The organism is Variovorax paradoxus, assembly GCF_040544635.1.
GTDB lineage: Bacteria > Pseudomonadota > Gammaproteobacteria > Burkholderiales > Burkholderiaceae_C > Variovorax > Variovorax paradoxus_R.
The window spans coordinates 228735-286405 of the sequence record NZ_JBEPKJ010000008.1; the positions used below are offsets into that span (position 1 = coordinate 228735).

The 57671-nt window shown below is 67.4% G+C and carries 44 protein-coding genes and 1 pseudogene (2 of these 45 cut by a window edge); 23 read left to right on the forward strand and 22 right to left on the reverse strand.

Annotation, left to right across the window (positions count from 1 at the left end):
• The 4 genes from ABIC94_RS15600 to ABIC94_RS15615 all read right to left on the reverse strand — a co-directional run.
• Positions 1 to 149, reverse strand: partial view of a long-chain-fatty-acid--CoA ligase gene (locus ABIC94_RS15600; RefSeq protein WP_354373908.1) — the 5' portion only. 1531 nt of this gene lie to the left of the window's left edge; 149 of the gene's 1680 nt are visible here — the first part of the coding sequence; it begins with the start codon at positions 147 to 149; the stop codon falls past the left edge of the window.
• A 100-nt stretch (positions 150 to 249) separates the two neighbouring features.
• A complete protein-coding gene (locus tag ABIC94_RS15605) occupies positions 250 to 1677 on the reverse strand; it encodes an NAD(P)(+) transhydrogenase (Re/Si-specific) subunit beta (protein WP_354373909.1) in 1428 nt (475 codons plus the stop codon).
• Positions 1674 to 2006, reverse strand: a complete 333-nt coding sequence (locus tag ABIC94_RS15610) for an NAD(P) transhydrogenase subunit alpha (protein WP_354373910.1) — start codon at positions 2004 to 2006, stop codon at positions 1674 to 1676. Before ABIC94_RS15610 ends, ABIC94_RS15605 begins: the two co-directional genes overlap by 4 nt.
• 23 nt (positions 2007 to 2029) lie before the next feature.
• Positions 2030 to 3172: a Re/Si-specific NAD(P)(+) transhydrogenase subunit alpha gene (locus ABIC94_RS15615; protein ID WP_354373911.1), complete on the reverse strand. Its 1143-nt coding sequence runs from the start codon at positions 3170 to 3172 to the stop codon at positions 2030 to 2032.
• A 427-nt stretch (positions 3173 to 3599) separates the two neighbouring features.
• Here ABIC94_RS15615 and ABIC94_RS15620 point away from each other — a divergent pair, with 427 nt between their 5' ends.
• From ABIC94_RS15620 to ABIC94_RS15630, 3 genes are all read left to right on the forward strand, one after another.
• Positions 3600 to 4313 (forward strand): response regulator transcription factor, encoded by a 714-nt coding sequence (locus tag ABIC94_RS15620; protein WP_354373912.1) that lies wholly within the window; start codon positions 3600 to 3602, stop codon positions 4311 to 4313.
• A 94-nt stretch (positions 4314 to 4407) separates the two neighbouring features.
• Complete coding sequence (locus ABIC94_RS15625; protein WP_354373913.1) at positions 4408 to 4845, forward strand: DUF4019 domain-containing protein; 438 nt, start codon at positions 4408 to 4410, stop codon at positions 4843 to 4845.
• Between the two features lie 10 nt (positions 4846 to 4855).
• Positions 4856 to 5335 (forward strand): NUDIX hydrolase, encoded by a 480-nt coding sequence (locus ABIC94_RS15630; RefSeq protein ID WP_354373914.1) that lies wholly within the window; start codon positions 4856 to 4858, stop codon positions 5333 to 5335.
• Between the two features lie 34 nt (positions 5336 to 5369).
• Here ABIC94_RS15630 and mnmA read toward each other — a convergent pair whose 3' ends face one another.
• The 12 genes from mnmA to ABIC94_RS15690 all read right to left on the reverse strand — a co-directional run bounded on the left by mnmA (position 5370) and on the right by ABIC94_RS15690 (position 24334).
• A complete protein-coding gene (mnmA, locus tag ABIC94_RS15635; protein WP_354373915.1) occupies positions 5370 to 6485 on the reverse strand; it encodes a tRNA 2-thiouridine(34) synthase MnmA in 1116 nt (371 codons plus the stop codon).
• Between the two features lie 51 nt (positions 6486 to 6536).
• Positions 6537 to 7523: an LLM class flavin-dependent oxidoreductase gene (locus ABIC94_RS15640; protein WP_354373916.1), complete on the reverse strand. Its 987-nt coding sequence runs from the start codon at positions 7521 to 7523 to the stop codon at positions 6537 to 6539.
• Positions 7524 to 7566: 43 nt separating this feature from the next.
• On the reverse strand, positions 7567 to 9246 hold the full coding sequence (locus ABIC94_RS15645) for an FxLYD domain-containing protein (protein ID WP_354373917.1): 1680 nt from the start codon (positions 9244 to 9246) through the stop codon (positions 7567 to 7569).
• On the reverse strand, positions 9243 to 11840 hold the full coding sequence (locus tag ABIC94_RS15650; RefSeq protein WP_354373918.1) for a DUF5682 family protein: 2598 nt from the start codon (positions 11838 to 11840) through the stop codon (positions 9243 to 9245). Before ABIC94_RS15650 ends, ABIC94_RS15645 begins: the two co-directional genes overlap by 4 nt.
• Positions 11798 to 12919 (reverse strand): ATP-binding protein, encoded by a 1122-nt coding sequence (locus ABIC94_RS15655; RefSeq protein WP_354373919.1) that lies wholly within the window; start codon positions 12917 to 12919, stop codon positions 11798 to 11800. Before ABIC94_RS15655 ends, ABIC94_RS15650 begins: the two co-directional genes overlap by 43 nt.
• 31 nt (positions 12920 to 12950) lie before the next feature.
• The gene (locus ABIC94_RS15660; RefSeq protein ID WP_354373920.1) at positions 12951 to 14786 is read right to left on the reverse strand and encodes a VanW family protein; all 1836 of its coding nucleotides are present in this window, start codon (positions 14784 to 14786) and stop codon (positions 12951 to 12953) included.
• Positions 14759 to 15364: a DUF6891 domain-containing protein gene (locus tag ABIC94_RS15665; RefSeq protein ID WP_354373921.1), complete on the reverse strand. Its 606-nt coding sequence runs from the start codon at positions 15362 to 15364 to the stop codon at positions 14759 to 14761. The genes ABIC94_RS15660 and ABIC94_RS15665 overlap by 28 nt, the downstream gene beginning before the upstream one ends.
• A 120-nt stretch (positions 15365 to 15484) precedes the next feature.
• The gene (locus ABIC94_RS15670; protein ID WP_354373922.1) at positions 15485 to 19309 is read right to left on the reverse strand and encodes a DUF4132 domain-containing protein; all 3825 of its coding nucleotides are present in this window, start codon (positions 19307 to 19309) and stop codon (positions 15485 to 15487) included.
• A gap of 91 nt (positions 19310 to 19400) precedes the next feature.
• A complete protein-coding gene (locus ABIC94_RS15675) occupies positions 19401 to 21491 on the reverse strand; it encodes an SWIM zinc finger family protein (protein WP_354373923.1) in 2091 nt (696 codons plus the stop codon).
• Positions 21491 to 22618, reverse strand: coding sequence for a VWA domain-containing protein (locus tag ABIC94_RS15680; RefSeq protein ID WP_354373924.1), 1128 nt, complete (start codon positions 22616 to 22618; stop codon positions 21491 to 21493). The genes ABIC94_RS15675 and ABIC94_RS15680 overlap by 1 nt, the downstream gene beginning before the upstream one ends.
• 224 nt (positions 22619 to 22842) lie before the next feature.
• Positions 22843 to 23223 carry a helicase SNF2 gene (locus ABIC94_RS15685; protein WP_354373925.1) on the reverse strand — a complete coding sequence of 127 codons (381 nt, stop codon included), beginning with the start codon at positions 23221 to 23223 and terminating at the stop codon, positions 22843 to 22845.
• Between the two features lie 265 nt (positions 23224 to 23488).
• The gene (locus tag ABIC94_RS15690) at positions 23489 to 24334 is read right to left on the reverse strand and encodes an isocitrate lyase/PEP mutase family protein (RefSeq protein WP_354373926.1); all 846 of its coding nucleotides are present in this window, start codon (positions 24332 to 24334) and stop codon (positions 23489 to 23491) included.
• A gap of 154 nt (positions 24335 to 24488) precedes the next feature.
• On the opposite strand from ABIC94_RS15690, the gene ABIC94_RS15695 reads away from it, so the two are divergent.
• On the forward strand, positions 24489 to 25202 hold the full coding sequence (locus ABIC94_RS15695) for a YebC/PmpR family DNA-binding transcriptional regulator (protein WP_354373927.1): 714 nt from the start codon (positions 24489 to 24491) through the stop codon (positions 25200 to 25202).
• On the opposite strand, the gene ABIC94_RS15700 is transcribed toward ABIC94_RS15695, so the two are convergent.
• Positions 25199 to 27133 (reverse strand): sensor histidine kinase, encoded by a 1935-nt coding sequence (locus tag ABIC94_RS15700; RefSeq protein WP_436318026.1) that lies wholly within the window; start codon positions 27131 to 27133, stop codon positions 25199 to 25201. The two genes, ABIC94_RS15695 and ABIC94_RS15700, sit on opposite strands and share 4 nt — an antisense overlap.
• 387 nt (positions 27134 to 27520) lie before the next feature.
• Between ABIC94_RS15700 and ABIC94_RS15705 the strand changes: the two genes are divergently transcribed.
• From ABIC94_RS15705 to ABIC94_RS15725, 5 genes are all read left to right on the forward strand, one after another.
• Positions 27521 to 28027, forward strand: coding sequence for a Csu type fimbrial protein (locus tag ABIC94_RS15705; RefSeq protein WP_354373928.1), 507 nt, complete (start codon positions 27521 to 27523; stop codon positions 28025 to 28027).
• A gap of 10 nt (positions 28028 to 28037) precedes the next feature.
• Positions 28038 to 28766, forward strand: coding sequence for a fimbrial biogenesis chaperone (locus ABIC94_RS15710; protein ID WP_354373929.1), 729 nt, complete (start codon positions 28038 to 28040; stop codon positions 28764 to 28766).
• 34 nt (positions 28767 to 28800) lie between these two features.
• On the forward strand, positions 28801 to 31125 hold the full coding sequence (locus tag ABIC94_RS15715) for a fimbria/pilus outer membrane usher protein (RefSeq protein ID WP_354373930.1): 2325 nt from the start codon (positions 28801 to 28803) through the stop codon (positions 31123 to 31125).
• Positions 31122 to 32153 carry a Csu type fimbrial protein gene (locus tag ABIC94_RS15720; protein WP_354373931.1) on the forward strand — a complete coding sequence of 344 codons (1032 nt, stop codon included), beginning with the start codon at positions 31122 to 31124 and terminating at the stop codon, positions 32151 to 32153. The genes ABIC94_RS15715 and ABIC94_RS15720 overlap by 4 nt, the downstream gene beginning before the upstream one ends.
• A 219-nt stretch (positions 32154 to 32372) precedes the next feature.
• Complete coding sequence (locus tag ABIC94_RS15725; RefSeq protein WP_354373932.1) at positions 32373 to 32843, forward strand: hypothetical protein; 471 nt, start codon at positions 32373 to 32375, stop codon at positions 32841 to 32843.
• Positions 32844 to 32916: 73 nt separating this feature from the next.
• On the opposite strand, the gene ssb is transcribed toward ABIC94_RS15725, so the two are convergent.
• Complete coding sequence (gene ssb, locus ABIC94_RS15730) at positions 32917 to 33486, reverse strand: single-stranded DNA-binding protein (protein WP_354373933.1); 570 nt, start codon at positions 33484 to 33486, stop codon at positions 32917 to 32919.
• A gap of 170 nt (positions 33487 to 33656) precedes the next feature.
• Between ssb and uvrA the strand changes: the two genes are divergently transcribed.
• Together uvrA and ABIC94_RS15740 are read left to right on the forward strand one after the other, a co-directional pair.
• Complete coding sequence (gene uvrA / locus ABIC94_RS15735) at positions 33657 to 36773, forward strand: excinuclease ABC subunit UvrA (RefSeq protein ID WP_354373934.1); 3117 nt, start codon at positions 33657 to 33659, stop codon at positions 36771 to 36773.
• Positions 36774 to 36785: 12 nt separating this feature from the next.
• Positions 36786 to 37676 (forward strand): DMT family transporter, encoded by an 891-nt coding sequence (locus ABIC94_RS15740; RefSeq protein WP_354373935.1) that lies wholly within the window; start codon positions 36786 to 36788, stop codon positions 37674 to 37676.
• Positions 37677 to 37686: 10 nt separating this feature from the next.
• Here ABIC94_RS15740 and ABIC94_RS15745 read toward each other — a convergent pair whose 3' ends face one another.
• Genes ABIC94_RS15745 through ABIC94_RS15755 form a run of 3 tightly spaced genes read right to left on the reverse strand, consistent with a single transcriptional unit; the run spans position 37687 to position 41695 of the window.
• The gene (locus ABIC94_RS15745; RefSeq protein WP_436318027.1) at positions 37687 to 38424 is read right to left on the reverse strand and encodes a GntR family transcriptional regulator; all 738 of its coding nucleotides are present in this window, start codon (positions 38422 to 38424) and stop codon (positions 37687 to 37689) included.
• Between the two features lie 23 nt (positions 38425 to 38447).
• The gene (locus ABIC94_RS15750; RefSeq protein WP_354373937.1) at positions 38448 to 40211 is read right to left on the reverse strand and encodes a glycerol-3-phosphate dehydrogenase/oxidase; all 1764 of its coding nucleotides are present in this window, start codon (positions 40209 to 40211) and stop codon (positions 38448 to 38450) included.
• Positions 40208 to 41695: an FGGY family carbohydrate kinase gene (locus ABIC94_RS15755; protein WP_354373938.1), complete on the reverse strand. Its 1488-nt coding sequence runs from the start codon at positions 41693 to 41695 to the stop codon at positions 40208 to 40210. The genes ABIC94_RS15750 and ABIC94_RS15755 overlap by 4 nt, the downstream gene beginning before the upstream one ends.
• 180 nt (positions 41696 to 41875) lie before the next feature.
• Here ABIC94_RS15755 and ABIC94_RS15760 point away from each other — a divergent pair, with 180 nt between their 5' ends.
• From ABIC94_RS15760 to ABIC94_RS15815, 12 genes and pseudogenes are all read left to right on the forward strand, one after another.
• Positions 41876 to 42919 carry a substrate-binding domain-containing protein gene (locus tag ABIC94_RS15760; protein WP_354373939.1) on the forward strand — a complete coding sequence of 348 codons (1044 nt, stop codon included), beginning with the start codon at positions 41876 to 41878 and terminating at the stop codon, positions 42917 to 42919.
• A gap of 61 nt (positions 42920 to 42980) precedes the next feature.
• Entirely contained in the window at positions 42981 to 44492 is a 1512-nt protein-coding gene (locus ABIC94_RS15765; protein ID WP_354373940.1) for a sugar ABC transporter ATP-binding protein, read from the forward strand.
• Positions 44489 to 45505 carry an ABC transporter permease gene (locus ABIC94_RS15770; protein WP_354373941.1) on the forward strand — a complete coding sequence of 339 codons (1017 nt, stop codon included), beginning with the start codon at positions 44489 to 44491 and terminating at the stop codon, positions 45503 to 45505. Before ABIC94_RS15765 ends, ABIC94_RS15770 begins: the two co-directional genes overlap by 4 nt.
• On the forward strand, positions 45502 to 46488 hold the full coding sequence (locus ABIC94_RS15775; protein ID WP_354373942.1) for an aldo/keto reductase: 987 nt from the start codon (positions 45502 to 45504) through the stop codon (positions 46486 to 46488). Before ABIC94_RS15770 ends, ABIC94_RS15775 begins: the two co-directional genes overlap by 4 nt.
• Positions 46489 to 46529: 41 nt before the next feature.
• Positions 46530 to 47381: a class I fructose-bisphosphate aldolase gene (locus ABIC94_RS15780; RefSeq protein WP_354373943.1), complete on the forward strand. Its 852-nt coding sequence runs from the start codon at positions 46530 to 46532 to the stop codon at positions 47379 to 47381.
• Between the two features lie 150 nt (positions 47382 to 47531).
• Positions 47532 to 52241, forward strand: a complete 4710-nt coding sequence (locus ABIC94_RS15785) for an Ig-like domain-containing protein (protein ID WP_354373944.1) — start codon at positions 47532 to 47534, stop codon at positions 52239 to 52241.
• Positions 52242 to 52378: 137 nt separating this feature from the next.
• Positions 52379 to 52618 (forward strand): F0F1 ATP synthase subunit C, encoded by a 240-nt coding sequence (gene atpE / locus ABIC94_RS15790; protein WP_337296532.1) that lies wholly within the window; start codon positions 52379 to 52381, stop codon positions 52616 to 52618.
• Between the two features lie 172 nt (positions 52619 to 52790).
• Positions 52791 to 53996: an ABC transporter substrate-binding protein gene (locus ABIC94_RS15795; protein WP_354373945.1), complete on the forward strand. Its 1206-nt coding sequence runs from the start codon at positions 52791 to 52793 to the stop codon at positions 53994 to 53996.
• Complete coding sequence (locus ABIC94_RS15800; protein WP_354373968.1) at positions 53993 to 54913, forward strand: branched-chain amino acid ABC transporter permease; 921 nt, start codon at positions 53993 to 53995, stop codon at positions 54911 to 54913. Before ABIC94_RS15795 ends, ABIC94_RS15800 begins: the two co-directional genes overlap by 4 nt.
• A 1-nt stretch (position 54914) precedes the next feature.
• Positions 54915 to 55895: a branched-chain amino acid ABC transporter permease gene (locus tag ABIC94_RS15805; protein WP_354373946.1), complete on the forward strand. Its 981-nt coding sequence runs from the start codon at positions 54915 to 54917 to the stop codon at positions 55893 to 55895.
• Positions 55892 to 56647: an ABC transporter ATP-binding protein gene (locus ABIC94_RS15810; protein ID WP_354373947.1), complete on the forward strand. Its 756-nt coding sequence runs from the start codon at positions 55892 to 55894 to the stop codon at positions 56645 to 56647. The genes ABIC94_RS15805 and ABIC94_RS15810 overlap by 4 nt, the downstream gene beginning before the upstream one ends.
• 77 nt (positions 56648 to 56724) lie before the next feature.
• A pseudogene (locus ABIC94_RS15815) lies at positions 56725 to 57363 on the forward strand (ABC transporter ATP-binding protein); the annotation flags it as partial.
• Positions 57364 to 57373: 10 nt separating this feature from the next.
• Here the strand turns inward: ABIC94_RS15815 and ABIC94_RS15820 are convergent.
• A protein-coding gene (locus ABIC94_RS15820) for a class I SAM-dependent DNA methyltransferase (RefSeq protein WP_354373949.1) crosses the window boundary here: on the reverse strand, positions 57374 to 57671 show its 3' end. It continues 314 nt past the right edge of the window; only the last 298 of its 612 coding nucleotides appear in the window; its start codon lies off the right edge, out of view; its stop codon occupies positions 57374 to 57376.

The following is a 57671-nucleotide window of genomic DNA, read 5'->3' on the forward strand; positions in this document are numbered from 1 at the left end:
ACGTCCTTGCCCATGAAGCTGTAGGCCGTGCGGTCGGCGTACTTGGTGAAGCTCTCTTCCATGAGCGCCACCAGCGACGGGTATTGCGAAGGATCGATATCGGCAGGCACGCCTTGCGGGTAGCTGCCGAGCCAGGGACGATCGGTCATGGATGTGTCTCCTCCAAATCGGTAATTCAAAAAACGAAAACGGCGCACTTGACGGCGCCGCGACGATCCGGCCCGCACTGCGCGGGTGCGGACCTTTGGCCTATTCGATGGCCTTGCCCATATCTTCCACTACTTTTTTCGCATCGCCAAAGACCATCATGGTCTTGTCCATGTAGAAGAGCTCGTTGTCCAGGCCGGCATAGCCCGCCGCCATGGAGCGCTTGTTCACGATCACCGTCTTGGCCTTGTAGGCTTCCAGAATCGGCATGCCGTAGATCGGGCTGCCCTTGGTGTGCGCCGCAGGGTTCACCACGTCGTTGGCGCCCAGGATGATTGCGACATCGGCCTGGCCGAATTCGCCGTTGATGTCCTCCATCTCGAACACCTGGTCGTAGGGTACCTCGGCCTCGGCCAGCAGCACGTTCATGTGGCCCGGCATGCGGCCCGCCACCGGGTGGATCGCATACTTCACGGTAATGCCCTTGTCGGTGAGCTTCTGTGCGAGTTCTTTCACGGCATGCTGCGCGCGTGCCACCGCAAGGCCGTAGCCCGGAACGATGACCACCGTCTCGGCGTTGCCCAGGACGAAAGCCGCGTCGTCGGCACTGCCGCTTTTCACCGGCCGCTGCTCCTTCGCGCCGCCGGCCGCACTGACCGCCTCGCCGCCGAAGCCGCCCAGGATCACGTTGAAGAACGAGCGGTTCATGGCCTTGCACATGATGTAGCTCAGGATCGCGCCCGAAGAGCCCACCAGCGAACCGGCCACGATCAGCATCGCGTTGTTCAGGCTGAAACCGATGCCCGCGGCCGCCCAACCCGAGTAGCTGTTGAGCATCGACACCACCACCGGCATGTCGGCGCCGCCGATGGGAATGATGATGAGCACGCCCATCACGAAGGCCAGCGCCAGCATCGCGAAGAACGCCGGCCAGCTTTCGGTGAACATGAACACCAGCCCGAGCCCGATCATGGCCAGGCCGAGCACGAGGTTCAGCATGTGCTGGCCCGCGAACTGCACCGGTGCCCCCTGGAACAGCCGGAACTTGTAGGTGCCCGAGAGCTTGCCGAAGGCGATGACCGAGCCGCTGAAGGTGATGGCGCCGATGGCCGCGCCCAGGAACAGCTCGAGCCGGTTGCCGGTGGGGATGGGCGCGCCCTTGGCCAGGCCTTCGAGCATGGCCGCGGGTTCGACCACGGCCGCGATCGCGATGAACACCGCCGCCAGGCCGATCATGCTGTGGAAGAACGCCACCAACTCGGGCATCTTGGTCATCTCGACCGTCTTGGCGCGGTAGGCGCCGTAGCCGCCGCCCGCCACCAGCCCCAGCAGGACCCAGCCCAGGCCCGTGAGGTTGCCGCCGGCCAGGTTGTAGATCAGCGCACCGGTGGTCACCACCGCGATGGCCATGCCGGTCATGCCGAAGAGGTTGCCGCGGATGGACGTGGTGGGATGGCTCAGGCCCTTGAGGGCCTGGATGAAGCAGACGCTGGCAACCAGGTAGAGCAGCGTGACGACGTTCATGCTCATTGGGCAGCTCCCGATTCAGCCTTGGGTGCTGCGGTCTTCTTCTCTTTTTTCTTGAACATCTCGAGCATGCGCCGCGTGACGAGGAAGCCGCCGAAGATGTTCACCGCCGCGAGTGCGACCGCGAGCACGCCCATGGTCTTGCCCAGCGTGGTTTCGGTGAGCGCGGCTGCCAGCATGGCGCCCACGACCACGATGGCCGAGATCGCGTTGGTCACGGCCATCAGCGGCGTGTGCAGCGCGGGCGTGACGGTCCACACCACGTGGTAGCCCACGTAGATGGCCAGCACGAAGATGATGAGGTTGATGACGGTATGGGAAACGGGATCCATGATTTTTCTCCTCGCGTGACCGCTTATTTCTTCGTGACCTGGCCGTCCTGCGCAACGCGGCAGGCAGCGACGATGTCGTCTTCGAGGTCGATCTTGAGCCCGCCCTCCTTCGTGACGATGAGCTTGAGGAAGTCGAGCACGTTGCGCGCATAGAGCGCAGACGCGTCGGCCGCCACCAGCGCCGGCAGATTGGTTTCGCCCACGATGGTCACGCCGTGCTTCACCACCGTGCGGTCGGCTTCCGACAGCGGGCAGTTGCCGCCCTTCATCTCTCCGTTCACGTCGGGCCCCTTGCCGGCCGCGATGTCGACGATGACCGAGCCGGGCTTCATCGACTTGACCATGTCCTCGGTGATGAGCGTGGGTGCGGCGCGTCCGGGGATGAGCGCGGTGCTGATGACGATGTCGGCCAGCGCCACGCGCTTGGCCACTTCGACCTGCTGGCGCGCGAGCCAGCTGGCGGGCATGGGCTTGGCGTAGCCGCCGACGCCGACCGCGGCTTCTTTCTCTTCGTCGGTGTCGTAGGACACCTCGATGAACTTGCCGCCGAGCGATTCGATCTGTTCCTTCACGCTCGGGCGCACGTCGGAAGCCTCGATCACGGCGCCCAGGCGCTTGGCGGTGGCAATGGCCTGCAGGCCCGCCACGCCAACGCCCAGGATGACCACGCGCGCCGCCTTCACGGTGCCGGCGGCGGTCATCAGCATGGGGAAGAAGCGTTGGTATTTGTCGGCCGCCATGATCACGGCCTTGTAGCCGGCGATGTTGGCCTGCGAGCTGAGCACGTCCATGCTCTGGGCCCGGGTGGTGCGCGGTGCGGCCTCGAGCGCAAAGGCGGTGAGCCCGGCCGTGGCCAGCCGCTGCAGGCCGGGGGCGTCGAAGGGGTTCAGCATGCCGATGACGACAGTGCCCGGCTTCATCAGCGCGGCTTCGGCGTCGTTCGGCGAGCGCACCTTGAGCACCATGTCGGCCCCGAAGGCACCCGCCACGTCGGTGATTTCAGCCCCGGCTGCAATGTAGGCGGCATCGGTGACGCTGGCTGCCACGCCGGCCCCCGACTGCACGCGAATGGTGTGCCCCGCGGTGACAAGTTTCTTCACCGTTTCGGGTGTAACGGCCACACGGGTTTCGCCGGCCGTCGTTTCGGCAGGCACGCCTATCAGCATAGAGATCTCCTCAGGGCAAGGGCAACACGGAACGCGGGCAGAGCTTACAGCAAGATTACGGGCATCACTGTCGCCTGAATCGCAGTATCTATTGGCTCTTGATGACCGTGATCATTGCATTCGTAGCTATATAAATGCTAGCGACGCCGGGGCGCTGAAATCGAGCACCCCATGACTCCCTCTCTGTTGCGTTGGGCGGGGAAGCCATTTCCGGGGATGTTCGTCCACCACGCATTCGCACTTAATTCCTTTAATACAAGTAAATGGATATTTGTTTTCAATTGTTCTCGACTGCAGTCAGTCGGCCCAGAAAAATTCGAATAACGTGCATTAATTGCAGGCCATCTTTATTACTCAAGACGCAGATAGATACACTTCCCGTTCGATGGCACACAGAGGCTGGCGATGGTCGGAAGAAGGGGATGGAATGCGTATTGCAGTACTTGATCACGAGCCTGATCAGCTTCAACTGATCAACCAGGCTATGGCGGGGTTCGGACACGAATGTCACCCCTACACCGAAGGACGAAAACTGCTACAGGCGCTGCGCCGGCAAACCTTCGATCTTTTGATTCTCGATTGGGGATTGCCAGATATTCGGGGCATCGACGTGGTAAAGACAGTTCGCAATGAACTCAAAAGCCGCCTGCCTATTCTTTTCGTCAACGCGCAGCGCGACGATGCCGACGTGGTCGAAGGGCTCAATGCCGGCGCCGACGATTTCATGGCCAATCCCGGTCGCGCCAAAGAGCTCGAAGCGCGCGTCAATGCGCTATTGCGCCGGTCTTACCCCGCCCAGCATGAACCGGAACTGGTATTCGGCGACTACCACTTCTACCCGCCCTCGCGCATTCTCAAGGTCAAGGGCGTGCAGGTCGACCTGAAAAACCGCGAGTACGAACTGGCCCTGTTCCTGTTCCAGAACCTGGGCCGCCTGCTGTCGCGCGAGCATCTCCACGAAGCCGTGTGGGGACTTGGCGTAGAAGCGCTCTCGCGGTCGCTCGACACCCACATCTCGCGCCTCCGAACCAAGCTCGCCTTGCGCCCCGCAAGCGGATACCTGCTGCTGGCCATCTACGGCATGGGCTACCGGCTGGAAACCATCGAGACAAATACGCCTTCCGACGGCCTCGCGCGCTAGGCGCGTGGCGGCTTCAACTCGAACTGGCGGGGAATCTCTGCGGAGATACCGTCTCCAACCGCTTCATTCCAACGCCGCACGAAAAATGAAGCCGATGAAAACGACAACCAGGCTGTTGCTGACCGCCGCATTGCTTTGGGGTGCCCTCGCCGGCGCCGCGGCTGCGGAAGACGTCGAAGCCAGCGACATGGTGCGGGGCGGGATGCAGGCGGTCCAGATCATCGACCAAGGCAAGGCCGAAGAACTCTGGGACGGGGCCACGCCCGCAACCCGAAAGCGCGTGACGCGCATCGACTTCGTTGCCAAGGTTTCCAGGAGCCGTTCGCCGCTCGGCGCGCCGTTGCAGCGGACCTGGGTGGCAATCAATCGTCAGGCGGTGGCCGACCCCGACGCGGAGACGGCCGGCCAATATGTCAGCATCGAGTACGAAACCCGTTTCAGCAACAAGCCGGATGGCACTTTGCGCGAACTCGTGAGCTTTCACCTCGATCGCGATCGCATCTGGCGCTTCAGCGGCTACGCGCTGCGCTAAAACCAGACACATGACGATATCCCGCTGGAAACCCAATGTCACCGTCGCCGCGGTGATCGAGCAGGACGGCAGGTTCCTGCTGATCGAAGAGCACACGGCCCAGGGGCTCAGGCTCAACACGCCCGCGGGACACCTGGACCCCGGTGAATCGCCCATCGAAGGCTGCGCGCGCGAGACGCTCGAGGAAACCGCCCATGCCTTCGCGCCCACCGCGCTGGTCGGCATCTACATGGCGCGCTCGAGCCACCGGACGGGCAGCAAGGAAGACGTGACCTACATACGCTTCGCATTCGCCGGCGAACTCGGCCCAAGGGAAGCGGGCCGCGCGCTCGACGAGGGCATCGTGCGCACCGTCTGGATGAGCGCCGATGAAATCCGCGCCAGCGTGCCGCGGCATCGCAGCCCACTGCTGCTGCAGTGCGTCGAAGACTATCTGGCCGGGAAGCGGTATCCGCTCGACCTGATCCACGTCGACGAATCGGTGCGCTGACGGCTGCGGCGCGCCGGCTTCGGCTTCACGTGGGTCAGACGATGACCCCGCCGCCGAGGCAGCGCTCGCCGTCATAGAGCACGGCCGATTGGCCCGGCGTGACCGCCCATTGCGGCTCGCCGAAGCGCAGGCTGAAGCCCGCCGCGGCATCGCCGCCGGCATTCGTGTCACTCATTTCGCAGGCCGCATCGGCTTGGCGATACCGCGCTTTCGATCCATAGCTGCCCGGCGCGGGCGCTTCGCCCGAGACCCAGCTCGCATCGCCGGCCGTCAACGCCGAAGACAAAAGCCAGGGATGATCGTGCCCCTGCACCACCCATAGCGTGTTCTTCTCGACATCCTTGCGCGCCACGAACCACGGCGAGTGGTCGCCCGAGCCGCGCTGCGCGCCCTTCTCCTTGACGCCGCCGATGCCCAGCCCCTGCCGCTGGCCCAGTGTGTAGAAGCTCAGGCCCTGGTGCTCTCCGAGCTTGCGTCCGCGGTCGTCCTTGATCGGCCCCGGCTCCTTGGAGATGTAGCGGTTGAGGAACTCGCGGAACGGCCGCTCGCCAATGAAGCAGATGCCGGTCGAATCCTTCTTCTTCGCGTTGGGCAGGCCGATTTCTTCCGCGATGCGGCGCACCTCGGTCTTGTGCAGCTCGCCCACAGGGAACAGTGTTTTGGACAGCTGTGCCTGGTTCAGCCGGTGCAAGAAGTAGCTCTGGTCCTTGGAGGGGTCGAGCCCCTTGAGCAGTTCGTGCCTGCCGGTGGCCTCATTCAGCCGCACGCGCGCATAGTGGCCGGTGGCGATCTTCTCGGCGCCCAGGCGCATCGCGTGGTCGAGAAAGGCCTTGAACTTGATTTCGGCATTGCACAGCACGTCGGGGTTGGGCGTGCGGCCGGCCTTGTATTCGCGCAGGAACTCGGCGAACACGCGGTCCTTGTAGTCGGCCGCGAAATTGACGTGCTCGATCTCGATGCCCAGCACATCGGCCACGCTGGCGGCGTCCACGAAGTCGATGTTCGACGAGCAGTATTCGCTGTCGTCGTCGTCTTCCCAGTTCTTCATGAAGATGCCGACCACCTCGTGCCCCTGCTGCTTGAGCAGGTGCGCCGTGACCGCGGAATCGACCCCGCCGCTCAGTCCCACCACGATCCGTTGCTTTGCCATAAGCCCGCCATTGTCCCAGCCCCGCGGCAGGGGCTGCCGGCGTGGGGGAAATCAGCCCTGTTTGCGCAACCCGGCCAGCAACTCGTAGGAGCGCAGCCGCGCCACGTGGTCGAACACCTGCGAGGTGATCATCAGCTCGTCGGCGCCCGTGCGCTCGATGAATGCCTGCACCCCTTCGCGCACCTTGACGGGGGAACCCACGGCCGAGCAGGACAGCACCGAGTCGAGCAGCGCGTTCTCCGCCGGGCCCACCTTCTGCCGATAGTTTTCGACGGGCGGCGGCAAGCGCCCCGGACGTCCGCTGCGCAGGTTCACGAAGGCCTGCTGCCACGATGTGGCGCGAAACTCGGCCTCTTCGTCGGTGTCGGCCACGAACACATTGAAGCCCAGCATCACGTACGGCTTCTGCAGCTGCGCCGAAGGCTTGAAGGTCTCGCGGTAGATCTGGATCGCCTGCATGAGCTGCTGCGGCGCGAAGTGCGAGGCAAAGGCGTAGGGCAAGCCCAGGTGTGCGGCCAGCTGGGCGCCGAAGGTGCTCGAACCCAGAATCCACACCGGCACTTCGAGCCCTGCGCCGGGCACCGCGCGCACGGGCTGCTGGGGCGCCTTGGACATGAAGTCCATCAGCTCGACCACGTCCTGCGGGAACTGGTCGGCATCGGATTCGAGATTGCGGCGCAGCGCGCGCGCGGTGCGCTGGTCGGAGCCGGGCGCGCGGCCCAGGCCGAGGTCGATGCGCCCCGGGTACAGCGACTCCAGCGTGCCGAACTGCTCGGCAATCACCAGCGGCGAGTGGTTGGGCAGCATCACGCCGCCCGCGCCAATGCGGATGGTCGAGGTGCCGGCGCCTATGTAGGCCAGCAGCACCGCGGTGGCCGCGCTCGCGATGCCCGGCATGCCGTGGTGCTCGGCCAGCCAGTAGCGCTCGTAGCCCAGCTTCTCCCCGTGTTGCGCGAGCGAAAGCGAGTTGCGGAACGACTGCGCGGCGTCGCTGCCTTCGGTAATCGGGGAAAGGTCGAGGATCGAGAACGGAATCATGGGCCGGATGATGGCGCGATCCGGCCATCCTTGCTCGTGCAGGCTATTCCGTGCTCTGGTAGACAGCTTCCACCGTTGCGAAGTCGCGCGCCTGCTGCTGGATGCTCACCTCGAAAGGCGCGCTCTCGCCCGGGGCGATGGCCGGCAGGTTCTCCACCATCTTGAAGCCGGTGAGCCGGCCCTCGCGGTCGCGCAGGCTGACCCACACGCGGGCCTTGCGCACGATGCCGGTGCCGGGGTTCTTCACGCTGCCCTTGATGTCCACCGCCTTGTAGGTAAAGCGCTGGCTGAAGTTGAGCAGCACGCTGCCCGTGGTGGCGCGGGTGCTGTCTATGGTGACCTCCAGCGGCGTGCGCGGGCCGGGCAGCGCCGCGCGCCGCATCGGTTTCCATTCGACGCGGGTCTGCGTGATGCGGTCGGCGCGCGACGGATCGATCTGCACCGGAAAGCGCTCGCCCGGATACAGGTACGCCGGGCCGCCGAGCACGGTCGTGCCGTCGAGCTTGCTGCCGTCGAAGCGCGAGATCACTGCCGCGGGGGCGATGGCGATCTGGTCCTTGCTGCGATTCACGAGCTCGGTCATGTAGGTGCGCTGGCGAATCGTGTTGAGCCCCGGGATCAGCGGCAGCAGCTCCAGGTGGGCCTGGTCGAAGCGCTCGCTCTCGTCGGCCAGCAGGTCTTCGGTGCCCATGCGCAGCTCGGGATTGAAAACCTCCGGCGCGCCCACGGCACGGATCACGCGATCGGGGCTCAGCACCGCCACGCGCGCGCCATTGGCCTCGAGCGTGCTGTAGCCGATGCGGTAGTCCCACGCGGCCACCGCCGCACCGCGGCCGAAACTGCGAATGCCGATGTCCATCGACGTGCGCGCGCCGGGTTTCAGTTCGCTCGCCTGCGCGTAGCCGTGGCCGATGCCGATCACGTTTCCGGCGTCGTCGTACAGCGTCACCAGGGCCTCGATGCCGGCCAGCGTGGCGCTGTTGTCCTTCCCATTGGCGATGCGCCCGACCAGCCGGGCCCCATCCGTGCCTTGCTGCACCAGCCGCACGCGCTCGAAGACCAGCCGCGGCCCCTCCGCCGAGCGGTACGGCGCCGAGAGACGCTGCACCTGCAGCTCCTGGCGGGTTGCGGTGGTTGCTCTCGGCAGGTCGATCAGTACCGGTGCGCTCTCGCCCGGCTGGAGCACGCCGATGGGCAACGATTCACCGCGCTCTTCGAGCCGGGTGTCGCCGTCGTAGAACACCGCCTTGACGTTGGCGCGCTCCAGCGGCTTGCCGGTTTCGTTGCGCGCCACCACCAGCAGCCTGGCCTGCGCCGAACCGCCGCTGCCCACCAGCACCTGGCGCGGTTCGCCGAGCCGGAGCCCGTCGACCGGGATCGTGCGGTCGACCACCGATGCCCTTGCGGGCTGCGTGCGGGGATGCTCATCGCGCGCGGAGATCAGGCTCGCCACCATGGCTACCAGCCCCACGCCGAGCACCGCCGCCACGGCGATGCCCGCATTGCGCATGACCATCTTCTGCTTCAGCGCCTGCTCTTGCGCGAGGCGCTCTCCCGCCGCGTTCTTCACCTGGTCGAGCACGCGGTCGAGCCGGTCGGACACGTTGTCCTCCACCAGCGTCACCGAGCCGCAGTGCTGGCAGGCGTATTGGTTCAGGCCGGTGCGTTTGAGCGCGTTGCTGCCGCACTCGCCGCATTTGAGCGTCTGGAGGTCGATGGTCATGAAGCGGTTTCCGTGTTCTTCTTGTTCTCTGCGGCGGCCAGCCACGCGGCAAGCCCGTCGCGGCGCAGGCACCCGGCAAGCGCGAGCTGCAACTGCGCGCCTTCGTGCAAGTCTTGCTCGGTGGTTTCGTAATGCATCTGGTAGAGCGCTTCGCCCTCGGCCTCGCCCATGCCGTGCAGCGCGGCCACGCGGCCGGCAAGGTCGGAGGTCTCCTGCGGCTTGAGGCGCGTGAAGGCCTGGCGCAAGTCGGGCAGGTGCGCCACGAAAGCGTCGGCGTCCCAGCCTTGCACCAGGCCGTCGAGGCCTTCGAGCAGTGCGGGCAGGCGCAGCAGCAGCTCGGGCGCGGCGGCCATCACCCCATTGAGAAAACGCACCGCTTCGCGCGGCTGCGCGCCCGCGCCGAAGCGCTGCCGCACCACGGTGTCGAGCGCATGCTCGTCCCAGTGCCCGTCGAGGTACAGCAGGGCCGAAGCGGCGCCGGCCACGGCGGGGGCGGTCAGCGCGCCGGTCGCGAAGCGCTCGAGCTGCGCGCGCAGCAGGTCGAGGTCGACGGCATTGCCGTCGGCTTCTTCCAGCTCGCTCTGCAGCGAGGCCAGCAGACGCCCGAGCTCGCGCAGCGAAAGCAATTGCTTCACCGCGCCGGCCTCGCCCTCTTCGGGGCACTCGCCCACATCGGGCAGCAGGAACAGCGCCGCGGGCCACGCCCGCTCCAGCAGGCTGCGCAGTTGCGGATGCTGTTGCACGCCCAGCGGCTCTCGCGCACGCCACAGCGTGACGAGCCGATGCCCGCAGTCGACCACCGAGCCGAGCGCGGCATCTTCATCGAGGTGGGTTGAAAGCATCGAGAGCAGTTGGGGCAGGCGCGACTGCAGCCCGACCAGGCAGGCGCGCAGCAACAGCGTCACCGCCGCACTCGCGCTGCGTCCGCGGCCCTGGTCGGAGAGCGCGACTTCCTCCTTGCGCAGCTTGGCCATGCACACGGCCTCCACGCTCGCGCCGTCGGCCGCGAGCTCGATCAGCCGCGCCTCCACCAGCGGCGACCAGGCGGCGCGCCACTCTTCGAACAGCAGGTGCAGGCGGCTGTTGCCAAGAAAATCCGGCCCCGCGAGCCAGGTGCCCAGCCCCGCATCGAGGTACGCCATGGCATGGAAGAAGCGGCTGCGCTCGCGGTGCGAAGGCTTGCGATAGAGGTCCAGCCGCGCCACGCGCGCGGTGCTGTCGTCCAGCCGCACGCCGGCCTGGCGCGCGAGCCGCCGCGCATCCTCGATCAGCGGCGGCGAGCCGGCCGATGGCGGCACGTCGCCGATGCGCGTGCCGCTCAGGAAATTGCGCAGGTCGGCCGTGAAGCCGCGCGTGCCTTCGTCGATCGCACCCTTGATGAAGCAGGAGCGGATCGCATCGAGCAGGTCCTGGCGGCCCGGCCCCGCGTTGCCGCGCAGCGCCGCGAGCCGCATGGCCTGCGCGGCGGCGGCCTGCACCAGTGCGGTGGACACCGCATCGACCTGGTCCTGCGCGCGGGTCTGGCGCGCGAAGCGGGTCAGGCTGTCGAGCGTCACCGCGGTGAACGGATCGGCGTCCCCGGCTTCGAGGCGTTCCCACACCTGCTGGTAGTAGCCGGGCGAGGGCATGCCCGAGGCATAGCCGTTGAGCGCGTCGAGCCGCTCGAAGCTGTAGCGGATCAGCCAGGCATTGGCCGGCGCATCCTTGCCGGCGGGCGCCTTCGAGGGTTTGGCTTTCTGCCACTGGTTGACGAGCTCGAGCGTGTGGAAGCCGCCGGTAACGACCACGATCGGCCCCTCGACCTCGTTGCGCCAGCGGCGGATGTGCGCCGCCATGTGGCGCTCGCGCGGCAGGCTCAGCTCGGACTCGAGCACCTCGGGCTCGTAGTCGAGCCGCGCCATGGCGCACCAGCTGAACACGTCGGCGAAGAACGCGCGCCAGTCGCCGAGCGCGGACGTGGTGCGCAATTCGAAGAGCCGGTCCCACAACTCCTGATGGTCGGCGCAGCCGAGCTGCGAGGCCATCGCGTTCAGGTAGCGGCTGTGTGCGAAGTGGCGTTCTTCCATCAGGCTGCGCGCGGCATCGCGGGCGTCGCCCTCATCACCCTTCTCGCTCTCCTCGTCATCGCTGCGGTGCCAGGCCTTGTCGCTCCAGGAAAGATCGATCAGCCCCAGCCGCGCGCCGATCGCCGCGCCTTCGCGCACGGCGATCCATTCGGGGCTGTAGTCGCAGAACGGGAAGAAGGACGTGCGCGATTCGGTGCGAGTCTTCTCATCCGCATCGGCGTCGTCGACCGGCACCTGGCGCGTGCTCTGGCACAGCCAGGCGACAGGGGCCTTGGTCTGTTCGTGCTGCAGCAGCGGCATCAGCGCGGCCAGGTCGTCCGGCCCCTCGATCAGCACGGCCGCTGGCTTGATCTCGCGCAGCAGTCCGCGCAACGCGAAGGCGCAGGCCGGGCTGTGGTGCCGCACCGGCACGAAGAACACGCCCTCTTCGCCGAACAGCCGGCCGCGCGCAGTCTCCAGCGCGGCGGGAAGCGCCTGAGCCGGCTCTATTGCCACAGCGCGCGCGCCGCGTCGTGAAAGGTCTTCCATTGCGCGTCGCGCTTTCCGCGCTCGCGCACCACGGTGTCGAAGTAGTGGCGCACGCGCTTCACGTCGTCGGTGCTGTCCTTCAGCACCACGCCCTGCAGCTGGCCCGCGATCTCGCGCGCGGTGAGCTGGCCGCCATTGAAATGGCGCGCCTGCAGGGCCGCCGCATAGGCGACGTTCACGGCCTCGGCGGTGGACATCACGGCATCGAGGCCCTTGATGGCCGTGCCGTCCTGCGTCTGGCCCGCTCGCAACTCCTGGAAGGTGGTAACCAGCAACGCCACCACGTCGCGCGGCACATCGACCGGCGACTCGCCGCCGCCGTCCAGTTCGCGCTTCAGCTGCGCCATCACCAGCTCGACCTCGAAGGCATGGTCGCGGATCGGCTTCACCGTTTCGAAGTTGAAGCGGCGCTTGAGCGCCGACGACATCTCGTGCACGCCGCGGTCGCGCAGGTTGGCGGTGGCGATGATGTTGAAGCCGCGCTGGGCATAGAGCCGGGCATCGTCGCCCAGTTCGGGAATCATGAGCTGCTTGTCGCTCATCAAAGAGATCAGCACGTCCTGGATCTCGGGCGGGCAACGCGTGATTTCCTCGAAGCGCACCAGCTTGCCCGCGCGCATCGCCTGGTAGAGCGGCGATGGCACCAGCGCGCGCTGGCTGGGCCCCTCGGCCAGCAGCAGCGCGTAGTTCCAGCTGTACTTGATGTGGTCTTCGGTGGTGCCGGCCGTGCCCTGCACCGTGAGACCCGAATCGCCGCTGATCGCGGCCGCGAGCAGCTCCGACAGCAGCGACTTCGCGGTGCCCGGCTCGCCCACGAGCATCAGCCCCTGATGGCCCATGAGCGTGACGATGGCGCGGTCCACCAGCGGATCGTCCCCATAGAACTTGCGGCTCACCTGCAGCTTTTCGTCGCCGAGGATGAAGCGCCGCACCGCGCGCGGCGAGAGCTTCCATCCGGTGGGCCGCGCATCGGCATCGGCCGCGTGCAGGCGCGCGAGTTCGTCCGCATAGCGTGCCTCGGGGGCCAGGCGCACGGCCTGGGTGGCGGGAGAGGAAGACGGTGAAGTGCCGGAGCTCATGGTGATGTTGCTGCTGGTTTCTTGCTGTGGGTCAGCCCTGGGCGATCGTAGCCGCTGGTGTGGCGGCGACGGAGGCCCGCAGCGCGGCGCGCAGGCCTTCCACATCGCCCGCCGCCACCTCGCGCACGCCCGGCAGGCCTGCCAGGCCGCAGGCGGTCGAGGCCACGACCGGCACACCGGCCGCCACGGCGCGCAGGAGCGCGCGCGGCGCGTGTTCGACGTGAGCCGGCAGCACGACCACGTGGGCGCCGCCCAGCCAGTTGCCTCGCCAATTCATGTGTTCGACGCGATCGATGCCGTGCCACAGGTGCGCGTCGTCAGACGGCGAGCCCAGCACGCGCAGGCGGCAGGGCCAGCCTTGCAGCGCGGCAGCCAGTTCGCGTGCACCCTTGCGCGCGAGTGCGCTGGCGGGGAACACGATCAGCGGTGGCTCATCGCTCGCGGCCATGGCTTGCACGGCGGGTTGCACCCAGTCGAGCCGCAGCATTGCGGCCTGTGGCGCCGCGAGGGCCAGATGCCGTGCGACCTCCGCATGCGGCGTGACCACCATCGCGGCCCGCGCCAATGCCGCAGCCTCGGCCCGCATGAGTGCGGGGCCGGCGCGAAAGTCGCGCAGCGTGGCGTCGCCGGGCCATTGCCGTGCGGCGGCATCGAGCCGGCGTTCGATCTCCGCCATCGGCAAGGCGCCGACCAACACCGTGATGCGGCGGCCATCGAGCGCACCCAGTTGCTGCAGGTGCGGCAGCAAGGCCTGGTCCACCACCAGTTGCGTGTGTTCGGGTTTCAGATGTGCGGCAAAGGCCAGCGCCAGCCAGCGCTGGCCGTCCATCAGGCTGGCTTGCCGCCGGCCCGCATGGCGCGCCCAGAGCCGCTGCCACAGGGCGCGGCGCAGGCTCGTCCACCATGGCCGGATCGCGGCGGATTCCGGGTGCCAGCCAGCGGCCGGCCGCGGCCGCCAGAATGCGAGCCGCATCGGCACCGCTTGAATGCGGTCTGCGCCGGCATGGTGTGCATCCAGATGGCGCGCGAATTCGGGCGTCCAGGCATCGAGCAGCACGGCCGTGCGCCCTTGCTGCGCAACGCCGGCCGGTGGCCGATGGCGAAAGCAGGCCGTCTGGTCGCAGCTCAGGCAGCCGCGCGCCAGTGGGAGCGTGGTGTTCGCCCCCTCTTCGTTCGCGCGTCGCAATGCGACAGGCGCCGCGGGCATGGCGAGCGGCGAACGCGCGCGGATGCGCAGCACCAGCTCGGTGGCCGTCAGCTCGACCTCGAGCCGCCAGGCATGCTTCGCACGCACCTTGAGATCGACGTAGTTCCAGAACACCGTCGCGTCCACGGCATCGCCTGCCGCTTGGGCGGCGTGCTCGACGCGCGCCGTGTGGCCATGCCGCTCCACCAGCTCGAAGCCGGCGCGGGCCGCGGTGGTGGCAAGCGCATTCGACAACTGGCAGAGGCCGCCGGCCAGCGTCGGCACCACGCAACCGGCGCGCAGCTCGCGGCCCTGCACGAAACCGCGCCATACGCTCGGCCGGCCCAGCTGGCGCCAGAAGCTCAGCAGCTCGCCGGCCGGCACCTCGATGGCGTCGAAGGCGCGGCGTGCCACGCGCAGGTTCTGCACCTTGCCGGCCACCAGAGGGAATTCGTCTTCGCGCCCGTCGGTCCACAGCGCGGTGCGGTACTGCGCCAGCACGGGTGCATCAGCCAGTGCCTGCGCGCCGCCATGCCAGCGCCGCGCCGAGGGCCGCAGCGCCTCGCGCAGCGCATGGGCGGTGGCCAGCAGCCGGGAGCGCAGCCAGAAATCGATGGCGTCGATGCGGCGCGGCGGCTGCCAGGCCCGGGCGCTCACGCCGACGGGCTTCGCTTGCGCCATTGGCCGAGGTCGGCCTCGATGCGCTCGTTGATGTTGCCGCTCCAGCGCGCCTCGAACCCGGCCGCGCGCAGCAGCTCGACGATGCGGTGGCCGACCACCACGGTGTTGGCCTCGCGCTGTTCGATTTCCGGAATCATGCCGCCGCTGAACGCCAGGTGCAGCCGGCCGGTGCGCACCGCCGTGTCGAGGTCCTGCGAGTGATAGAAGCAGCAGCCGCGGATGCCGGAAGCAAGACGCCCGGCGGCGCGCCATTGCTCGCGCACATCGTCATGGCCGTCGGACAGCGTGTTGCCGGCGCGGTGCAGCGCGATGACCTTTTCGCCGCGCAACTGGGCGAACACGGCTTCGAGCCGGTCGTACTCCGTTTGCGCGGGCCACCCGGCCTCGGCGGTGCGCTTGGCGGCGCAGATGCGCGCGGCTTCGGCCTTTACCCAGGCCCGGTCCTCGCTGGTGAGTTCGTCGGGGTCTAGATACTCGTCAGTGATCATCCACTCGACATCGGCATCGGGATAGAAGCCGCACCACACGAGATCGTGGATGCGTCCGCGCGTATCTTCAGGGTCGAGTGTGAGAGCCATGCGTGTAGGTTGCCGCCTCGGTGGCAGCGGATCATGCCTTCTTTTCCGCGGCAGGAGGGCCGACTGATTTTCGCGTGCCCGCACCGCAACGGCACGGTAATGCGAAAGCATGAACCTGGCCTACCACGGCATCTTCTTTTCCCAGTCCGCGTCGAATCCGGCGCAGGCCTGGGCAATGGCCAGGTAGTCGGCATAGGCCTCGGCCAGCAGCACCGGCGGCACGCCCGAGAGCGGCAGCGCCCGGTCGCCGTAGCCGCGGGTCTTCATGTCCTCGAAGCCCAGGGTCTTGAGCGCGGCGGGCACGTTTTCCTCCGGCAGGGTGTTGCCGGAGAACTCGATGGCCACGCGCACGCCGGCCGACGAGAACTCCTTGGTGTACTGGTAGAAGAAGCCGCCGTCCTCGGCCTGCGCGCGCTGGTAGCCGAGCTTGGCGAAGCTGCCGCGCAGGGTGAAGGTGTCGCTGATCCAGCCCAGCCGGTCCTTGATCTCGCTCACCGGGTGGCCCTTGTCGTCGGTGAAGGCAACGGCCGGCGATTTGCGCGTCATCTGCGCGAAGAGCGGCGCCAGCTTGTAGTCCTTGAAGTGCTTGTTCCAGGCGGTGGCCGTGGCCTCGTCGACCAGCGAGGCATGGCCCAGGCGCAGCTGGCTGCCGGCCGCGAGCTCGACCTCGTCGTCCTGCGTGTCGATCAGGCTGCCGTCCTCGGTGGGGCGGAAGCTGCCGCGAACCGCGCCTTCCGCGTCGAGTTCGAGCCACACGAGCCGCTGTATCAGCCGCCCGGCAATCGGGTGCCGGTGCAGGTATTCACGCCACTCGGCCTGCGGCCAGACGCGGCCGGTGCACATGGCCTCGAACAGGCGCGCGGTCTGCAGGTCGATGACCTGCTTGAGCTCTTTCTTGCTGGTCGAGAACTGCGACTTGGCCTCCTTGATGAGGGCCGGGTCGTCGTTCTGGCGCGGCTCGGGCAGCGCCTTGACGACCTTGCCCTCGGGGTTGCGCAGTTCGGGCTTCATCGCGGCGTCGAGCACCACGGTGAAGACACGGTCGCCGTACGCGAGTTCGAGTTTGCCGGTGTCGTCCAGGCCCGCGGTGGGAATGGTGCGGTCGGCCAGTTGGTCTTGCGTCCAGCCGTTGCGGTCGGCAATCTGCTGCACCAGCGCGCGCGCCTTCTCCTGGACCGAGGCGGTGCGGTAGCGGCGCGAGATGCCCAGCAGCAGCTGGATCACCACCGGGTCGTTGCCCGGCGCCACGCCTTCGAGCATGGCTTCGATCTGCGAGCGGCGCTGGTAATGGTCGCGCATGTACTGCTGCAGCAGCGTGACCACCTCGTGCCCCGGCGTCTGCGCGGTGAGAGCAAGAATGCCCTTCTCGCCGATGGCGCTGCCGAGGTATTCGCTCATCTTTTCGCGCTTGCACTCCTCGAAGACCTGCTCCTGCGTCTTCTGGAAGTCGGTCTCGTAGTACTGCTTGTGCTCGGCCTTGGCGTTCTGGTAGCGCTGCTGGTTGCCCTGGTAGCGCTGCGGCGCGTTGGCGTTGGCGTGCGCAATGCCTTCGTCGAGCGAGGGGTGGCGCGTGTCCTGCGCGATGAACTGGCGCAGCACCAGGCTGCCGATGGCCTGGCGGCTGGCCGGATCGAGCAAGCCGAGGTAGCGCGTGAGCAGCGCATTGCCGCCCGGCTCCTTGAGCTTGCAGGCGAGCACCACCCACCAGCGCACGATCTCGGGCTCGGCCGCGCTGCCGTCCAGCCATTTGCAGGCGGGCAGCGCATCGAGCGAGAACCACGCGAGGCCGCCCGGCGGCTTGGCTTTCAGGCCCTTCTTCGCCTCGGCCAGCAGGATCGCGGGCGCAAGGCGCGGCGAGATGTCGTCGCCCAGCGCTTCGAGCGCGGTGAGGTAGGCGGCGCGCACGGTCTCGCGCGTTTCCTTTTCGAGGCCCTTGGTGATGGCCGGCACGGCATCGGCGTACTTGAGCTCGGCCAGCCAGTTGGCGGCCTCGATGCGCACCTCGCTCTTGGTGGCGTCGAGCGACTCGACCACGCGCCGGCCGATGTCCGGCAGCATCGACAGCGCCTTCTGCGCGGCGGCGCGGTGCGTCTTGCCTTCGCCGAGGGCCAGTTCCATCACGCGCGGCAGCCAGCGCGCCTGCACGGTCGGGAAGATGGCCAGCGTGCGCAGCGTGGCGTTCAGGTCGAGCTGGGTCTGGCGGCCTTCGCGCTTGGGCGGGGCGATGAGGCCCAGGCCTTCGTCGATGTATTCGGGGTGTTCCGCGAAGAAGGGCCACACGCGGTCGGCCGGCAGCACCTCGACCGCCGAGGCCTGGTTCCAGTACTGGAAGAGCGCGGTGTGGGCCACGTCGTCGATCGGCATACCGGAGCGCTTGAGCAACTCGGCCAGTGCGCGCAGGTCGACCGAGCCCACGGGCTGGCGGCCGAGCCACTTGTGGAAACCGTCGTCGAACCAGAAGCTGGTCCAGTGGCGCGACACGCCCAGCCAGCGGATCAGGTGCGGCATGCCGAAGCCCGGCAGCGCCTGCAGACGGTTGCCGAAACTCACGACCTGCTGCAGCTGGCTGTTCTTCACGCGGTTCTGGTCGTGCTTGCTGCCCTGGCCGTTGAGCAGGCGCACCGCCACGCGCATGTCCTCGTCGGTGAGCTTCTTGTGGCCGGCGTAGCTGTCCTGGCGCCACTTGTACTTGTACGTTTGCTTGGAGGCCTTGTTCTCCTCGATCTCGGCCTCGGCCGCGATGCGGTTCTTCTCGAGCAGTTCGATGCGGTTGGCGATGAGCAGCTGCACCGCCTCTTCGCCGAGCGGCAGGTCTTCGAACGGCTGCCAGGCCGGCGGCTCGGGCAGCTCGAGCTCGCCCGCATCGTCCGCCGCATCGAGCCGCGACATGGCCGAGCGGATGGCCTGCTGCACGGCCTTGCTGGTCTCGGTTTCCGCCGCCGCGGCAAGCAGCGCGCGAGCGGCGTCGCCGGGCAGGCGCGCGAGCAGTTCGGCCGCCTGCGTGCGCTGGGTGGTGTCGCCGTCTTTCAGCAGTTGCCCGAGCAGCTCGAGCCGCTGCGCCTCGGCAATGCCTTCGAGGTGCGGCGTGGCCTCGGTGCGCACCGTCTTGCTGCCGTCGATGGCCAGACGCACGAAGAGCGGCGCGAAGTCGTTCAGCAGTGCCTTGTCCTTGCCGATGCGCTTGGCCAGCAGCACGCGGCCCGCAGCCGAGAGCTGCGCGGGCAGCGCCTCGGTGACTTCGCGCTGGCTGCGCATGTAGTCGGCCACGGCGGAGGCTTCGACGAGGCCGTCGAGCCGGTCGTGGTACCAGCTGTCGAGGCCCTTGCGCTCGAACACCTCCTGCAGCGCGAGCTTCGCATCGAGCCCTTCATGCGCGAGCAGGGCTGCAATGAGGTGCACGTTCCATGCGGGACGGTGCTTGGCAAGGTCGCGGTCGCTGGTGTTGGAGCCGCCCTTGTTGAAACTCGCGAACACCGCGTCGTTGACGAGGTACTGCAGCCAGTCGGGCACGGCCGCGCCCGGGTGCTCGAGCGACTGGCCGCCATCGGCCGCCGCGAGCAGCTTGCCCAGCCGCACCAGCGCATCGAGCGGCGGAGCATCGGCGCTCACGCTGGCGTAGAAGCGGCCGCGCTGCTCGAGGCTCTGGTTGCCGATCTTCTCCAGCGGCTTGTTCTGGTAGTTGCTGAAGCCCCAGCGCAGGCGGCCCGGGCCGCCGAGCAGCGTGCCGGGCTCGAAGGCGCGGGCGGCCTGCAGGTCGAGCAGTACGGTTTCCTGCGTGCCGTCGACCAGGAATGCGGTGGCCTTGGCCGGCAGTTCCTTGCCTGCTTTCTCGAAACATGCGACGGCCTGCTCCAGCAGATTCGCTTGCTCGCGCGTGAGGCCTCCCTCGGCCCTGGGGCTGGCGCCGCCCGTGACGGCACCCAAGATCTTGTCCAGAAATCCCATGCGTTCTCCTCAAAGCAACCGATGATTTTGGCAGTTGGCGATGACGCATTGACCACCGCCCGGCTTGTGGAAACAACCGAAGCCAAAGGTTCTAAGCCGCCTGCACTTTCTTGTGTGCGGGCAGTCCGTCGAGTTCGCCGAGTTCGCCGAGCAGTTGGCAGAGAAAACCCAGCTTCAGCAGCGGCACCGCGGCCGGCGCGGCCAGGTGCGCGCGCAGCGCATTCGACAGCACCTCGAGGCCGACCGAGCCGGCGCGGTCGAGCGCTTCATGCAAGCGTTGCCGTTGCGGCGCCGTCAGCGCCATGCGGCCGGTTGCGGCCTGGGTCTCGGCCACGTCGATCACCGGCGCGAGCAGGCGCGCCGACAGCGTGGGCGCGGCCATGGGCGCTGCCTGCCGCTGCTGCTGGCGTGCCTCGAAGAGGCGCAGGATGCGGTTGGCCAGCGAGGTGGTGCGCGCGGCCTCCTGGGTGAAGTCGAGCGACACCGCCTGCAGCTTCTTCTTCGCATCGCTGCTCAGCACGGCGATGGGCATCAGCTCGGTGCTCGCGGCGGAGCGTTCGATGCGCACCAGCACCGCATGCACCGGCGCGCGGCGCGCGGTGAAGCGGTCGAGGTTGTCGACGCGCTGCCGGTGCTCGGGCCCGACCGGAATGCCGAGCCTCAGCCATTGGCCCCCGTCGTCCTGCACCAGCCAGTCGAGGCGCTGCTGCGCTTCGTCGAGCACGGGCGGGCGGGTGTCGACGGGGCGCAGCAGCACCGCATCGAAGGGCTCGGCCGCGAGGCCGGTGGCGGCGCGCAGGCGCTCGCCGAGTTCGGCCCAGTTGCCGCAGCCAATCTCTTTCAGGCGCGGATCGTCGGCCGCCCATGCGGGCAAGGGTTGGGCGCGCGTGGCGCCGCCGAGCGCCAGGCGGCCGTCTTCGGCAAGGCGGGGCTGCTCGAGCCGCAGGGCGGCTTCGCACACGCTTTGCGCGGCGCCCGCACCCGACCACAGCGCGTTCGCGGACCATGCGCCGCTGCGCGTGAAGGCGGTGTCGCTGCCGTCGGGCCGCGCCAGCGAGGCCTGCAGCACGCGCGCGCCGGCCAGGTCCCAGAAGGCCACGGTGAGCCCACGCGCGCCGCCGCGCGTCTGCCACCAGTGGGCGCCGAGCGGCAGCAGTTCGAGCGCGGCGGACTCGTCGAAATCGCGGCGCAGCCGGCCGCGCAGGGCCACGGCAAGATCGCCTTCGGCCCGCGCGAGCGCCGCGCACAGCGCATGGATGCGCGCCATGAGCGCGAAGGCATCGCGCTCTTCGGCGCGGTGATCGCGGCGCACCAGCAGATCGACCGTGCCGCCGAGGTTGCGCAGCAAGGCCGCAAGGCGCGGCAGCCCTTCGCCGCGCGCGGACATGTTGAGCGCGAGCAGGCGCGCCGAAGTCAGCTCGCTCACGTGTGAGAGGCCGCCCGTCAGCAGCTCCTGCAGCATCGATTCGACTTGCAGCAGGAAGGCGCGCTCGCGGTCGCCGAGGCGCGCGGTGTCTTCCACCGGTGCGGGCCGCGCGCCTTCGGGCCAGGCGAAGGGCTGGCCGTGCGCGCTGCGCAGCGCGGCGATGGCGATCAGGTGCACGGCCTTGCGCTCGGCGGCCGGCACCTCGGACACCATGCCCGCGTAGCCCGCGCCCGCCACCCAGCGGCACGAGGCGCCGAGCTCGGGCAGGTCCATGACGAGCGCGCCGCCCTGCACCCGCCATTCGACGGCGCTGCTGGCGGCGGCCGCGGCGCGGCGCACGGCGGCCACGCCCGCGGCCTTGAAGAGCGCGGTGGCGTCGAGTGCGAGGATTTCCGCGAGCGGGTCAGGCGCGGCGGGCGTTGGCTTTTGTGCCTCCTGCGTGACTGCCGCGCCGGCCGCATCGCCCGATGCCGCCGGCTCCAGCGCACGCAGCCACAGCGCCGCGCCGAGGATGTGCTTGCAGATGCCCGGCGCCGGGCAGTCGCAGCGCGCTTGCTGCGGGCCGCGCGCATCGAGCTGCACGCGCTGGCCGTCGGCCGCCACCACACCACTTTCAGCGCCGCCGTCAGCACCTTGCTCCGCCCATGCGACCTTGCCCGCCTCCACGTCCTTTGCGGCGCGGCGCAGCAGGCCGGGGTTTGCGAGCGTGGCCAGCGTGTCGTCGTCGTAGGCGCGGTAGCCGTCGTACCAGGCCATCAGTTCATCACCTCCGCGAGCCACTGCGCGAAATGCGTGGGCGTGAGCGCGGCCACATGCATGCCCTTGCCGGCCAGCCGCTGCGCCATCTGCCGGTCGTACACCGGGTTGGCCGACTCGTCGAGCGCCGCGAGGCCCAGCAGCGTGACGCGCGCCTCTGCCATGCGCTGCACCGCGCCCAGCAATGGCCCGGGCGCCGCGCCCTCCATGAAGTCGCTGATGAGCGCGAACACGGTGCGCTGCGGGTTGCCCACGAGCGACTCGCAGTACGCCACCGCGCGGCCGATGTCGGTGCCGCCGCCGAGCTGCACGGTGAGCAGCACCTCGACCGGGTCGTGTGCCATGTGCGTGAGATCGACCACCGCGGTGTCGAACACCACCAGCTTCACGCGCACCGCGGGCAGCGAACTCATGATGCCGGCGATGACGGCGCTGTAGATCACCGAATCCATCATCGAGCCGCTCTGGTCCACGCACAGCACCACGTCCCAGGGCAGGTTGCGCTTCACGCGCGCATTGAAGCGCGGGTGCTCGATGACGAGCTGCTTGCGCTCCACGTCGTAGTGCTTCAGGTTGGCCGCGATGGTGGCGCGCGCGTCGAAGTTCTGCGCGCTCTTGATGTGCGAGCGCCGCATGCGGTTGCGCCGGCCGACCAGCGCGTTGACGAAGTCGTTCTTGAGCTTGCGCGTGATCTCGTCGACGGTCTTCTGGATCACCTCGCGCACCGCGTCGCGCATCTGGCCCGACAGCCGCCCGCGCATGCCGAGCAGCGCCTTGGCCAGGCCGGGCGTGGCGTCGAGCGAGCGCAGCACGGCCGGGTCGTTGAGCAGGTCGGTGAGCTGGTAGCGGTCGATAGCCTGCGTCTGCATGCGCTCGAACACCTCTTGCGGAAAGAGCTTGCGCGAGCGGTTGAGCCAGTCGACCGCGCGCAGCTGGCTGGGGTCGAGCGAGCCCGGGCCGCCGCTGGATCTGGCGAGGCCGCGGCCTTCGTATTCGCGGCCGTAGAGATATTCGAGGGCCTGGTCGAGCTTCCAGTCGCCCGCCGAAAACTGCGTTTGCGCCAAGGGTTGCGCCGCATAGCGGCCGAGGATCAGGCGCCAGCGGCGCAGGGTTTCTTCGGACGACATGCGCAATGCGTTCGCACGGACAGGGGGTGGAAGGAACAGGTCGGATGAGAGGGCGGAGGCAGCTTATCAGACGGCTGCGCAGGCTTCTCGGCGCCTTTCCCGCCTCTTTCTTCACGACCCGGCGTTCAGCCGACGGCTGGGTCTCGTGGCTGGTCGCGAAGGCAAAGAAAAAGCCGGCCCATGCTTTCGCATGGCCGGCTTCTGGAGCAGACGCTCGCCGAGGATTACAGCGGCAGTGCGTCGCCGCGAACGGCTGCGCGGGCTGCGGCACGCACCGTGGCGCGGTCCACCGTGCTGGCGACGACGGGAGCGACGCCAGCCGAAGCGCCTTCGGCGTACGGGTCGGCGCTGCGAGCGGCGGCAACGGCGTCGGCACGGACGGCATCACGGCTGGTCGACGAAACGAACACTTGGGCCGGGCCTGCATTGGCGCCGGTGGCGTAGGGGTTGGCGCTGTGCGCGGCAACCACGGCTTGGCCGGCAACGTCGGCGCGGCTGGCGGCCGAGGTCAGTTGGTGCACGCCTTCATAGCTTTCAGCGTGGGCGGCGCCGGCAACGGCCATCAGGGCAACAGCAACGGCGGAGAGGATCTTCGAGGCGGTCATTTGGATTTCCTTCAATTCAGTTCAGTTTTGACTTGGATGATTTCGAACCGGTCTTGGGTGGGTCACCGTCCCTTCGGGGGGCGGCCACCTCGCTCGGGGCCCTGTTCACCCAGATCGGCTTGGGGGCCGGTCTGTGAATGAATTGTGCGCCGTCTTCTACGTAAAAACCCTTAGCAAAAGGAACCGCGGCGTTCACGGAATGGAAACAATCGACCGGCCAGCGGCGGCGAACCGGGCCGGCCTTGGGGTGTGATGCTCCGCGCCGTCAGTGCGCGGATGCGAAGAGCCCGTTGATTTCGCTGGCGGGGAGCATCTCGCCGGCCATCGTGCGAAAGCCGCCGTTGCTGGCGTCGAAAGCTTCGGCGGCGATGCGCCCCAGCACGCCGAGTGCCGCCTGCAAAGGGCCGCAGCCCAGGCTGATGCGCCGCGCACCGGCACGCGCCAGAACATCGACCGATGGCGCCTTGGAATGGCCGGCATAAACATTCACGGGCAGCGGTACCGCGGCCGCGAGGCCGGCAATCTCTTCGAGGCTTGCCATGCCCGGCACGAAGATGCCGTCGGCACCCGCCGAGGCGTAGAGCCGTGCGCGCCGCAGCGTGTCCTCATAGCGCGCCGCGGGGTCGTCGTTGGCGACGAAGTAGGTATCGGCGCGCGCATTGATGAACAGGCGCGCGTCCATCCTGCGCAGCGCCTCGATGCGCTCGCAAAGGATTTCCGGTGGCGCCAGCTGGCGCGTGCCCGGCAGTACGCCGTCCTCGATGTTGATGCCCACCACGCCCATGCCGACCAGCGAACGCACCACATCGCACACGGCCTGTGCGCTGTCGCCGAACCCGCGCTCGATGTCGACCGTGACCGGAACGCCCGCCACGCGGCAGATGCGCGCGCAGGCCGCGAGCAGTTCGTCGACCGGCATGCGTTCGCCGTCCGCATAGCCCATCGTCCAGGCCATGCCTGCGCTGGTCGTGCCGATGGCTTGTGCGCCCGCCCGCTCGACGATGCGCGCGCTGGCCGCGTCCCAGGCGTTCACCAGCACCAGCGGCGCGGGGCCGGTGTGCAGCCGATGAAAGGTTTCTGCGTGCTGTTGTCGTGTTTCGATGGATGGCATGGGGCGAGCATAGAAACACCCGGCCTTCCGGACTTGGAAAAAACTGCTGTCGGCGCGCTGCGGCTAAAGTAGTTGCCCCAAACCGGTTATCCAGCCCTTCGGCCCAGCGTCAAACGAGGCAAGACACCGCACACACAACACAGGAACATCAGCCATGGGCGCACAGTGGAAAGCAAAACACAAGGATCTGGCCGCCAATGCCAAGGGCCGGTTGTTCGGAAAACTGGCCAAGGAAATCATGATTGCCGCGCGCAGCGGCGCCGATCCGGCCTCGAATGCGCGCCTTCGGCTGGTGGTGGAGCAAGCCCGCAAGGTGTCGATGCCCAAGGACACGCTGGACCGCGCCATCAAGAAAGGCGCCGGCCTCACGGGCGAGGCGGTGCATTTCGAGCATGTGATCTACGAAGGCTTTGCGCCGCACCAGGTGCCGGTGATGGTCGAATGCCTCACGGACAACGTGAACCGCACCGCGCCTGAAATGCGCGTGCTGTTCCGCAAGGGCCAGCTGGGCACCTCGGGCTCGGTGTCGTGGGATTTCGAGCATGTCGGCATGATCGAGGCCGAGCCTTCGCGCCCGGATGCCGACGCCGAAGTGGCCGCCATCGAAGCAGGCGCGCAAGACTTCGAGGCGGCCGGCGAAAGCGGCGTGACGGTGTTCCTGACCGACCCCACCGACCTCGACCTGGTCAGCCGTGCGCTGCCGGCCCAGGGCTTCACCGTGCTGTCGGCCAAGCTGGGCTACAAGCCCAAGAACCCGGTCGATCCGGCCAGCCTGAGCGCCGAACACCTGGAAGAAGTCGAAGTCTTTCTTGCAGCCATCGATGCGAACGACGACGTGCAGAACGTGTTCGTGGGCCTTGCGGGCTAAGCCCTGATCGGGTCCGCGGCGTCTGCGGCGTCTGCGCTGCCTGCCCGCTCCTCGCGCTTCAGCGGCAGCCACAGCGTGAAGAGCGTGCCCGCCGGCCCCGAACGCCAGGAAACGGCGCCGCCGACAATTTGAGCCCGGCGCTGCTGGTTCTGCATGCCTCGCCCGCCGGCGGCGCCCAGCGCCTTTTCCACGTCGAAACCCTGGCCGTTGTCCTCGATGGTCACTTGCACGCCTGTGGCGTCCGCCGCGGTGGCCACGCGGATCTCGGTGGCCCGGGTGTGGCGCAGGATATTGGCGATGCTCTCCTGGACGATGCGCAGGATGTGCAGCGCGCTGGTCGGGTCGAGCCAGTTCAGCGCGGGAAGCTCCTGCACATTCCATTGCAAGGCGACACCCGAGCTCTCGAGCCGGGCCCCCAGCCGGTAGCGCAGCGTGGCGAGCAGCAGCAACAGGTCGTTTTCGAGCGGTTCCATCGAGTCGATGGTCAGCTTCAGGTCGTCCAGGCAGCTCTTGAGCAGCTGCGAAACCTTGTCGTCGCTCATGCCGCCGCCCTCCACCGAGCGGATGGCGCTGATCAGCGAGGAGCCCAGCCCGTCGTGCATGTCCTGCATCAGGCGCTGGCGCTCGTCGCTGATGGTTTGCAGCTTTTCGACTTCGCGCAGCCGCCGGTGGCTGAGTTCGAGCTCGGCTTCGCGGGCCCGAAGGCGCTCCGCCAGGCTGGCGTTGACCCGCTCCACCTCGGCAATGGCGTTGACGTAGCGCCGGTACAGCAGCGTTCCGAACACGCTGAACGTGACTGCGTTGGTGTACGCACCCAGGTACCAGCCCTCGGGGCTGACGAAGTTGTTCTGCAGCAGCCAGTCGGACACGCCCAGCAGCACGCACACGCCGATGCCGACGGCCACCAGCCGCCCTTCGCTGGAACGCCGCCAGGCACTGACGCCGCCCACCAGTGCAACGGCCACGCCCATCGATGCCGCGCCGATGTAGATCAGCGGCGTGACCTGCGGGGTGTTCCTCAATATGGCCAGCCCTGGCAGGGTCAGCACACCGATCAACGCCGTCCACGCCACCACCGCGGCGGTCAGCCATCTGAGCGGCCGGCCGTGCAGCTGGCGCAGCGCGAAATGCACCACCGCGACCAGCCAGAACAGGGAATTGACGGTCAGCCAGGCGAACCAGTCGTTGGCAATCGGAACGCCGACGTAGAAATGCAGGCCACGCAGGAAGGACGTGGTCGCCAGGTTGAAAAAAAGCAGATATCCGGTTTCATGGCTGCGCTTGAACCACACGAACAGGGCGAACACGCCGACGGCCATGAAGGCCGCGCTGAGCATGGCGGGCAGCTCCTGCTGGAGCCACTGCCGCATGCGGTAGCGGCCTTCCAGCGCCCCGACGGGGCCGAGCCACAGCGATGCAACCGCCACCTGCGCGCTTCGCGAGTGCTCCATTCGCAGGAGGATCTCGTCCACCGGCGCGCTGTCGGGCGTCTTGCCCAGCAAGATCCACAGCGGCGTGCGGGTGCTGTTCCACAGCGGGCCCTGGACTTGTGCGCGCCGGACCAGCTGGCCGTTGGCATACACCGCAATGGGGCCGTCCGTCTTGATGCGCGCGCCGTACAGCGCGAGCGGCGCCGTGGTGGCGGGCAGGTCGCGCGCGGAAAGCCGCAGCCAGGTGGTGCGCGTTGCGCCTGTCGGTGCGCTGTCGGCCTGGCGCAGCAAGGCAATGGGCAGTGCCAGAGGCAACTCGACCGGTTGCCAGGCGGGCGGCAAGGCCTGGCTGTCCACGGCGAGCGGCAGTGCACGGGTGCCCTGCGTTTCCGTATCTGTATCTGTCTCCTGCCAGTCGGCCCGCGTCATGTGCAGAACTGCCGACTCGTGCTGGGCATCGGTCGCGCTGAAAAAGGCCACCATGACCACCAGCAGCGCCAAGGAGACAACGAGCACCGCGTTCGCCCAGAAGGGCGCGAGGCGGTATCTGGAGGAATGATTCAACTCAGAACGATAGATGCGATGAATATCCCCCAAAAGTATTACCTCGAAGGGGGTTGCAGTTCACAGAGGATCCCTGATGAACCGTAAACATTTTCTACGTCTTTGAGGCAGTTGTTTACCTTTTCAGGGCCCAGGAATCGCTCCGCCCTTGTCTGGGCGGGGTTCGAAGAGCCGCCCAAAATGTAACTTTTGTGTGCCGAAACATCATTTCGATTGCAACAATTTGTGCAATTCTGTGAACTATTCTACTATCCAGCTAGAGGGATTGTTGGCACTATCCGCCCCGCTCCCTCCTCATTTCATTTACATCTGTCGCCTATTCTCATGAAAAAACCTTCTTTCCTCCTCGCAGCAGTCCTTGCAGTCACGGCCACCAGCGCCGCTTTCGCAGCAACCACCAGCTCCACGTTTCAGGTGCTGATCACTGTGAACAAGGCCTGTTCGGTCGTCGCAGGTGCGGCATCCAACATCGATTTCGGCCAGGTAAATTCCTCCACCCCGGCCGTCTCGGCTTCCAGCAACATCAACGTAACCTGCTCCAAGTCGACGCCCTACAACGTCGGCCTGACGCCTTCGAACAGCAGCACCACCGGCGCCGGCGTGATGCTCCCAGCCGTGGCAGGTCCTGACACCGTTCCCTACCAACTCCGGTCGGTGAGCGCCACGGGTCCGATCTGGGGCAACACCGCCACCGCCACCGCCGTGGGTAACGGCGTGGCTGGCACGGGTACGGGCGCGACTCAAGCGATCCCGGTGTTCGCCACGGTTGCGAATGCCAACGTGACCCCCGGTGCGTACCTCGACACCGTGACGGTCACGGTCAACTACTGATCGACTGCCCGTGCACCACTTGCTGCGTTACACCGCCGTCCTCGCGCTCGCCTTGGCGCACGCGTTCGCTTCGGCGAGCGGACTGCAGGTTTCCCCGGTCACGCTGACGCTCCAGGCCTCGCAAAACGCCGATGGCCTGTGGCTCAGCAACACCGGCGACACCGTGGTGCACGCGCAGGTGCGGGTCTATCAATGGACCCAGGAGAACGGCGCCGAAAAGCTGACGCCCTCGCGCGAGCTCGTCGTGAGTCCGCCGATGGTCCAGCTGGGCACCTCCGAGCGGCAGCTGATCCGCGTCATTCGCGCGGGCGCTCCTGCCGGCACGGTCGAAAACTCGTACCGGATCATCATCGACGAGCTGCCGGTCGAGGTGAAGGAAAAGAAGGGCCTGCAACTCGTGTTGCGCTATTCGGTGCCGATCTTCATCGCAGCCGCTGGCGCGCAGTCACCCGCGCCCCAACTGGCATGGTCGCTGCGCAGGGAAGACGGCCAGGCGGTGCTCGAAGTCGCCAACAGCGGCGGCATGCACGCCCAGCTCGCCGATCTGGATTTTGTCGATACCGTCGGCCGCCGCACCCCGGTGCATGCCGGCCTGATGGGCTACGTCTTGCCGGGCGCACGCATGCGCTGGCCACTGAAGACATCCGCCGAGGCTTTCACCCTCGGGGGCGTTCTGGAAACGAAGATCAATGGCAACGCGACGCAGGAAAACATTCCTCCGCTCCCACGCGTCCGCTGAGCGCCTGCTGCCACTGCTGCTTCTTTCCGGTCTGATGTCCCTCGCCGCTCAGGCTGAGAATGCTGCAGCCGTCTCGAGCGCTCCGGCCGCCGCGTCCGCGGAAGGCAATATCGCCGGCCCCGGCGGCAGCGACCTCTATCTGGAACTGAGCCTCAACGGAAATCCGCAGGGGCTGGTTCACTTCGGCCTGCGCGGCCAGGACTTGTGGGCCAGCGCCGCCACGCTGCGGCAGCTGGGCTTCGTGCTGCCGGCAGGCGTGGCCGATCCCGTGCCGCTCAAGAGCCTTCCCGGCGTGCAGGTCAAGTACGACGCCGCAAGCCAGAGCGTCACCATCAATGCCACCGCCGACGTGCTGCGCCTGCCCACGACCGTGGTCGACACATCGACGATCGTCGCGTCGAAGGCCACCGCTTCGCCCGGCTTGCTGCTCAATTACGATCTTTATGGCACGCAGGGCCGGAACAATACGTCCAGCCTCAACGCGCTGACCGAACTGCGCGCGTTCAGCGGAAGCGCCGTGTTCAGCAACACGCTGATGTCGCGCGCAACCCGCATCGACGGCGAAGGCTGGAGCCACGACTCGGTCCGGCTCGACACCACCTGGAGCAAGTCGTTCCCCGACGAAATGCTGACCCTTCGCGTGGGCGACACCACCACGGCCTCGCTGCCCTGGTCGCGCTCCACCCGGATCGGCGGCATCCAGCTCTCGCGCAATTTCGCGCTGCAACCCTATCGCACCACCACGCCGCTGCCGGCGTTCCTGGGGTCGGCCACGCTGCCCTCGCAGGTGGAGCTCTATATCAACGGCATGCGCCAGTACACAGGCCAGGTGCCGGCAGGGCCCTTCCAGCTCAAGACGGTGCCGAGCATCAACGGCGCCGGCAACGCCCAGGTGGTTCTCACCGACGCTTTCGGCCGCGCCACGACACTCGATTTTTCGCTGTACGACACGCAGCGGCTGCTGCAGGACGGCCTGTCCGACTGGTCCGTCGACCTCGGCATGGTGCGCAAGAGCTACGGCCTGCGTTCCTTCGACTACGGCAGCGACGCCGCCGCCACCGGCACCTGGCGCTACGGCGTGAGCAACAGCTTCACGCTGGAAACGCATGGCGAAGCAACCAAGGGGCTGGTCAAGGGCGGCATCGGCGGCGCATGGCTGCTCGGGCAAAGCGGCGTGCTGGCGGGCGCCGTGGCGCACAGCAGCTACGGCGGCAAACAAGGCTCGCTGCTCAACCTGGGCTACAGCTGGCGCGACAACCGTTTCAACTTCCTGGTCGAAGGCACCCGCACGCGCGGTGAGTACCGCGACATCCCATCGCTCTACGGCAGCCCGCCGGCGCGCGGCTCGGGCCGGGCGTCGATCGGCTACTCCATCGACAACTTCGGCAGTTTCGGGCTCAGCTACCTTTACCTGCGCTATCCCGCACAGGAGGCGACGCGCCTGGCGAGCGTCTACTGGTTCAGGTCGCTGGGACGCAGCGCCTCGGTGAATGTGAGCCTCAACCAGAATCTCGACAACCGCCGGGAGCGCAGCCTCTTCGTCGGCTTCACCTGGGCGCTGGACGGCAATGTCACGGCCAGCGCCGGGCTCCAGCGCGAGGGCGACCGCAACGTCTACACGGCCGACGCGCAGAGCTCCACGCCGGGCGAAGGCGGCATCGGCTGGCGCGCCGGCCTGCGCCAGGGCGGAGGCCAGAACGGCGGGCAGGCCGAGATCGACTACCTGGGCCGCTACGGCCGCGCCATGGCCGGCATCAGCGTGCTCGGCGACAGCCGCTACGCCTACGCCGGTGCCACCGGCTCGGTCGTGTTCATGGGCGGCCAGCCGTTCGCGGCGCGGCGCATCGACGATGCCTTCGCGGTGGTCTCCACCGACGGCATTGCCGGCGTGCCGGTGAGGCTGGAGAACCGGGACATCGGCACCACGGACGGCAACGGCATGTTGCTCGTGGCACCGCTCAGCGCCTACCAGAACAACCAGCTTTCGATCGACCCGATGCAATTGCCCGCCGACGTGAGAATCCAGCGCGTGAAGACCGTCGCCACCCCGAGCGACCGCGCCGGCACGCTGGTGCGCTTCGGCATCACGCCGATCAGCGCGGCCGCGCTGCTCCTGGTGGACGAGGCGGGCAAGCCGCTGCCGCTGGGCAGCCGGGTACGCGCCAACGGACAAGGCGGCGATCCCGCCCTGGTCGGTTTCGACGGCGCGGTGTATCTCGAGTCGCTCGAGCCCCGGAACACGCTCGACGTGCAAACCCCCGGCGGCCGTTGCCGGGCCAGCTTCGACTATCGCAAGGAGGGCGCCGGCATTCCGCAGATCGGCCCCGTGCGCTGCACCAGGGAGGCCAAGACGCCATGAGCTTTCTGACCCGGACTTTGCAGGCCTTGCGCCTGCCGTTGCTCTGCGCGCTGCTGTGGTGGTTGCCCGCGGGCAGCGCGCAGGCGGCTGTCAGCTGCACCGCGACGATGACGGCCCTGGCTTTCGGCACGGTCGAGCTGGTCAACGGAAGCACGGCGTCGCCCACCACCGCCACGCTGAACTACACCTGCACCAACGACAGCAACTCCGCCGTCGAGCAGGTCAGGGTCTGCTTCAACATCGGCGACGGCAACGAAGGCCTGGGAAACTTCAATCCGCGCGTCATGGAGAACACCGCCGGAAATCAATTGAGGTTCCAGCTCTACCAGGCGACGAGCGGCACCATATGGGGTTCGAACGGCAACGCGATAGTGCCGAACCCCTTCGTCGCCACGATGAGCATTCCCCGCCGGACGACTGCGGGCGGCCTGGGACGCGTGACGGGCGTTGCCACCATGCGCGGAGAACTGCTCCCCCTCCAGGGCACGGTGCCTCCAGGCACGTACCAGGACAACTTCGCCGGAGACCACACCTCGATCACGCTGACGAGGAGCACTTCCGCCATGCCGACGACCTGCGACACCATACAGCCGGGCAAGTTCGGCTTCATGGTCACCGCAACGGTCGCCAAGAGCTGCCTGGTCACGGCCGATCCGCTGAACTTCGGCACGGTCAACGGCCTTCCGGGCGCGGCCGATACCGATCAGGCCAGCACGATCAGCGTTACCTGCACGACGCCGACCGCCTACACGGTCGCGCTGACGCCATCCAATAACTCGACGACCGGTGCCGGCACGATGACCCCGACGGGCGGCGTGCCCGGCAACACGGACACGGTGCCCTACCGGCTCTACCGCAATGCCGCCCGCTCCAACGTCTGGGGCAACGTCACAGGCACCAATACCGTCGCCGGCACCGGCAATGGCGCCGCCCAGGCTCTGACGGTGTATGGCCGCGTTCTCGGCGCCAGCACCAACGTGCGGCCGGACAGCTACCGCGACGTCGTGACGGTCAGCGTGACCTACTGAGCTGGACGCGGGCAACAAGCCCGGGCAAGGGCGCGGGCCGCGCGGCCCCCCTGCTGTTCAAGACAAAGACCTCCCGACACAGGAAAACCTGCTGGTAAATAGCAGGCTATGGGCGAAGAATGGCGCGGACGGCCTTCATTTTCCCGCGACTCTGCCGATAAACCAGGTTGGGGCATCGATTCGACGCCCTCCACCGAGGTTGCGACGAGAGGAGTTCCCATGTCCGGAAACATGTCCCCCGCAGGTGCCATCGCCCGGCGACCGACGCGAACGGCACCCACGCTGGCCGCCGTCGGCATGCTGCTGCTCCTGTTGCCGCTGCCGCTGCGGCTCAGTTCCGCGGAGCCGATGCACGGCATGAACAGCTCCACGGCCCGGTTCAGCGTCTCGATGGTCGTTCTCCCGACTTTCAAGGTGCTCGAGGTCACGCCCGTCAAGGGCGGACACGAATACCGCGTCTGGACCAACATGAAGTCGGTGCTCATCAAGGGCCGCGAGTACCGGTTCGACAAGATCGGCGAAACGACGCTCATGGTGGCCGGCACCGACGCCGACGGCCGCGACAGCCTTGCCTCCGCCTGGCAAGGCGTCATCGGTGCGATGGCGGCGACCACGGGCTCCGCGCCACCGCAAGCCGCCACCCCGGCTGGCGACGGCAGCAACGCGATGCGGGTGACGGTGACCTACTGACAGGAGCAATGCAAAAAGGCCTGCAGCCAATGAGCTGCAGGCCTTTTTGCCGGCAAATTCCAAGGGATCGATTTCAGAACGGAATATCGTCGTCCATATCGTCGAAGCCCGACGACGACTTGGCCGGCGCCTGGCGAGGCGCGGCCGCCGGAGCGCGCGGTGCCGCGGCGGGCGCACGGGGAGCGTAGCCCCCACCACCGCCACCGCCACCGCCACCAGCGTTCCCGCCTTGCGAGTAGCCGCCACCGCCGCCGCCTTGCGAATAGCCGCCGTCGTCCTCGGGACCGCCCGCCGGGCCGCCCTGGCCCTGGCGGCTGCCCAGCATCTGCATCTGGTCGGCGCGGATTTCGGTGGTGTATTTTTCGATGCCGTCCTTGTCGGTCCACTTGCGCGTGCGCAGGCTGCCTTCGACATACACCTGCGAGCCCTTGCGCAGGTACTGGCCGGCAATTTCGGCCAGGCGGCCATTGAAGACGATGCGGTGCCACTCGGTGGCTTCGCGCATTTCGCCGCTTTGCTTGTCTTTCCAGCGATCGGTGGTGGCCACGGTGACGTTCGCGACCTGGTCGCCGCTCGGGAAGGTACGCATTTCGGGGTCGCGCCCCAAGTTGCCGACGACGATGACTTTATTGACCGATGCCATATGCACTGCCCCTGATAAGTAGATGAAGGAGGAGGAAGAGAACCCTAGATTGTGCCCGATGCCGGCCGCCCGGGTACCGCCGCCTGGCGCCCCGAAAGCACCGGCCGGGGAGCGCCTCATGAAACCGGCCTCAACCCGCCCCCTCGCCATGAAATGCCGCTCGGACTATCATGTCCGGTTGCCCTCGGACGATCGCCCCCTTGAATTCCAAAGCCATTGACGACTTCGCCGCCAACGAGGAGAGCGCACGCGACGCGCAACTCGAACGCGACACCTACCTCGGCGCCGTGCTCGCGCAACAGCGCATCAGCATCCGCGGTGCGCGCACGCACAACCTGAAGAACGTCGACCTCGACATCCCGCGCAACAAGCTGGTGGTCATTACCGGCCTGTCGGGCTCGGGCAAGTCGAGCCTGGCCTTCGACACGCTGTATGCCGAAGGGCAGCGGCGCTACGTCGAAAGCCTCTCGGCCTATGCGCGGCAGTTTCTGCAGCTCATGGACAAGCCCGACGTCGACGTGATCGAGGGCCTGTCGCCCGCGATCAGCATCGAGCAGAAGGCCACCAGCCACAACCCGCGCTCCACCGTGGGCACGGTGACCGAGATCCACGACTACCTGCGCCTGCTTTACGCCCGCGCCGGCACGCCCTACTGCCCCGAACACCACCTGCCGCTGCAGGCGCAAACCGTGTCGCAGATGGTCGACGCCACGCTCGCCATTCCCAATGAGCCGCGGTTGATGATCCTGGCGCCGGTGGCGCGCGAGAAGAAAGGCGAATTTCTCGAGCTGTTCGCCGAGATGCAGGCGGCCGGCTACGTGCGCTTTCGCGTCGACGGGCAAACCTACGAATACAACGACCTGCCCAAGCTCAAGAAGACCGAGAAGCACGACATCGACGTGGTGATCGACCGGCTGCGCGCGCGCCCCGACATGCAGCAGCGCCTGGCCGAAAGCTTCGAAGCCGCGCTGCGGCTGGCCGAGGGCCGAGCCATTGCGCTGGAGCTGGGCGCCGAGGGTGTGGCCGACAAGGAGCACCTGTTCAACGCCAAGTTCGCCTGCCCGATCTGCCACTACTCGCTGTCGGAACTGGAGCCGCGGCTCTTCTCGTTCAACTCGCCCGTGGGCGCCTGCCCGAGCTGCGACGGCCTCGGCCACCGCGAGGTGTTCGACCCGGCGCGCGTGGTGGCCTTTCCCACACTCTCGCTTGCGAGCGGCGCCATCAAGGGCTGGGACCGCCGCAACAGCTACTACTTCAGCATGATCGAGAGCGTTGCGAAGCACTACAAGTTCGACGTCGACGCGCCCTTCGAGTCATTGCCCGCCTCGGTGCAGCAGGTGTTGCTGCACGGCTCGGCCGCCGAAGAAATCAAGTTCAACTACACGATGGAATCTGGCAACTTCGCGGGCAAGAAGCTCACGAAGAAGCACCCCTTCGAGGGCATCATCCCGAACATGACGCGGCGCTACCGCGAGACCGATTCGGTGATGGTGCGCGAAGACCTCGCGCGCTTTCGCAACCTGCAGCCGTGTCCGGACTGCGGCGGCTCGCGCCTTCGGCCCGAAGCGCGCAACGTGTTCCTGGTGGACGAGTCGGCCCGCCCCGCCGATGGGGGCGAGCCGCCCCGCATGGCGATCTTCGAGCTCAGCCATCTCACGCTGCGCGATTCGCTCGCCTGGTTCCAGACGCTGAAGCTGCGCGGCGCCAAGGCCGACATCGCCGACAAGGTGGTGCGCGAAATCGGCCTGCGGCTCAAGTTCCTGAACGACGTGGGCCTGAACTACCTCAGCCTCGACCGCAGCGCCGAGACGCTCTCGGGCGGCGAGGCGCAGCGCATCCGGCTCGCCTCGCAAATCGGCTCCGGGCTCACGGGCGTGATGTACGTGCTCGACGAGCCCAGCATCGGCCTGCACCAGCGCGACAACGATCGTCTCATCGGCACGCTGAAGCACTTGCGCGACATCGGCAACAGCGTGATCGTGGTCGAGCACGACGAGGACATGATCCACGCCGCCGACCACGTGATCGACATGGGCCCCGGCGCGGGCGTGCACGGTGGACGCGTGATGGCGCAAGGCAGCTATGCCCAGGTGGCGGCCAACCCCGATTCGCTCACTGGCCAATACCTGTCGGGCGCGAAGAAGATCGAAGTGCCCAAACGCCGTACCGCCTGGCTGCCGGTCGTGAAGAAACCCGCCTTCAACGAAGGCAAGAAAGCCTCGCGCTTTCCGGCGAGCCCCGCGGCCGAACGGCGCGCCGCGCGCGAAGCGGCGCACCTCGCCTCGCAAACCGCCTTGCAGGAAATCCGCGTGGTCGGCGCCACCGGCAACAACCTGAAGAACGTGAGCGTGGCCTTCCCGGTCGGCCTGCTGACCTGCGTCACGGGCGTCTCGGGCTCCGGCAAGTCGACGCTGGTGAACGACACGCTCTACACCGCTGTGGCGCGCACGCTCTACCGCGCGCACGAAGAACCAGCCGCGCACGAAGCGGTCGAGGGCATCGAGTATTTCGACAAGGTCATCAACGTCGACCAGTCGCCCATCGGCCGCACGCCGCGCAGCAACCCGGCCACCTACACGGGCCTGTTCACCCCCATCCGCGAGCTGATGGCCGAGACCAACACCGCGCGCGAACGCGGCTACGGCCCGGGCCGCTTCAGCTTCAACGTGGCGGGCGGTCGCTGCGAAGCCTGCCAGGGCGATGGCGTGGTGAAGGTCGAGATGCACTTCCTGCCCGACGTGTACGTGCCCTGCGAGGTGTGCCACGGCCAGCGCTACAACCGCGAGACGCTCGAGGTTCTGTACAAGGGCAAGAACATCGCGCAGATCCTCGAGATGACGGTGGAGAACGCGCACGAGTTCCTGAAGGCCGTGCCGACCATCGAGCGCAAGCTGCGCACGCTGCTCGATGTGGGCCTCTCCTATATCAAGCTCGGCCAGTCGGCCACCACGCTCTCGGGCGGCGAGGCGCAGCGCGTGAAGCTCGCGCTGGAGCTCAGCAAGCGCGACACCGGCCGCACGCTCTACATCCTGGACGAGCCGACCACCGGCCTGCACTTTGCCGACATCGAACTGCTGCTGAAGGTGCTGCACCAGCTGCGCGACGCGGGCAACACCATCGTCGTGATCGAGCACAACCTGGACGTCATCAAGACCGCCGACTGGCTGATCGACATGGGTCCCGAAGGCGGTGCCGGCGGCGGCATGGTGGTGGGCGAAGGCACGCCGGAAGACATCGCTGCGAATGAAGCGAGCCACACGGGTCGCTACCTGAAGCGCTTGCTGTAGCAAACCCACGCGATGTCTTCCTTCACGCCGCGCCAGTTCGTCCTGCTCGTTCTCCTGACTCTCGCATGGGGTCTGAACTGGCCCGTGATGAAGCTCGGCGTGGCGGACTATCCGCCGCTCGCCTTCCGCGCGGTCTCGACCTGGCTCGGCCTGCCGGTGCTGGGCCTGGCGCTGGTCTTGATGAAGGTGCCGTTCCGCGTGCCGCGAAGTGCGTGGCCCGAGCTGGTGTGGCTGGCCGCCACCAACATGTTCGTCTGGCACGCGCTCATGATCCTTGCGGTGAAGGCACTGTCGGGCGGACGGGCCGCCATTCTGGGCTACACGATGCCGGTGTTCTCCGCGGTGATCGGCGCACTGCTGTTCTCGGCCGCGCTCACCCGGCGCTCGTGGCTCGGCGTGGGCGCTTGCGCCGTTGGCGTGGGGTTGCTGCTGTGGCACGAACTCACCGACTTCGCGGGACGGCCCGGCTATGTGGCACTGGCCCTGGTGGCCGCGGCCACCTGGGCATTGGGTACGCAACTGCTGCGGCACACGCGCATCGGGTTGCCGACGCTCACGCTGTCGTTCTGGATGACGGCGTTGACCGGCGTGGTGACGACGTTGCTCTCGCTGCTGTTCGAACGAGAGGAGTGGCGGTGGCCGGGCTCCGCGACCTGGGGCTCGGTCCTCTACAACGCGGTGCTGATCTTCGGCTTTGCCAATGCCGCGTGGTTCTACCTGGCGCGCGGCCTGCCGCCGGTGGCCTCGACACTGAGCGTGATGTTCATTCCCGTGCTCGGCGTGTTCAGCGGCGCGGTGTGGCTCGGCGAGGTCGTGCACTGGCAAGACTGGGTGGCGGTCGCACTGATGGTGGTGGCCATCGCCTCCGTGCTCTGGCCTTCGCGCAGCACCGCCAAGGCCTGACGAAGAAAAATCAGGTCGTCGTCTGCACGTGCAACCGGCTGGTCTTGCAGCGGTGCAGCGCACGGTAGTGCTCCAGCGGCCGGCCGTTGGCACCATAGGCGATCGACTCGATGCGCAGCAGCGGTTCGGGCTGCGGCAGGTCGAGCAGCTTGCAGGTTTCGGCGTCGGGCAGCACTGCGTCGATCCAGCGTTCGGCGCGCACCAGGCGCAAGCCGTACTGCCGGCGCAGCACGTCGTAGAGCGAGCGGTCTTCCAGGCGCGCGCGGTGCAGGCCCGGCGCCAGGTCCGCCGGCACCACCGTTTCGACCAGCAGGCGCAGTTCGCCGTCCACGCTGCGCAGGCGCTTGAGCGCCACCACCTGCGTGTCGTCGGCAAGGCCCAGTGATGCAGCCTCGTGCCCGGTGGGCGCGCGCAACTCCTGCGTGAGTATCTGCGTACGCACCGAGCGGCCCTTGCGTTCCATCTCGTCGGAGAAGCCCAGCACGGTGGAAACAAAATCTTCGTCGCGCTCGCGTGCCGACACGAATGCGCCGCGGCCCTTGATCTTGTAGATGAGGTTGTTGCGCACCAGGTCGGCCAGTGCCTCGCGCACCACGATGCGCGAAATGCCGAACTGGTCGCCAAGCTCCGCCTCCGAAGGCAGCTTGGCGCCGATGGGCAGCACACCCTGCAATATCTGCAGGCGAATGGCGTCGCGGAACTGCGCCCACAGCGGTGATTCGGAATTGCGGTCGAGCACGGTCGACATGTCGTTGGGACTGTTCACTTTTTTTAAGCTTGGCCGAGAACTGGACTGGCCATCAATGATGCATCGAAAGAGGGTTCCTCGCCCGGAGCCGACGCGTGAAGGCGCACGTTGTGCCGCTCGCGCAGCGCGGTGGCGCAGGCACACAGCTCGTTGTGGGCATGGGTCGCGTCCCAGCCCAGCGCCTCGGCCGCAACACCCGCGATTTCGGCGAGCGCGGCATCGGTCACCAGGCCGCGAATGGCCAGCAGCGTGCGGCGAATCACGAGGTCGTCGAGATGAATCACACCGGTTTCCAGGCACAGGTAGGAAAGCTCGGCGGCCGAATAGTCCGGCGCATGCTGCAGCGGCACATCGCCCGAGGCCGCGAGGCGCTGCGCCAGCGGCAGCGCCTTCGAGCCATAGCGGCCGAGCAGGCTCAGCGCGCGCACGCGGCCCAGGCCGGAGGCCGCCGTCATCTTCTCGATGAAGCGCTCGGTCGCCGCCGCGTCGGCCGGCAGGTCCGCGCCGCCGCCGATGGGCAGCAGCTCGGTCGATGCGGTGCGCGAGCGGCCCAGCAGCTGCAGCACTTCGTTGGTGGCTTCTTCGGCCAGCGAGCGGAAGGTGGTCCACTTGCCGCCGACGAGGCCGACGATGGCAATGTCGCGCGTCGCATTCGGCGGATCGACCACCACCGAATGGTCGCGCGAGATCTGGCCCGGCTTGTCGGCATCGGAACGCGCGAGCGGGCGCACCCCGACATAGGTGTAGACCACGTCGCCGCGGCCGAAGGCCATGTTCGGGAACACTTCGCGCAGCACGTCGATCAGGTAGTCGATCTCGGCAGGCTCGGTCACGATCTGGTCCGGGTCTTCCACCGGGATGTCGGTGGAGCCCACCAGCACACGGTCCAGAAACGGATAGACGATGCACACCCGCCCGTCGACCGCCTCGAAGTAAGCCATGCGGCCGTCGAGCGCGTCGCGCAGCGCGGGGTGGTCGAGCACGAGGTGCGAACCTTTGGTGCCCATCACGCGCGGGCCCGCGCCTCCGAGCACGGCCGCGCTGCGGTCGAGCCATGCGCCCGTGGCATTCACCACGGTGTCGGCCGTCACGCGCACCAGCACGCCGGTGATCTCGTCACGCAACGTGAGGATGTTGCCCGCGCAGCCCATCACGCGGCAGTAGTTCGCGGCCGCGGAGCGCGGCTGGTCGCGGCAGGCATCGCCGATCAGTTCGAGGATGAGCCACTCGGGATGGCTGATCCACGCATCGAAAAAAGTCGCGGTCCAGCGGATGGCCGCACGGAACAGGCCGCGGTCGGCCGAGGGCACGCGGCTGATGCGGTGCCCCGGCATCACACGCTGGCGGCGCCCCAGCAGGTCATAAAGCCGCAGGCCGAGCGCCACGGCCAGCAGGCCGCGTGTGCGCTGCGGCGGCGTCTGGCCGAAGAACTTGAGCGCGCTGCTCATCAGCCCGCCGAAGAAGTTGGCGAGCGGCACCACCGTCTTGAGCGGCCGCACCAGGTGCGGCGCATTGCGCAGCAGCAGGTTGCGCTCGCGCGTGGCTTCGGCCACCAGCGAGAAGCTGCCGCTCTCCAGGTAGCGCAGGCCACCGTGGATCATGCGCGAGGGTGCGCTGCTGGCGCCTGCGCCGAAGTCGCCCTTGTCGACGATCAGGCAATCGACGCGCTGCAGCGAAAGGTCCCGGAACACGCCGACGCCGTTGATGCCGGCGCCCACGATCACGGTGGAGAAATGCCGACCCGCCAGCGAGGCCGGGCGCACGAAAGGAAGCTGCCATGCGCTCATTTCGCACCGCCCGCGATGTGGGTGAATACAGGTGACATGCTGTCGATCAGTTCGTTGAAACCGGCGTTGAAATCCGCATGAGCGCTGGCGTCCCGTGCATCGGGTTCGACCACTTCGCAGGGCGCGAGCAATGGGCTGCCTTGGCGCGCGTCGTCGAGCCCTTGCGACATGGCCGCGTAGATTGCGGCGCCGCGCGCGCCGGTCTCGTCGTCGGCGCAACGCTCGACCGGACGCCCAAGAAAAGCGGCGAGCAGGCGCACGAGGCGTGCATCGCCCGCGCCGCCGCCGAGCACCGTCGTCTGGCTCACCGCGAGGCCGCCCGCTGCAAGGCGCGCCGTGTGCCGTGCATGCAGCGCCGCGACCGAATCGACCACGGCACGTGCCATGTCCGAGCGTGTGTGGTGGCTTTTGAGGCCCACGAAGCCGGCAGTCACACCGCCTCCGCCATTGACGAAGGGCACAAAGCGCAGGTCGTTGGCGCCGAGCGGGACCGTCATGGCCAAGTCGACCACGGCGCGCGCATCGGGCAGCGCGAGCACGCCGGCCAGCCAGGCGATGTTGGCCATCGAGGAGGGGCTGTTCTCCATGTAGAGCCGCTCGTTGCTGCGGCCGAAGTTCACGATGGCGGCGACGGCGGGCTTGGGCGCCAGCACCGGCCCGATGACCGCGTTCACGCACCAGGTGCCGAACACCGACACCGCGCGGCCGCGCGCTTCCGCGCAGATCGCCGTCATCGAGGCGAGCAGGTCGATGGCGCCCATGGCCACCGGAGTGCCCGCGGGCAATCCGCACAGCGCGGCCTCGGATGGCAGCAGCTTTCCGATCACGCTGCCGCTGGGCACGATGGGGCCGAAGGCGCGCGGACTCAGGTCCGCAAGGCCCGAGGCGTCGAAAGCCGCCTGCGACCAGGTGCCGGTAGCGAGCGACACCAGGCCGGCCGTGCTCGCATCGCTCGCGTCGGTGGCAATTTCGCCGGTCAGCAGAAAGCCGAGGTAGTCCTTGGCGAACAGCAAACGGCGCAGTTCGCCGCGCTGCACGGCATCCGTGCCCAGCAACTCGGCGGCGATCACCGTGGGCTGCCCGGGCCAGGGGCTGCAGCCCACGTCCTCGAACAGCTGCGCACCGCGGCTCGACGACAAGGCGCGCGCCCGAACGTCGGCGCGCTGGTCGGTCGATGCGACAGCACGGCCGCCCGCGAGCTGGTTGTCGGTATCGAGCGCATAGAGGCCGGCGCCGTGACCGGTGCACGCCATGGCGCGGACTTCAACCGTGCGCGGGCCGAGCTGCTGGGCAACATCGCGCAGCACGTGGGTCAATGCGGCGCGGATCGCGGACGCGCCCACCTCGCAGCCGCCTCCCGACAGCCGGTCGTGCGGCAGGGGCATGCGGGACAAGGCGACGGGGCGGCCGCTTCCGGCTTCGAGGGCCAGCGCTTTCAGGCTGCTCGAGCCCATGTCGACGCCGATCAATATGTTTGGCTTCATGTCATAACAGCTTCGGCGAGTTAAAAGCGGCTCGCCAGTAGCGTTTCCCCTAGTTATCGCGGCAAACAACCCGCGATTACATTCTACCTGTCATAACAACTGTCGTGACAACGAGGTCCCAAAGATCTGCTGCCCCAAGGCAGGTCGCAAGCTCTGCCAGTCAACGCGAGGAGACACAAGATGAGGCGAAATTTCCTGAAGTCCGCTGCGGCCGCCGGTATCGGCCTGGCCGGCACCAGCGCATTTGCGCAGTCCGCACCAACCACCACCGCAGCCACCGGTTTGCGCGGCAACGCCAGCGACGTCTACGTGATGAACGTGATGGTGTCGGGCGTCGAATACTGGTTTCCGGTCTACGAAATGATGAAGCAGCTCGGCCGCACGCTGGGCGTGCGCACCCGCTACACCGGCACGCCCGAGTACGACGTGAACAAGCAGTTGGCCTCGTTCGAGCAGGAGCTGGCGCGCAAGCCCGCGGGCATCCTGCTGCACCCGATGAACCCGGACCCGTTCATCGAGCCGATCAACCGGGCGGTGGCCATGGGCATTCCGGTCGTGACCTTCGCGGCCGACTCGCCCAACTCGAAGCGCGCCTCCTTCGTCACCTCGGACAACGACCGCGAAGGCACGCAGGCGGCCGACGCGATTGCCGCGTCGCTGGGCGGCAAGGGCGAATATGCGGTGCTCGAGAACCCGGGCCAGGACAACCACGACCGCCGCATCGCGGCCTTCGTCAACCGCATGAAGACCAAGCACACGGGCATGAAGCTGGTCGGCCGCGCCGCCAGCAACCAGGACCCGAGCAAGGCCTACCAGGCGGTGCTGAGCCTGGCGCAGGCCAACCCGAACCTGGGTGCGCTGTTCATGCCCGAAGCCAACTCGGCCCTGGGTGCGGCGCAGGCCAAGATCGAATCGAAGAAGAACATCCGCGTGATGTGCTGCGACGTGAACGCCAAGATCCTCGACATGATCAAGGCCGGCGACGTGTTCGGCGCCATCAACCCCAACCAGGGCATGCAGGGCTACATGGGCATGATGATGCTGTTCCTGGCCAAGAACCCCTCGCTCATCGACCCGATGAACGACGCCAAGCGCAACGGCACCAATCCCATGTCGGTGCCGTTCCTGGACAACGGCCTGTCGGTGGTCAGCAAGGCCAACGCGGACGACTTCTACTGGGACAAGTACCTCGCCCGCCGCGGCACCAAGGGAATCGGCGAATGAGCGCAGCGCCGGGCCGCCCCAAGCAAGCTCGCACCGCAGCGCATAGCGCGGAGGTTGCCGAGTGACCACGTTGCTCGAACTGCGCGGCATCAGCAAGCGCTTCGGCGCTTCGCGCGCGCTCTCGGGCGTGGACTTCTCGCTGCAAGCCGGAGAGATCCATGCCCTGTGCGGCGAGAACGGCGCGGGGAAGTCGACGTTGATGAGCATCATCGACGGCATTCACCGCCCCGACGAAGGCGACATCCTGCTCAACGGCGAGAAGGTGGCCATCGACGGTCCGGCGCATGCCATGCGCCTGGGCATCGGACTGGTGCACCAGGAGATCGCGCTGTGCGCCGACGCCACCGTGGCAGAGAACATCTTCATGCCGGAGATCAACGCCGGCAAAGAGGCGTGGATGAACTACGCCAGCCTGAACGCGCGCGCCGCCGAGGTGCTGGCGCGGCTCGGGCAAGACATCGACCCGAGCGCGCCCGTGCGCGAGCTGAGCATTTCGAACCAGCAGCTGGTGGAGATTGCCAAGGCGCTCACGCTCGACTGCAAGGTGCTGATCCTCGACGAGCCCACGGCCGCGCTCACCGACAACGAATCGGCCGCCCTCTTCCGCGTGCTGCACGACCTGAAGGCGCAGGGCATCGGCATCATCTACATCAGCCACCGCATGGCTGAAATATTCACGCACTGCGATCGCGTCACGGTGCTGCGCGACGGGCGCAACGTGCATTGCGGCCCGCTGGCCGGCATGACCGCCGACGAGCTGGTCCGCCGCATGGTGGGGCGCGACCTCGGCAACTACTACCCGCCCAAGCAGGCCGGTGCCGAGTCGTCCGGCCCGGTGCTCGAGGTGACCGGCATCGCCGACGGCGAGCGCGTGCACGGCATCTCCTTTGCGCTGAAGCGCGGCGAGATCCTCGGCATTGCCGGGTTGATGGGTGCCGGGCGCAGCGAACTGGCCGAGACCGTGTGCGGCCTGCGCGCCGCCACGCACGGCACGGTGCAACTGCACGGCAAGACGCTCTCGATCCGCAAGTACAGCGACGCGCTGCGCGAAGGCATCGCCTACCTCAGCGAAGACCGCAAGGCCGCAGGCGTTTACCTCGACCTGCCGATTGCGCAGAACATCTCTTCGATGGCGCTGCGGCGCGTGAGCTCCGGCTGGGGCCTCTTGCAGCGCTCGGCCGAACACCGCCTGGCGCGCGAGCTCGGCGCCAAGCTCAATCTCAAGTCGGACGGCGTGGCCATCGAGGTGTCGAGCCTGTCGGGAGGCAACCAGCAGAAGGTGGCCATTGCCAAGCTGCTGGCCACCAACCCCCAGGTGCTGCTGATGGACGAGCCCACGCGCGGCGTGGACGTGGGCGCGAAGTCCGAGATTCACCACATCCTGCGCGATCTCGCGAACCAGGGTGTGGGCGTGATCGTGATTTCTTCGGAGCTGCCCGAAATCATCGGCCTGTGCGACCGTGCGCTGGTGATCCGCGACGGACGACTGGCCGGCGAATTGAATTCCAACGAAATGACGGAGGAAGCCCTGCTGCGGCTCGCCTCCGGACTCTGCGAACAGGAGATGGCATGAACTATCCGGCACAACTCGATGCGGGCATCGCGCCCAGGCAGTCAGGAGGCGGCCCCGTGAAGCCCACCAACAAACTCACGAGCATGCGCGAGATGGGCCTGCTGCTGATCATTGCGGTGCTGTGCGTGGCAATGAGCTTCGCGTCGCCCTACTTCCTTACGTGGGACAACGTGCGCGCAATGCTCCTGTCGTTCTCCATCGAAGGCATCGTGGTGGTTGGCATGACCATTTTGCTGATCGTCGGCGGCATCGATCTTTCGGTGGGCTCGGTGGTCTGCTTTGCGATGGTGGTCACGGGCAAGCTGTTTCTGATGGGCGTCGACCCGTGGCTCGCGAGCCTGGTGGCCATCGGCGCGAGCGGGCTCATCGGGGCAATGATCGGCGGCTGCGTCACGCGCATCGGGCTCAACCACTTCATCGCGTCGCTGGCGTTCATGGTGATCGTGCGCGGCCTGTGCCTTGCGCTCACGCAGGGCACGCCGCAGTCGCTGTTCTCGCTGCCGGCCGAGTTCAAGTTCATCGGACAGGGAACGCTGTTCGGCGTCCCGGCCGTCATCCTGATCTTCATTGCCATCGTCGTCGTGAGCGACTTCGTGCTGCGCCGCTCGACCCTGCTGCGGCGCGTGTTCTATACCGGCAGCAACGAAAAGGCCGCGCTGTACTCGGGCATTCGCGTGGGCCGCGTGAAGTTCTGGGTCACGGTACTGTGCTCGGCTTCGGCAGGCCTGGCCGGCGTGATCTACACGGCGCGCTTCGGCGCCGCCACGCCCACCTTCGGCGTGGGCATGGAACTCAACGTGATTGCCGCGGCGGTGATCGGCGGCGCCAGCCTCAAGGGCGGCTCCGGCACGGTGCTGGGCGCGGTGCTCGGCCTGGCGCTGCTCTCGGTGGTGACCAGCTCGCTGATCCTGCTCGACGTATCGCCCTACTGGCAGGACGTGATCAAGGGCCTGATCCTGCTCGCGGCCGTGACCATCGACCACCTGTTGAACACAAGAAAGACGACGCGATGACGATGAAGAAGACAACCCTGGGCCCGTCGGGCATCGAAAGCTCGGCCATCGGCCTTGGCACCTGGGCCATGGGCGGATGGATGTGGGGCGGCGGCGACAACGCGGCGGCCGTGGTGGCCATCCAGGCATCCTTGGATGCGGGCGTGAACCTGATCGACACCGCACCGGCCTACGGGCTCGGGCGCTCGGAAAGCATCGTGGGCACCGCGCTCAAGGGGCGCCGCCACGAAGCCGTCATTGCGACCAAGTGCGGCCTGGTCTGGCACACGCAACAGGGCACGCACTTCTTCGAGGAAGATGGCCACCCCGTGTACCGCTTCCTCGGCCGCGAATCGATCTTCCATGAATGCGAAGAGAGCCTGAAGCGCCTGCAGACCGACTACATCGATCTCTACATCACGCACTGGCAGGACAGCACCACGCCCGTGGCCGAGACCATGGACGCGCTGCTCGCGCTCAAGAAGCAGGGAAAGATCCGCGCCATCGGCGTGAGCAACGTGAGCCCCGAGACGCTCGCCGAATACCTGCGCCATGGCCCGGTCGATGCGGCGCAGGAGCGCTACAGCCTGATCGACCGCGAGATCGAGCAAACGCTCGCGCCCCTGTGCCGCGAGCACAACGTGGCGGTGCTGGGCTATTCGTCGCTGGCCCTGGGCCTGCTCGCCGGCCCCATCGACCCCGAGCGCGAGTTCAAGGGCGACGACCAGCGCGCGGCCAACCCGCGCTTCAGCCCGGCCAATCGGGCAACGCTCAAGGCCTTCTTCGAGGAGCTTGAGCCCGTGCGCGCAAAGCTTGGCTGCTCGTTCGGCCAGATGATGATCGCCTGGACCGTCGCGCGCGGCACCGTGGCCGTCGCACTCTGCGGCGCGCGCGTGCGCCAGCAGGCCATCGAGAACGCCGGCGCCGGCGCGGTCGAACTGGGCGACGAGGCCCTGCGGCTCATCGACGCCGCGGCGAAGCGCCACCTGGGCGCGCTCGCCTGACCTCCCCTTCTTTTTTCCGACCCCAACAAGGAGTTCTTTCCATGTCGAAAGACAAGACAGCGCGGCTCAACCGGCTACTGACCAACGGCCGCTGCCTGGACATCGCCCTGGACCATGGCGTGTGCAACGAGCCCTCATTCCTCGACGGCCTGGAGGACATGCCCCAGGTCATGGACAAGCTCCTGGCCGCCGGCCCCGATGCGATCCAGCTCAACTACGGCCAGTCCGACCTGCTGCAGGACCGCCCCGGCCGCGACAAGCCCGCGCTGGTGATGCGCATCGACATGGGGAACCCCTACAACGCCACGCTGCACCGCATGATGTGGGCCCAGTTGCAGAACGAGCACGACCCGGTGTTGCCGGCCGTGCAGCGCGACGCGGCCTGCGTGGTGGTCAACCTCTTCATGCTGCCGAACGAGCCCGACTTGTTCCGCCAGTGCGTGCAGAACATCGCGCGCGTGCGCGCCGATTGCGACCGCTACGGCATGCCGCTGATGATCGAGCCGCTGGTGATGCAGTCGCCCACCCCCAGCAGCCGCTACCAGGTCGATGGCGACACCGAAAAAATCGTCACGCTGGTGCGCCTCGCGCGCGAGATGGGCGCCGACATCGTCAAGGCCGACCCGACCAGCGACCCCACCGAGTTTCACCGCGTGGTGCAGGCCGCGCGCTGCCCCGTGCTCGTGCGCGGCGGCGGGCGTGAAGACCTGCAGCAGGTGTTCGCGCGCTCGCGCACGCTGCTGGACCAGGGTGCGGTCGGCATGGTGTACGGGCGCAACGTCTACCAGCACGCCAATCCTTCGGCGGTGGTGAGTGCGCTGATGGCCATGATCCACCGCGGCGCGAGCGCCAAGGAGGCCTGGGCCCTCTACGAATCGGGCGGCGCGAACTAAGACGAAGAAAAGCGCCGGCGCAAGAACACAACCAGAAGTCAGCACGGCAGGCGATGGACCCGTCGCCTGCCGGGGTGCGTCCTGCGCGCGCATCGGAGAGCGGTCGAGGAATGGGTTGCCCTGCGAACTTCTAACAACCTGGAGGCGACGATGAAAATCCGGTATTTCCTGATAGCGTTCCTGGCCCCGCTCGTCACATTGCTGACGCATGCGGCCATCACCGGGGTCAGCCCGATGACGACCCTCAACAACATGGCAACAGCCGTTGCCGAAGCGGTTGCCGATCCGCTCCCGCTGCAGGGGCCGGGCCTGGGCAATCTCACCTACACCTCGGCGGAACTGTTCAAGCCGGTGTCGATGATCACCAGCCCCAACCACCCGCTCGATCCGGCGCACAGCAGCGCCTACGAGTCGCGCGAGGTGCCCGCCACGTACCCGGGCCGCAAGGACTACGGCATGAACGCGGGCCTCATGGTCAACGGCTATTTCCTCACCTCCTTCGCACCGGACAGCGGCCTGGGGCCGGGCGGTTTCCTGCTGTACGACGTGTCGAACCCGCGCCAGATCCAGCTGGTCAAGAAAATCTACGAACCCGAAGGCCGCACCAAGGAGTTCCGCGAAACGCACTCCTTCGGCACGGCGAAGATCGGCGGCAAGACGTACGTGGTGCTGCCCAGCATCACCGGCGTGGAGTTCTGGGACTTCACCGACGTCAACGACATCAAGCAGGTGAAGAAGCTGGCGCTGCCCGGCGTCAATGCAGGCGACTACGAGAACGTCGCCTGGCAGCTTTGGTGGCAGGCACCCTACCTGTACGTGGCCTCGGCGGGCCGCGGCATCTTCATCGTCGATGCCAGGGACCCCGCGAACGCCGTGGTTGCGAACCGCGGCGCCGGCAAGCCCAACCCGGTGCCCACAGGCGAACTCGGCAACTTCCGGATCGGTCCGATCTTCACCATGGGCAACCACATGGTGCTGACCGCGATGGAAAGCAACGGCGGGTTCGCGAGCCTGGATATCTCCGACCCGCTCAACCCCAAGGTGCTCGATTCCATCGTGGGCACCACGCCGTTCTATTACGCCACCTGCTTCGACGGCAAGAGCCTGCACGCCTCGACACGCGGCGGCGGCGCCAGGATGTACAGCTACGACCTGAGCGACCGCTCGCGCTTCGTGGCCGAGGACAACCGGCTGGTCATCGACGAACAGCTGTACTGCGCCACGCAGGACAACTATGTGATCCAGGGCGCGCAAACGCGCATCCACAAGGTCGACGTGAGCAATCCGCTCAATCACGTGGAGGTGGGCCGCGGCAGCATCCTGCGCGAGGACGACCCGAACTTCTCGCATTCGGACAACGGCCAGGTCGCGATGTTCGGCAACCTCGTCTTCGTGGGCAACGACCACGGTTCGGGCAGCGGCTTCGTCGTGCACGCGGTGGACCCCGACATCACCAGGCCTGAAGTGAAACAGGTCTCGCCGGCCAACGGCGCGAAGCAGCAGGCCCTGACCTCGCGCATCGGCCTGGGCATGACGGACAGCATTCGCCCCGAGAGCGTGAACGCCAACACCTTCATCGTGCGCCCGGTGGGCGGCAACACGCTGGCGGGCACCTACAGCGTGCAGCTGGGCATCGTCAACTTCCACCCCGAGCAGCCGCTGCTTCCGGGCACCAGCTATGAAGTATTCCTGCCCGCCAACGGCGTGAAGGACTATGCGGGCAACGCCATCGGCGCGGACTACAAGTCGACCTTCAACACCGGCAACGCGACCGACATCAACCTGATGCACTACTGGACGCTGGCGGGCAACCTCTCCGACCAGATCGGCAACAACAACGGAACGCCGGTCTCGGGCGACGCGTTCGAGAGCATCGGCATGAACTTCGCGAACCGCACCGCCGGTGTGCCGCTGAAGAACGATTCGGTCGCCACCGTGCTCGGCGGCACCGCATCGCTGAGCTTCTACATGAAGACCACGCAGGCAGGCGGTGCGAACTCGTGGACCGCGCCCGGCATCTTCGGGCGCGACCAGTCGGGCGGCGCGGACGACGTGTTCTGGGGCTGGCTCGACGGCAGCGGGCGCATCAAGCTGTCGGTGGGCAACGACGCTGGCACCACCTCCACGGCGGCGGTGAACGACGGCAACTGGCACCACGTGGTGTTGACGCGCGACGCGGCCTCGGGCGCGCAGGCGGTATACGTCGACGGCGTGAAGGCCACGTCCACCGGGCTCACGGGTACCAAGGGCCTGTTGAACAAGTTCCAGGTGATGGGCCAGATCCAGGGCAACGCCGCGCTCTTCAAGGGCACGCTGGCGGAGGTGCGCGTCTACGGCCGCGTGCTCACCGACACCGAGGTGGGCACGCTGCGCGGCCAGACCATCATCGGCGACCCGGGCATCGGCGGCGGACCGAAGATCGTCAACGGCCAGCTGGTGTTCAACCCGGCCACGCTCGGCAGCAGCGGCGCGCAGTTCCGCTGGAACTTCGGCGACGGCACCCAGACCGCGTATTCGAGCCAGCCGAACTACACCTACACCTACAACCGGCCCGGCCACTTCACGGTCACGCTGACGGTGAGGGACGCAAGCGGCCGCGAGACCTTCTACACCTACAACCTCACGGTGATCATCCCGGTCACGGCGCGGGCGCCCACGCACACCACCAACATCGCGGGCGATGCGAATTCGGTCTACTCGGTCAACCCCGACAGCGGCACGGTCGCCGCCATCGATGCGCAGACCCTGGCCAAGCGCTGGGAAGTGCGCGTGGGCGACGAGCCGAAGACGCTGGCCGTGGGCCCCGATGGGCGCATCTGGGTCGCGGTGCAGGGCGAGGACAAGCTGGTGGCGCTCAGCGCGGCCGACGGCAGCCTCTCGGCCACCGTGCCGCTGGCCTACGGCAGCGGCCCCTACGGCGTGGCCTTCACGCCCGACGGCGCGAAGGGCCTGCTGACGCTGGAGAGCAAGTCGGTGCTGATGAGCTTCGACCCGAGCAACGGCGCCACCACCGGCGCGGTCGCGCTCGAAGGCAACCTGCGCGGCATCGCGGTGAGCTCCGATGCGCAGGTGGCTTATGTCACCCGCTTCAAGTCGAAGATGACCGGCGGCCAGCTGCACAAGGTGAACCTGCAGAGCATGAGCGCCATGAGCACCATCGCGCTGCCGGTGGACACCACTACGGTGGACACCGAGAGCCGCGCGCGCGGCGTGGCCAACTACATGAGCCAGGTAGTGATCTCGCCGGATGGCAGGCGGGCGGTGCTGCCTTCGAAGAAGGACAACATCGTGCGCGGCAAGTTCAGGGACGGCAACAACCTGGCGCACGACCTGACGGTGCGCTCCATCCTCTCGCAGGTCAACCTGCAGACCGCCGCGGAAGTGTTCGACGAGCAGATCGACTTCGACGACCGCGCACCCGCGCGCGCCGCGCTGTTCTCTCCATCGGGCGACTACCTGTTCGTGGCACAGATGGAAGGCAACCGCGTGGCCATCGTCGATCCGTACAGCCGTTCGGTGCGCGGCGAGATCAACGCCAGCAGCGCCCCCCACGGCCTGTACCTGGACCCGGCACGCAAGCGGCTGTTCGTCAATAACTTCCTGGCGCGCTCGGTGTCGGTGCACGACGTGGCCTCGGTGCTGAGCTCGGAGACCAATGCCGCGACCTTCCTGCAGAACGTGTCGACGGTGGCGCAGGAGCCCATGGCGGCCGCGGCATTGCGCGGCAAGCAGGTGTTCTACAACGCGTCCGACCGGCGAATGAGCAAGGACAACTACATCTCCTGCGCGAGCTGCCATGCCGACGGCAGCGACGACGGCATGGTGTGGGACTTCACGCAGCGCGGCGAAGGCCTGCGCCGCACCATCAGCCTCATGGGCAAGCGCGGCGCAGGCCACGGCAAGATGCACTGGACCGCCAACTTCGACGAGGTGCAGGATTTCGAGAACGACATCCGCAACGAGTTCGGCGGCACCGGCTTCCTGACGAATGCGGATTTCGCCGCCACGGCCGACCCCTTGGGCGCGCCCAAGGCCGGCAAGAGCGCACAGCTCGACGATCTCGCGGCCTACCTGAGTTCGCTGAACAAGTACATGCGCAGCCCGGCGCGTGCGGCGGACGGCAGCCTGAGCGTCGAGGCGGTGCGGGGCCAGACGGTGTTCAACACGGCACAGTGCGCCACCTGCCACACCGGAGGCACTTTCCGCGACGGCCTGCGGCACGACGTGGGCACGATCCAGCTCTCCTCCGGCAAGGGCATCAACCAGCCGCTGGCGGGGCTGGGCTTCGACACGCCCACGCTCTCGGGCACCTGGAACACCACCGCCTTCTTCCACAACGGGCAGGCCGCCACCTTGCAGGATGTGCTGACCAGCGGCCACGGCAATGCATCGAGCTTGCCGGCAACGGACGTGGTGGCGCTGCGCGAGTACGTACGCTCGCTGGACACGGCCCCGGCCGTGGTCACGCGCATCCGGTCGGACCTGAACCCCACGATGTGCGTGAACATCAAGGGCGCGCTCACCACCAGCGGCACGACGGCGGTGCAGTGGCCCTGCGGCAACGCCGGCAACGAGAAGTTCACGGTGAACAGCATCACCGGCGGCTACGTGCAGTTCGTGGCCGAGCACAGCGGCCTGTGCCTGGCGCAGAACGGCACGGCGACCACCAACGCACCGGTGGTACAGGTGGCCTGCTCGGCCGGCAACACGGCGCAGTGGAGCCTGGTGGGCGGAAGCATCAGGAACCGCGCCTCGGGGTCGTGCCTGGACGTGCCGAACGCTTCCACGGCGCAGGACACCGCGCTCATCACGTGGACCTGCAACGGCGGCACGAACCAGAACTGGACCCAGCTCCCCTGACACGCTGACGCTCCGCGAAAGCCGGCCGCCTCCCGCGGCCGGCTTTTTTTCGTCCTGCCGATGACCTCCGACGTCATGGACCGCACGCACCCGCTTTGAGAAAGTACCTCCATCGATCAACCACAGGAGAAAACACCATGACCGGCTTCAACATCCTTCCGCTCGCAGTGGCCTTGCTCATCGGCATCGCGGCGCTCGGCTCCTGTCTGGGCATTGCGCTCGTCGGCCAGAAGTTTCTCGAAAGCACCGCGCGCCAGCCCGAGATGATCGACGCGCTGCAGACCAAGTTCTTCCTGGTGGCCGGGGTGACCGACGGCGCGTTCATCATCGCCACCGGCATCGGCTTGTGGTTTGCCACTGCCAGCCCCTTCGGCTGAGGCGGGCCACGCACCAGGAAGTGACACGATTCATTGGCACCATTCGTGCTAGCACCGTTGACACCGAATTGTTTATGGTTAAAGTATTTAGCTATCAACGGTTCGATGTCTCGGGTGCTGCATGGCGCGGCACCAGGAGCGTCGTTTCACCCTTCCTTTGCCCGGAGAATCCATGAGCCACCCGTCCCCGAAGTTGCCCGCGCTGCCGCGCACCCTGCTTTCGCTGCTGCTCTGCGGCGCAGCCCTTGGCGGCGCGGCATCGGCCATGGCCGCACCCGTCAAGGTGGGCCTGGCGCTCGACATCTCGGGGCCTTTCGCGGCATTGGGCGCCGAGGCGCGCGACGGCTTTGCGCTCGGCATCAAGCAGCTGGGCGGCAAGCTCGGCGGGCAGGACGTGGAGTTCGTGCAGGCCGACATGGCCGGCAGCCCCGACCAGGCCAAGCAGCTGGTCGACCGCATGATCCAGCGCGACAAGATCGATATTTTCAGCGGCCCGATCGGCTCGAACGTGGCGCTGGCCGTGGGCCCGACGCTCTTCAACGCCAAGGTGCCGTACCTCTCGGCCAATGCTGGGCCGAGCCAGTTCGCGGGCGCCCAGTGCAATGCGTACTTCTTCGGCACCGCGTACCAGAACGACCAGTTCCACGAGGCCGCCGGCAAGTTCGCACAGGACCGCGGCTTCAAGAAGACGGTGCTGATCGCTCCGAACTATCCCGCCGGCAAGGACGCGCTGGGCGGTTTCAAGCGCCAGTTCAAGGGCCAGGTGGCCGACGAGCTCTACACCAAGCTCGGCCAGATCGACTACGCAGCCGAACTCGCGCAGCTGCGCGCGGCCAAGCCCGACTCCATCTACTTCTTCCTGCCCGGCGCAATGGGCATCAACTTCATCAAGCAGTTCGTGGGCGCGGGCCTGTCGAAGGACATCACGCTGGTGACCAGCGGCTTCTCGGCCGACGAGGACGTGATCGGCGCCGTGGGCGAGCCGATGCTCGGCTTGTTCAACACCTCGCACTGGGCGCACGACCTGGACAACGCCGCCAACAAGGCCTTCGTTGCCGCGTTCCGCAAGGAATACAACGGCCGCTATCCGTCGGTGTACGCGGCGCAGGCTTATGACGCCATTCTTGCGATGGACGCGGCCGTGAAGCAGGCCGGCGGCAACGCGCAGAACCGCGAAGCCGTTTTGGCGGCGCTGAAGAAAGCCAACTACGCTTCGACGCGCGGCAGCTTCAAGTATGCGAACAACCACTTCCCGATCGAGAACTTCTATCTGCGCGTGATCGGCAAGGATGCACAAGGCAAGGTCACGAACAAGCTGATCAACACGGTCCTGACCAACTACGGCGACTCGTACGCCGACAAGTGCTCCCTCAAGTGAGCGGCATCCTCGTTCTCGAGCAGCTGCTCAATGGCCTCGGCTATGGGCTGATGCTGTTCCTGCTGGCGGCGGGGCTCACGCTGGTGTTCGGCATCATGGACGTGCTGAACCTCGCGCACGGCTCGCTCTTCATGTCGGGCGCGTACGTGGCGGCCGAGGCGCACACGCGCACCGGTTCGTTCACCGCGGCCATCGTCATTGCAGTGGCGGTGACGGTGGTGGTGGCGCTGCTGCTCGAAGTGCTGCTGATGCGGCGCCTCTACACGCGCGACCACCTGGCGCAGGTGCTCGCCACCTTCGGCGTGATTCTGGTGGCCGACGACATCGTCAAGATGGCCTGGGGACCGTCGCCGGTGATGGCGCCGACGCCGGCCGCCCTGTCGGGCCCTATCGAGCTGGTGGACGGCCTGCCCTACCCCTCGTACCGCCTCGTGATCCTTGCCGGCGGGCTGCTGGTGGCGCTCGCGCTCTACCTGCTGGTCAACCACACGCGCATCGGCATGCGGGTGCGCGCGGGCGCTTCGGACCGGCCGATGGCCGAGCTGATGGGCGTGCGCGTGGGTCGCATCTTCAACGGCGTGTTCCTGCTCGGCGCGGCGCTGGCCGCACTGGCCGGCGCGCTGATGGGGCCCATCGTCGCGGTGCAGGTGGGCATGGGCGAAGCCATCCTGATTCCGGCGCTGGTGGTGCTGGTGATCGGCGGCATCGGTTCGGTGCGCGGCGCCTTCGTGGCCGCGCTGCTGGTGGGCGTGGTCGACACCATCGGCCGCGCCTTCGTGCCTATGCTGCTGCGCGCCACGCTGCCACCGGCCACCGCGGCCGACCTGGGGCCGCTGTTCGCCGAAGTCGCGATGTACGCGCTGATGGTGGTCGTCCTCATCTTCCGGCCCTCCGGCCTTTTCTCGGCACGGTCGTGACATGAAGTCTTCCTCACGCTATATCGGACTCGGGCTGCTCTTTGTGCTGCTCGCGACGTTTCCGCTGGTCGCACCGCTGCTCGGGCTCGACTTCTACATCGGCTTCGTGCGACGCGTGCTCGTGGTGGCGCTCGCGGCGGCGAGCCTCAATTTCATCCTCGGGTTCGGGGGCATGGTGGCACTCGGGCATGCGGGCTTCATCGGCATGGGCGCGTACACGGTGGTGGCGCTCAGCGACGCGGGCGTGATGTCGGCCTGGGTGATGTGGCCCGCGGCCATGCTCGTCGCCGGCATCGTCGCGGCGCTGATCGGCACGGTGGCGCTGCGCACGCGCGGCGTGTACTTCATCATGACCACGCTGGCGTTCGCGCAGATGCTGTACTTCGTGGTGGTGTCGCTGCGGCGCTATGGCGGCGACGACGGCTACACGCTCATGAGCCGGCCGACGCTGCTGCCGGGGCTCGACCTCGGCAACGAATCGAACTTCTACTGGGTGGTGCTGGCGCTGGTTGCGCTGGCGCTGATCTGGCTGCACCGTGCAACGCAGTCGCGCTTCGGCCATGCGCTGATGGGCATTCGCGACAATGAGACGCGCATGCGGGCGCTGGGCTATCCGGTGTTCAAGCTGCAGCTGGTGGCCTTCGCGATTGCCGGCGCCATTGCGGGCCTGGCGGGTGCGCTGCTCGCGGGCGGCAATGGGTTCGTGAGCCCGGCGACGATGCACTGGACGCAATCGGCCACGCTGCTGGTGATGGTCGTCATCGGCGGGCTGGGGCGCAGCTGGGGCGGGCCGGTGGGCGCCATCGTGTGGCTGCTGCTCGAGGAGTTTTTGAAGCAGCACACGGAGCACTGGCACATGCCGCTTGGCTTGCTGTTGATTGCTGTGGCGTTGTGGGCGCCTAAAGGGCTTGCTGCACTCTACAAGCGCCGCTTGCCCCTCACCCCGGCCCTCTCCCCAGAGGGGCGAGGGAGTAAGACATGAGCCTTTTCAGAATCGAAGGGTTGGTCAAGCGCTTTGGCGGCTTGCTCGCAACCGACCATGTGAACCTTACTGTCGAGCGCGGCGAAGTGCATGCGCTCATCGGGCCCAATGGCGCGGGCAAGACCACGCTGGTGAACCTGATCACCGGGCTGCTCCAGGCCGACGCGGGGCGCATCCTGCTCGACGAGAAGGACATCACCGGCTTCAAGGACCACCAGCGCGTGGCGGCCGGCATGTCGCGCTGCTTCCAGGTGACGCGCGTCTTTGCCAAGGAAACGGTGCACGACAACCTCATGCTCGCGGCGCAGGCCCATGCGGGCAGCAGCCTGCGCTTCATGGCACCGCGCGCGAACGAGCGCGCCCTGGTGGAACGTGCCGTGGCACTGGCCGAGCGGGTCGGCCTGGGCAGCGAACGCCACCGCATTGCGGGCACGCTGCCGCACGGCGCGCAGCGCGCGCTCGACGTGGCGCTGGCACTCGCGGCCGAGCCCAAGCTGCTGCTGCTCGACGAGCCGATGGCCGGCATGGGCCCCGACGAATCGGCGCGCATGGTGGAGCTGATCGAATCGCTGCGCGAGTCGATGGCCATTCTGCTGATCGAGCACGACATGGACGCCGTGTTCCGCCTGGCCGACCGGCTCACGGTGCTGGTGCAGGGCCGCGTGCTGATGAGCGGCACGGCAGACGAAGTGCGCGGGCACCCCGACGTGCAGGCGGTGTACCTCGGTACGGAAGCAGAGGGACACGCATGAACGCGACCACCACATTGCTCGACGCGAAATCCGTCGAGGCGGGCTACGGCGCGAGCCAGGTGCTGTTCGGCATCGACCTGAAGATCCGCGCGGGCGAAGTGCTCGCGCTGCTCGGCCGCAACGGCATGGGCAAGAGCACGCTGCTGAAGGTGCTGACCGGCACGCTCGCGCCGATGCGCGGCAGCGTGCATTTCGGCGGCGATGCCATCGGCGGGCACAAGCCCGACGCCATCGCACGGCGCGGCGTGGCGATCGTGCCTGAGGGGCGGCACGTGTTTCCGAACCTCAGCGTAGACGAGCACTTGCGCGCCTTCGCACGGCCCCGGCCGGGCAGCGCGCCGCGCTGGACGGTCGAGGCGCTGTACAGCCTGTTTCCGCGGCTCGCGGAGCGCAAGGCCAACGCGGGCAACCAGCTTTCCGGCGGCGAGCAGCAGATGCTGGCGATTGCGCGCGCACTTTCCACGCATCCGCGCCTGTTGATCCTCGACGAGGCCACCGAGGGCCTGGCACCGGTGATCCGCGAGGAGATCTGGCATTGCATCGCCACGCTCAAGGCAGAGGGCGAGGCGATCCTGGTGGTCGACAAGTACGTGCAGCGCCTGTTGCCGCTGGCCGACCGCCATGTGATCCTGGAGCGCGGGCGCGTGGTGTGGCAGGGCGACTCGGCCGCGCTCGACGCCGATCGTTCGCTCTGGACGCGCTACCTCGGCGTGTAGGCCTCTGCGTTCACTCCCGCGGACGAGACGCGAGGAAGCTGACCCACGTCACGCCCTCGCGGCCGATCCACTGCGTGTCCCATTGCATTCGCAGGCCGGCCGCAGCAAGCTCGTCGGCGAACCGGTCCTTCGCCCAGTACACGGTCTGGTAGTCGCCGTTCGTCTCGCCCTCGCCGATGCGCATACCCGCCAGGAAGGCCCCGCCAGGCTCGAGCGCGTCGAACACCTTGCGCAGGACCGGCGCGACCTGCGCGCGATCGACATGGATCAGCACGGCCATCGCGAGGATCGCGCTGTAGGGCCCGCCC

Excerpts from the sequence above, each read along its gene's own strand:
- ABIC94_RS15650 (WP_354373918.1), bottom strand. The coding sequence starts at position 11,840 with ATGGAAGACCTTTCACGACGCGGCGCGCGCGCTGTGGCAATAGAGCCG.
- ABIC94_RS15605 (WP_354373909.1), bottom strand. The coding sequence starts at position 1,677 with ATGAGCATGAACGTCGTCACGCTGCTCTACCTGGTTGCCAGCGTCTGC.
- ABIC94_RS15770 (WP_354373941.1), top strand. The coding sequence starts at position 44,489 with ATGAACTATCCGGCACAACTCGATGCGGGCATCGCGCCCAGGCAGTCA.
- ABIC94_RS15615 (WP_354373911.1), bottom strand. The coding sequence starts at position 3,172 with ATGCTGATAGGCGTGCCTGCCGAAACGACGGCCGGCGAAACCCGTGTG.
- ssb (WP_354373933.1), bottom strand. The coding sequence starts at position 33,486 with ATGGCATCGGTCAATAAAGTCATCGTCGTCGGCAACTTGGGGCGCGAC.
- ABIC94_RS15625 (WP_354373913.1), top strand. The coding sequence starts at position 4,408 with ATGAAAACGACAACCAGGCTGTTGCTGACCGCCGCATTGCTTTGGGGT.
- ABIC94_RS15610 (WP_354373910.1), bottom strand. The coding sequence starts at position 2,006 with ATGGATCCCGTTTCCCATACCGTCATCAACCTCATCATCTTCGTGCTG.
- ABIC94_RS15810 (WP_354373947.1), top strand. The coding sequence starts at position 55,892 with ATGAGCCTTTTCAGAATCGAAGGGTTGGTCAAGCGCTTTGGCGGCTTG.
- ABIC94_RS15745 (WP_436318027.1), bottom strand. The coding sequence starts at position 38,424 with ATGTCGACCGTGCTCGACCGCAATTCCGAATCACCGCTGTGGGCGCAG.
- ABIC94_RS15715 (WP_354373930.1), top strand. The coding sequence starts at position 28,801 with ATGTCCCTCGCCGCTCAGGCTGAGAATGCTGCAGCCGTCTCGAGCGCT.
- ABIC94_RS15805 (WP_354373946.1), top strand. The coding sequence starts at position 54,915 with ATGAAGTCTTCCTCACGCTATATCGGACTCGGGCTGCTCTTTGTGCTG.
- ABIC94_RS15725 (WP_354373932.1), top strand. The coding sequence starts at position 32,373 with ATGTCCGGAAACATGTCCCCCGCAGGTGCCATCGCCCGGCGACCGACG.
- ABIC94_RS15695 (WP_354373927.1), top strand. The coding sequence starts at position 24,489 with ATGGGCGCACAGTGGAAAGCAAAACACAAGGATCTGGCCGCCAATGCC.
- ABIC94_RS15750 (WP_354373937.1), bottom strand. The coding sequence starts at position 40,211 with ATGAGCGCATGGCAGCTTCCTTTCGTGCGCCCGGCCTCGCTGGCGGGT.
- ABIC94_RS15705 (WP_354373928.1), top strand. The coding sequence starts at position 27,521 with ATGAAAAAACCTTCTTTCCTCCTCGCAGCAGTCCTTGCAGTCACGGCC.
- ABIC94_RS15775 (WP_354373942.1), top strand. The coding sequence starts at position 45,502 with ATGACGATGAAGAAGACAACCCTGGGCCCGTCGGGCATCGAAAGCTCG.
- atpE (WP_337296532.1), top strand. The coding sequence starts at position 52,379 with ATGACCGGCTTCAACATCCTTCCGCTCGCAGTGGCCTTGCTCATCGGC.
- ABIC94_RS15720 (WP_354373931.1), top strand. The coding sequence starts at position 31,122 with ATGAGCTTTCTGACCCGGACTTTGCAGGCCTTGCGCCTGCCGTTGCTC.
- ABIC94_RS15645 (WP_354373917.1), bottom strand. The coding sequence starts at position 9,246 with ATGACCATCGACCTCCAGACGCTCAAATGCGGCGAGTGCGGCAGCAAC.
- ABIC94_RS15780 (WP_354373943.1), top strand. The coding sequence starts at position 46,530 with ATGTCGAAAGACAAGACAGCGCGGCTCAACCGGCTACTGACCAACGGC.
- mnmA (WP_354373915.1), bottom strand. The coding sequence starts at position 6,485 with ATGGCAAAGCAACGGATCGTGGTGGGACTGAGCGGCGGGGTCGATTCC.
- ABIC94_RS15675 (WP_354373923.1), bottom strand. The coding sequence starts at position 21,491 with ATGGCCTGGTACGACGGCTACCGCGCCTACGACGACGACACGCTGGCC.
- ABIC94_RS15685 (WP_354373925.1), bottom strand. The coding sequence starts at position 23,223 with ATGACCGCCTCGAAGATCCTCTCCGCCGTTGCTGTTGCCCTGATGGCC.
- ABIC94_RS15785 (WP_354373944.1), top strand. The coding sequence starts at position 47,532 with ATGAAAATCCGGTATTTCCTGATAGCGTTCCTGGCCCCGCTCGTCACA.
- ABIC94_RS15620 (WP_354373912.1), top strand. The coding sequence starts at position 3,600 with ATGCGTATTGCAGTACTTGATCACGAGCCTGATCAGCTTCAACTGATC.
- ABIC94_RS15670 (WP_354373922.1), bottom strand. The coding sequence starts at position 19,309 with ATGGGATTTCTGGACAAGATCTTGGGTGCCGTCACGGGCGGCGCCAGC.
- ABIC94_RS15795 (WP_354373945.1), top strand. The coding sequence starts at position 52,791 with ATGAGCCACCCGTCCCCGAAGTTGCCCGCGCTGCCGCGCACCCTGCTT.
- ABIC94_RS15655 (WP_354373919.1), bottom strand. The coding sequence starts at position 12,919 with ATGAGCTCCGGCACTTCACCGTCTTCCTCTCCCGCCACCCAGGCCGTG.
- ABIC94_RS15660 (WP_354373920.1), bottom strand. The coding sequence starts at position 14,786 with ATGGCGCAAGCGAAGCCCGTCGGCGTGAGCGCCCGGGCCTGGCAGCCG.
- ABIC94_RS15640 (WP_354373916.1), bottom strand. The coding sequence starts at position 7,523 with ATGATTCCGTTCTCGATCCTCGACCTTTCCCCGATTACCGAAGGCAGC.
- ABIC94_RS15760 (WP_354373939.1), top strand. The coding sequence starts at position 41,876 with ATGAGGCGAAATTTCCTGAAGTCCGCTGCGGCCGCCGGTATCGGCCTG.
- ABIC94_RS15665 (WP_354373921.1), bottom strand. The coding sequence starts at position 15,364 with ATGGCTCTCACACTCGACCCTGAAGATACGCGCGGACGCATCCACGAT.
- ABIC94_RS15690 (WP_354373926.1), bottom strand. The coding sequence starts at position 24,334 with ATGCCATCCATCGAAACACGACAACAGCACGCAGAAACCTTTCATCGG.
- ABIC94_RS15740 (WP_354373935.1), top strand. The coding sequence starts at position 36,786 with ATGTCTTCCTTCACGCCGCGCCAGTTCGTCCTGCTCGTTCTCCTGACT.
- ABIC94_RS15680 (WP_354373924.1), bottom strand. The coding sequence starts at position 22,618 with ATGTCGTCCGAAGAAACCCTGCGCCGCTGGCGCCTGATCCTCGGCCGC.
- ABIC94_RS15755 (WP_354373938.1), bottom strand. The coding sequence starts at position 41,695 with ATGAAGCCAAACATATTGATCGGCGTCGACATGGGCTCGAGCAGCCTG.
- ABIC94_RS15630 (WP_354373914.1), top strand. The coding sequence starts at position 4,856 with ATGACGATATCCCGCTGGAAACCCAATGTCACCGTCGCCGCGGTGATC.
- uvrA (WP_354373934.1), top strand. The coding sequence starts at position 33,657 with ATGTCCGGTTGCCCTCGGACGATCGCCCCCTTGAATTCCAAAGCCATT.